This is a genomic window from candidate division TA06 bacterium, from assembly GCA_004376575.1.
Classification (GTDB): domain Bacteria; phylum Hydrothermota; class DG-26; order E44-bin18; family E44-bin18; genus E44-bin18.
This window is the reverse complement of the sequence record SOJN01000143.1, coordinates 1-57671: the sequence shown is the minus strand read 5'-3', so window position 1 is coordinate 57671 and position 57671 is coordinate 1. Positions and strand designations below refer to the sequence as shown.

Here is a 57671-nt window from a genome sequence, read left to right as displayed (position 1 = left end):
CAGGCGGGCGGGGCCTTTTTCGTTTTCTAATTTCGCAATTTCGAATGTGTGGGGAGGAGTTGAGAGGAATTTCGAAGGCTGAGTGTGGAGTGGTGCGGAATTTCTATTTTCGAAGGTGTTGCTGGGGGTAGATGGGAATTTCGAAGGAGTGGTGGGTGGAAGTGTGAAAGGTTATTTGTCAATCCAATATAGAAATCGGCCGCAGTTGGGACAGAGACAAATTTTCTTGTTTCTGTCTTTGTCAGTGGCTAGGGCAATGGGCATGACCTGGTAGCATCCATAGCATATTCCGTCCAGAACGGGAGCCACGGCCCTATCATACCTTTTCATCAGTCGCCTGTATCTTTCGACGATATCTTTGTCAAGCTCTTCAAGCAACTTCTTTCTTGCTGCCTCTATCTTCTTTGTCGGCTTGCCCATCTTGAAGCCGATCTTCTTCAATTGGCTTGAAGTCTTTGCGTCCTGGGACTCCTTCAGAAGAAGATCTACGTCATGAAGCATTATCAAAAGCTCGAGCTGCTGGTGCATGTCCTGACCTGCACGGAGGAGAGACTCCTACCCCGTATCAAGTTTGGAGAGAAACCTCAAGAATTGTTGTTTGTCTTCTATTTCGAGAATCTCTTTCTTCTTTGAAAGCTCTCTGGCCATTTGGGCAACCTTGCCCAGGGCTATGAGGTACTGGTTAGATGGTTCCTGGGGAGGAGCAACGATCAGAAAGAAAATATACACAGGCTTTCCGTCTAAGGACTTGAAATCTATCCCCTTCTTGGAACGGCCAAGGATCACATACAGCTTTTTCACCAGAAGGGAACGACAGTGAGGGATTGCTATACCTCTTGAAACACCTGTCGAGCCAAGTTCCTCTCTTTTCTTGAGCGTCTCGATGAGCATCTCTTTTGATTTTTCATCTATGGGAAGGAGATCCGATAGCTCCCTGAGCACTTCATTTTTGGTGCGGGATTGGAGATCCAACTCTATCAATTCACTCCGAAGATGATCGACAAGCCTCATTACTTAGTCCATTTCCCCGCTCACATTAGAGAATATAACTTTGGGCTAAGTGCGAGTCAAGAAAAAAGTTGACTGTTGAGTAGCATTAAAATTGTCGTTGTTTCCTTGCATTTGAAATGTCGGTATCCTCACCTCCGGAAAAGGGGGTGGGGAGATGGAAACGAGAACGGAAAAGAGGGTCTTTTTGATCAAGGATCTGTTGAAAGAGAGGATATCTAAGCAGGAAGCAGCTGATGAATTGAGGGCGACCGTCAGAACCGTAGAACGCTATGTGAGCAGGTTCCTGGAAAAATGAACAGGATCATCTGGAAACAAAGGTCGAAGGTCTAATTTCGACTTTCCTGCGCACAGGGTTGCGACAAATCAAACGCAAAGTTACAGTTGACTTTTGAATATCTCTTTTCTATAGTCCGTGTGCATGAAGAAAGGCGTGACTATAGGCGCATTCCTGGCGTTCGCAATTCTTGCTTCGCCGACTTCCTACGCCCAAGAGGGGATCCCCCTGAAACTGAGCATATCCAAAGCGCACGATACCTTCGGAAGAGATATTTCAGGCGATGATCAACTTGCAACGGTGAAACACCAGGCAGCCCAGCCCATTATCGTTTCTGTTAGAGGGCCTGATGGTCTGCCAGCTCGGTCCGTTCCCATCGTCTTTTCTGTTGTGGGGGAGCCGGAAGGGAACATCCACAAAGGGGTACGCGCAAGGGTAGCACAGGATACAGTTCTGACAGATGGGTACGGCTACGCAAAAACACATGTGAGGCTGGGGGCAGAACCGGGTTATTATCATCTGACGGCAAGAATTGCCGGCCAGGAATCTCATATCAACTTCACTATAAGAGGAATGCGGAAGGGCTGGCCGGCCTTCAGCGTGTTCGGCCTGGTCGGGGGTCTCTCGCTATTTCTGTTCGGGCTGAACTTTGTGGGGAGGGCTTTGAACAGGGCTGCCGGAGGCAGGCTTCGCCATATGATATTTTCCCTCAGCGAGCGGAAGGCTATGGGAATTTTGGTGGGTGCCCTTCTCACCATTCTGGTCCAATCCTCCTCTGCGACAGTGGCCATGCTCATGAGCTTTGCAAATGCCGGGCTTGTCAACCTCTCTCAGTCTCTTGGCCTCATCCTTGGGGCGGAAGTTGGGACCACACTGACCATACAGGTAATCGCCTTCAGAGTGACCAGTTTTGCGCCCCTTTTGGTGGCACTCGGGTTCCTGCTCATGTCGTTGAGGCAGCCCTATGTCTACTTAGGAAGGACTCTGTTTGGGGTGGGTATGGTCTTCCTTGGCCTGAGACTCATGGCTGACGCGGTAGCTCCGCTCCAGGCGAGTCCGCAGTTTAAGGTTGCGATCGCATTCTTGGGGACAAAGCCTCTTCTCACCGCTATCCTTGCCGCCCTCTTTGCTGCGGTTGCCCGTTCAAGCGCGGGCCCGATAGGTGTGGCTATCATGCTTGGCTATGAGGGTATAATAGACTTAAATGGCGCGGTTGCAGTGGTACTGGGGGCCAACCTGGGCAGCGCCGTAACCGCCCTGCTGGGAGCAGTGAGATCCACGACAGAAGGGAGGAGAGTGGCTCTGGCCCACACAGTATTCAAGCTTGTGGTTGTGATCATCTTCTTTGTCTTCATCAGATACTTCACAGGCCTTTTGTCGATTATCGGCGGTTCTACTGCCCGGCAGATTGCGAACGCTCACACCATCCTCAATCTCGCAGCAGTAGTTCTGTTTTTTCCCATAGTCTCCCCGTATGAGAGGGTCATAAAGGCCTTGGTCAAAGAAGGTCCCGAAACATTGAGGAGAAAACCCAGATACCTTGACGACACGGTTCTTGATACGCCTTCACTTGCAATAGGTCAGGCTCAGAGAGAGGCGATGCGCATGGCCGACATTGTTATGGCCATGTTTGCCAAGGTGAAAGATGTGCTGAGAAGGAATGACGACACCCTGAGAAAAGAGATTGTTGCCGAGGATGATAGGGTTGATGAGCTGGCCGGAAGTATTACTACCTATCTGACAAGGATATCCCAGGAGGAGCTGACCAAGGATCAGTCGCTAAGGGGAGTTGCCCTTCTCCACATAGTCGATGAACTGGAGAGTGTTGGCGATGTTGTCAGCAAGAGTCTCATGATCTATGCGAAGAAGAAGATAGAACTTGGATTCTATTTCTCCAAGGAAGGATTCTCAGAGATAAACGAGTTTCATGAGTTTGTTTCCAAGAGCCTAAGAATGGCTGTTACCTCTTTTTCATCCTGGGACGGAGACCTGGCGAGGAAAACTCTGGACAGGAGGGTCGAAGGTGAACGGAGGCAGTCAAGACTTCATGATGCCCACATAGATAGACTGCGTAAGGACAAGAAAGAGAGTCTGGATACGAGCTCAGTCCATCTTGACCTGATACGGGATCTGGAGCGGATTAACTTCCACGCGGCCAACACTGCGGAGGCTGTACTGGGAAGAATGTAGCATGAAGTATCCCAAGTATCTCAATCTGGTGGGAAAGGAGTTAACAGATAGAGTTGAAGAAGCATTTTCTCTTCTCGATGGATGCAGGCTTTGTCCCAGGAAGTGTGGTGTGAACAGGCTGAAGGGCGAGTTGGGCTACTGCGACTCCGGCAAGGATGCCATTGTGTCCAGTTACAACCCCCACTTCGGCGAGGAGCCTCCCATCTCTGGTCATTCTGGTTCGGGAACAATTTTTTTCACGAACTGCGATCTGAGTTGCGTCTACTGCCAGAACTATCCCATAAGTCAGTTGCATAACGGTAGAACGGTGAGCTCCGATGAGTTGGCAGACATGATGATTTCGCTGGAGGAGAAAGGATGTCATAACATAAACTTTGTGACGCCCACTCACATGGTCCCACAGATACTTGAGGGGCTTTCCGCCGCAGTTGAAAAGGGCTTGATGCTCCCTCTGGTGTACAACTCTGGTGGATACGATTCTGTGGAGGCTCTGAAGCTCCTTGATGGAGTCTTTGATATCTACATGCCAGACTCAAGATATGGGAGAAACGAAGAAGCCTCGAAGTACTCTGATGCGCCTGATTATGTGGAGGTGAACAGGGCCGCACTGAAGGAGATGCGCAGCCAGGTTGGTGACCTTGTGATCGAAGACGGCGTGGCAGTCGGTGGGCTTCTCATAAGGCATCTTGTTCTCCCCAATGGATTGAGCAATTCCTACGAAGTCCTGGCCTTTATAGCCGAACATCTTTCGAAAAACACCTACATAAGCTTGATGGATCAGTATTTTCCGTGCTACAATGCAGACTCCTATCCTGAGCTGGGCAGGAGAATAACCACAAAAGAGTATGAAGATGCACTTGACGCGATGTGGAAGTTGGGGTTACATAGGGGGTGGGTACAGGACCACCTGATATAGGAGGAGACGTATGAGGCTAGTTTGTGGGATTGCGCTGGTGTGCCTTCTTTTCACGCCTTGCTCTTCCAGTGGCCAGGGGCTCGATTCGACTGAGGTGAAGATTTTCCTTAACACGCTTGTGGAGACGGTGGGGCAGGCGATTTCAGGGGGCGTGCTCTGGTCCGCCAACACTCACGGCGGTCTTCCCCACTTCCAGATGGGGGCGGGCTTGAACGTGGTGGGGATAGAGGCTGTGAATCCGACAGACACGAGTGAGACCCTGGTGGCTGTGGTTCCGACCATGTTTTTGTTCGGGGGGATCGGTATTCTAAAGGGGTTCAGTCCCAACCCTTTGGTGGGAGGGATCGGATCTGTTGACCTGATTGGGAGATTCGGTCAGTTCCCCACTGTTGGGGAGTACAGAAAATATGCGGAGATGGCGCCAGCCATATTTGGTGGCGGTATCAGGATGGGTCTGTTACGGAATTCCCTGATTGCTCCCGCTGTCTCCCTTACTTTTGCCTATACCAGAACCAGCCAGATGATGTACGTTTTCAGCGATTCAACGGCAGAGGCCTGGGCAAAACTGAAACTCTCTACACTGAGCTTGCATGTAGATATTTCAAAGAATCTACTGCTGATCACACCTTATGCAGGCATTGGCTGGGACTGGCATGAATTCAATGCAAGCTGGGAGGTAGATTATGTGAATCCGCTAATGGAGGATGACTCGGGGGGCATGGATCTGAAGCCTTCGTCAAGAAGGCTATATGCCGGCGTGGAGCTTTGCCTGGTCATCATCCACCTGAACCTTGAAGGAGGTCTGACCGGAGGGAACGGGTTCGTTGCTGCCGGTGCACGCATTGGTTTCTGAATTCAATATGAAGAGCTGATTGGAAAGGATTGTGCTGATGGAGTGGAAGATAGAGACCTGGGTCAAGGAAGATTTCGCCGATGCTGCCGGCGAGTCTGCAAAGAAGGATCTGCATGATCTTGGATATGTGTCGGTACAAAAGGTGAGGGTGGGCCATACTTACAGTATCCAGGGTGAACTCACTGAGAATGAGGTTCAGAGAATCTCCTCTGAGCTTCTAGCTGACCCGGTAGCCGAAATGACTTCTTGCGGGGAGTCCGTCTATAAAAACGATGACCGGCTCAGGGTGATAGAAATAGGCTTCAATCCGGGGGTCATGGATACTGTTGCTTTAAGCACATCCAAGGCGATTCGGGATCTTGGAATAAAGGACGTGGCCTCGATCAGGACAGGAGTCAAATATGCAATCTGGGGCGTAATGAGTGATGACGATATCCTCATTGCTGCGTCCAGACTGTTCTACAATCCCCTAATCCAGCACATAGTAAGAGAGGAGAAGATTCTGCCTGTGGTTCCCTATAAGTTTGAGCTCACTTCTATCCCTTTGGTGGATGCAAGCGATGATAAGCTTCTGGAGATAAGCGAAGACGGTCAGCTTTCGCTCAACCTTGACGAGATGAAGGCTGTTCAGCAGCATTTCCTCGAACTGGGGAGGGAACCCACTGATGTTGAGCTGGAGACGATTGCACAGACATGGTCAGAACACTGTGTTCACAAGACTTTCAGAGGAATAATAGAGTACGAAGGCGAAAGGATAGAAGGACTTCTTGAATCGACCATAATGAAGGCGACAGAGCAGTTGGGAAAAGACTGGTGCCTCTCTGTCTTCAAAGACAACAGCGGAGTGATAGAATTCGATGAGGAGCACGACATCTGTTTCAAGGTCGAGACGCATAACCACCCTTCGGCGCTTGAACCCTATGGTGGCGCAGGCACAGGGATAGGAGGTGTGATAAGGGATCCGCTCGGTACTGGTCTTGGGGCCAAACCGATAATAAACACCGACGTCTTCTGCTTCGCTCCTCCGGACTATCCTGCACGGGAGGTTCCAAAAGGGGTCCTGCATCCCAAAAGGGTGATGAAGGGAGTCGTCGCGGGCGTGAGGGATTATGGTAATAGAATGGGTATTCCTACTTCCAATGGTGCAGTTCTTTTCGATCCCGCTTATCTTGGCAACCCAGTGGTTTACTGCGGGAACGTAGGGTTGCTTCCCAAAGGCAAAAGCAGTAAAAAGATAGAAGCAGGGAATGCGATAGTGCTGGTGGGGGGAAGGACTGGGAGAGATGGGATACACGGAGTCACTTTTGCGTCCCTGGAGCTGCATGAAGAGTCGGAGTCTCTCTCTTCACAGGCTGTGCAGATAGGAAATCCGATAGAGGAGAAGAGGCTGACAGATGCAATAATCAAGGCGAGAGATCTGGGCCTTTATGTTGGTATCACAGATTGTGGAGGAGGAGGCCTGTCCTCTGCTGTGGGAGAGACAGCCAGAGCTGTAGGCGCGGAAGTGAATCTAGAACGAGTTCCGCTCAAGTATGAGGGGCTTTCCTACTGGGAGATCTGGGTATCTGAGGCTCAAGAAAGAATGGTACTTGCGGTGCCAGAAGAGAAACTGGAAAGGTTGCTCGACGTGTTTGAAAGTGAGGAAGTGGAAGCCACGGTAATCGGGAAATATACTGGCGACAAGAAGCTAGTTCTGAACTACCGGAACAAGAAGGTCTGCGATCTGGATATGCGATTTCTGCACGATGGCTATCCAATTCCAACCAAGAAGGCAGAATGGGAAAGACCGTCCCTGCAAGAACCTGAGTTTGGCGAACCAGACGATTTGACCGGTGACCTTCTATCGATACTCTCGTCCTGGAACGTGTGCAGTAAGGAGTGGATAATCCGACAGTATGACCATGAGGTTCAGGGTGGGTCTGTAGTCAAGCCCTTGACTGGCATCGGAAACGATGGTCCTTCCGATGCCTCGGTCACCAGGCCTGTTCTTCACTCAGACCGGGGGGTAATCATATCCTGCGGGATAAATCCGAGATACGGACTGATCGATCCGTACTGGATGGCAGCCTCAGCCGTAGACGAGGCTTTGAGAAATCAGATTGCCGTTGGAGGAAGTCTCGATCGTGTCGCCCTCCTTGACAATTTTTCCTGGGGGAATCCGGATGTTCCCGAAAGGCTGGGCGCTCTTGTCAGAGCAGCTAAGGCATGCCATGACGCTTCCACCGCTTACGGGTGCCCCTTCATCTCCGGCAAGGACAGTCTGAATAACGAGTACAGAGTTGGGGACAAAACGATCTCGATTCCTCCCACACTGCTTATATCGGCTATGGGTATCATGAGTGATGTGCGCAAGGCAAAGACGATGGATGCAAAAGGGGTTGGCAGTCTCATTTATGTTGTGGGCAAGACTTTTGATGAGCTTGGTGGCTCACATTACTATCTTGTGCACGGAGAAATCGGCTGCAACGTCCCCAGAGTCAGTTTTGTTGATGCCAGGTGCACAATGGAATCTCTCAGTAGCGCCTCGAGAAAGGGTTTATTGAGATCAATCCATGACTGTTCGGAAGGCGGTATCGGTGTAGCGTGCGCTGAGATGGCTTTTGCGGGCGGACTCGGGATAGAGATTGACCTTTCACATGTACCACTTGGTGATCCCATAGAGAGGGATGACAAGATTCTCTTCTCAGAGTCAAATACAAGATTCATAGTCGAGGTAGGGGAAAGAAACCGGCTGCAGTTCGAAGCAGAGATGAGGAATGTCCCATTTGGGCTTCTGGGCACCGTTGACGACTCCGGTGATTTTGTGGTCAAAGGCATGACGGGTAAGGTTGTTGTGAGTGCTGACATTGCGGGCCTGAAGGAGGCGTGGCAGAAACCTTTGAGGTGGTGAGGAGTTGGTAAACTATCTTATTCAGCTTGTTGATGCGTTGGGCGTTGCGGACCATGAGAAGCGCAAAGAGATCGCTTCTGACATGGAGAAGGTTGCGACCACTTCCGATGGCGAAGAGATGGAAGTTCTACGGAACAAGCTTAAGGACGCGATTTCACCTTACGGAAGATTTGAGGCTGCCTCGGGTCTATCTGATGACCCGATGAAGGCTCTGGAGAAGGCCATATCTGCCATGTTGCTCAAGGAGGAGCGCTTCTTCAGATCATATGCCATAGTGGTTGTGGTTCACGCAAGGAACCTTATCTCTCAAAAGCAGATAAATGAGATAAACCAGACGATGAGAAGGCTGGCCGGCAGATACACCAACATTGTGGCAAAGCCGATAGAGAGCCCGGACATCAAGGGATACGATGTGAGGCTCCTTGCAATAGGCCTTCATGAGAAAGGTAGTGTTAAGTGAGAGAATGGTTGCTGTGATGAACGGTGTACAGCCAAACTTGTACCGGTGAGGTAGGAGAAGATGGGTAAGGCTAGAGTATTGATTCTGAGGACTGCTGGTACCAACTGCGACTATGAGACGAGGTATGCGTTCGATTCTGTTGGGGCCAGCACAAGTCTTGAGCATGTCAATCGGCTGATCAGTGGGAAGGTGAGTTTGAATGATTTTGAAATCCTGGTCATACCTGGCGGGTTCACATACGGCGACGACATAGCTGCTGGGAAGATACTGGCGAATGAATTGAAGTACAAACTGCGGGCAGAGATCGAGCAGTTTGCGAGGGACGGGAAGCTGGCCATCGGCATATGCAACGGCTTCCAGGTGTTGGTTAAGGCGGGTTTGCTTCCTGCATTCGACGGGAAGGTGGAGCAGTCGGTAACGCTTGTTTTCAACGATTCAAACAAGTTTGAAGATAGGTGGGTTTATCTGAAGACAAATGATGAATCGAGATGCATATACACGGAGGGGATAGAGCCAATTGTGTATATGCCGGTTGCTCATGCCGAGGGAAAGTTTGTTTCCAAAGATAGCGAGACTCTGAGCAAGCTAGAAAAAAGTGGCCAGGTTGTTTTCACTTATGTGGATGAGCATGGCGAACCCACAGGTTATCCGGGAAATCCCAATGGCTCTGTCAAAGGGATAGCAGGGATATGCGATCCAACCGGCAGGATTTTCGGTATGATGCCACACCCTGAGAGGCACATGCATCCTACTCAGCACCCGCGGTGGGCGCGTGAAGGCCTCAAGGAAGAAGGGGATGGCATGGCGATATTCAAAAATGCCGTGGACTTCGTGGCCCGAAACCTCATCTAACTCACGACTTCGAAAATCGAAAACAAAAGCCGCTTGGTGGGAAGGGCGAAGGACCGGGCTACTGAAGTAGTTGGCAATTCAGAGTTTGCCCTTCGACCGGGCTCAGGACCTTCGGCAGTTGGTGATTCTGCAAAAGTCCAAAAGTCCACGCCTGCCCCGTTTCTCGCCAAGCGAGATACACGGGGCCTTTCCCCCAAACCTGAAAAAAGCAGCTTTTGGCCGTCTTTTGGCGTATAGCGCATAGCGTACAGCGTAAAGCGCGCAAAAGGGGGTTGACAGAAGGGCGGATTGGGCTATAATTAAGAATGAGAGTAGGTTAGGAATATAGAAACGAAAGGGGCGATCCTATAGCGCTCGTCAAGGTGAGAATAGCTTATAGTCCTATTTTGTGACACAAGGTCTTTACTTCGTGCCCCCTTGGCGAGTATGGTACAAACGTTAAGAAAAAACCTAGCCGGGAGCCGGGGTGTTAGAGCTCCCGGCTTTTGCTGTCTGTGCCTTTCCCTGAAGACCAGTCTGGAGGGACTTATCCTTCTGTGCCTGGTCCTCGCCTTCTTTACTCCCACGGCATGCGCGCAGGAAGACAGCCTGGAAACCAAGTACCTGGATCACAGGGCCGCTGAGATTCTTCTGCAGAGGATGACCGGTGTCAGAGAGGTGACCAGAGTTGACTACGATCTGGGTGTTGTGGTCACCACACTTGAGAAGGATGGCCAGGTTCTGGGCATAGTGGAGATAGTGCCCCTGAGTGAGTATCTTGCCGAGGTCAGGAAAAGGGGCATAAGAAAAGCGTTGAAAGAGAGTGCCAGAAAATCAACTTCCAAACGCCAGCAGGAATCAGAGGGGGGCCTGATACCGCCGATTGACATTCCTATCGAGCTTCCGAAACCTATTGCTGGTATCATCGGTCAGGGTGGAAAGATCGACGTAAAAGGAAGCCAGGGGATTCAGTTCGGTGGGTCGAAGCACTTCGAGCTGGAGCAGCAGCAGACAGAGCTCACCCGCCAGTCTCCCTTCCCTGAACTGAAAATGAAACAGCATCTTATTGTGAATCTGGAAGGGACCGTGGGGCAGAAGGTTCACGTGTTCGTGGATCACGATTCTGAAAGGGAGACCGAAACCAAGAACAAGATAAAGCTCCGGTATGAAGGGGATGAAGATGAAATAGTGCAGTTGATAGAGGCCGGGGACACACAGCTGAGTCTACCCGGCACCAGGCTGATAGGAGGGCCACCCACGCACAAGGGGCTATTTGGCTTAAAGGGTGAGGCCAAGGTCGGCCCCCTCAACATAACGGCCATTGCCAGCAAAGAACAGGGGAAGGCAGAGGAGTTGACTATTTCCGGAGGTGCAGTTGCAGAAACCCTCAAGATAGATGACATACGCTTTCTCAGATGGCGGTTCTTTTGGATTCCGGCTCACACAACCATAAAAGAAGGGATGATAAAGGTCTTTGTGGATGACGGGAATGGCGCGAATGACGACGGGACTGTTTACGGTGAGGCATACATTGATCCGGATGTGCCGGACACGACCGAGTTTCACTCTGGCCGATTTGATATCAAGCAGGTGGATGAGGAGTTCTACACGTTCGACTACCAGAAGAACATCATAGAGCTGGCCCGTGGGTTGGGACAGAAGAACCAGGACGTATTCGCAGTTTCATACGTGACTGCACTGGATGAGACTGTTGGGACGTTTAAGGACACATACGCTTCTGATGATACAGTTATCGTTCAATTGATAAAGCCGAAGATTCCCGGTCCGGACTCCCGGACATGGAGCTACGAACTGAAGAATGTGTACAGTCTGGGTGCGACTTATGTGAGACCTCCTGTTGAGCTGAGAATAAGAAAATACAGTTACTCTGCAGAAGAAGACCCTTGGACTGAGGGGGGGAAGACATACCTTGAAATACTCGGCCTGGATGAGAATCCCAAGGACGGAGCAGTTGACGTGGGCTGGATAAGGTGGGAGGAAGGTCTTCTCATATTCCCTAATGAAAGACCCTTTCAAAGTGATATTTTGGCTGACCCCGACTCCATCTACGACAGAACGACCTTCACAGACTATTCGCCAAAATACTATATTGAAGCTGTGGCCAAAGGCACAAAGACCACATTCAGTCTGAACAGGATAAATATTCTTGAAGGGTCAGTACAGGTGAAGCTGAATGGTCGTGAACTTGTGCAGGGTCAGGACTACACGGTTGACTATGATCTTGGAATGGTCACCCTCTTGGCTCCGGAAGCAAGCAGGCCAGATGCAGAGGTGACCATAACTTACCAGTATGCGCCCTTCCTGTCTCTCGCTTCAAAATCTCTTTTGGGGACCAGGGCAACATATCAGTTCTCCGATAAGGCAGAAATCGGGACGAGCTGGATGTACAGGTCGGAGGCTACCAGAGAGCTGAGACCCAAACTGGGAGAAGAGTCAAGAAGGATTTTGGTAGGCGAGGTGGACGGCCACTTTAACGCCGAGCCGGACCTCTTCACCCGTCTGGCAAATGCTCTTCCACTCGTATCAACAGAGGCCAAGTCTTCATTCCGGCTTTCAGGGGAGGCGGCGATATCCATGCCTAACCCGAACACTCAGGGCGAAGTCTTCGTAGATGACATGGAAGGTACAAGAACAAGCTACAATCTTGGAGTCACCAGGCCCTCTTGGTTGTCCGGCTCCGTACCTGACGGGAGAGATACTACCAGTTTTGGGAGCCCCTACTGGTACAATCCCAGGGACGGCATACGTGCAAGATACCTGGATCCAAATCTGCCCGAGGACCGGAGGAACGATCAGGTGACCGTGCTCGTGTTTGGGAATAAGCTGAGCAGTATTGGAGAAAGCACCTGGGTCAGTTTGAACAGAAGTCTTTCCATCCAGGGGCTGGACTTCTCCCGGTCAAGGGCCTTAGAGGTGTGGGTGAAGGGGGATACGGGAAGAATACATATTGACGTGGGGACAAACATACCAGAGGACGCACCGAGGAGAGTCAAAGATCCAACGCTAATAAAGGGGTATAATGGGAAGCTGGATACTGAGGACATAAAGACTGTGAATGGTCAACTCGACTACGATGAAGACACCGGAGTTGATGGTGTTCAAGGTGATGACGACAGAACTGTCTCTGGGGACGATGGAAATGATGACTACAAATACGACCCGGGGACAAGCAACTATTCACGTGTAAACGGGACGGAGAACAATGACAGGCTGGATACAGAAGATTTGAACGGGAACCATGTCCTCGATAGCAGGAAAGACTACTTCGAGTTCACATTCGACCTGTCCAGTCGGAATTTTGTCGTGAACGACGGAGAGGATGGCTGGCGCCTTTTCCGACTAGCGCTTGACGATTCCATGAACGTGCAAAGGTTCGGAAATCCGGACTGGGAGAACATAACGGCGGCTAGAATCTGGATAGACGGGTTCAGCCACAAAGACTCAGTGATAATAGCCGGGCTGGATATAGTTGGCAACAAGTGGAAAAATGGAGGGGTTTCCGGGCTTCTGCCAGATCAGGGCGGAACCTTTGAGCCTGAGGAGAGAGTTGAGATCAACGTGAAAAACAATGAGAGAGATCCTGACTACACGGCACCTTTTGATCCAGGCACAGATCCTTATGGGAATCAGAGAAGGGAGCAGTCGCTTGTTATCAATTTCTTCGATATCAACACCATGCACAGGGGTACAGCATATCAGTTGATAAGTCAGACGCAGGACTACTCAGACTACAAGGATATCAGGCTCTATGTCCACGGAGATACGTCCAACCCGACATTCTTCATCAAGTTTGGAGGGGATGAGAAAAACTACTACGAATACAGGGAGGTAGTCGGTAAAGGGTGGCACGAGTTTGTCCTGCCCATCCAGGAGTTCACGGACAGGAAGCTGATCCACAAGGAAGATCAGTTCTACTTCGACGCAGGTGGAGTGGGCTATGGCTTCTACGGAAAGCCATCATTCAGAAACATAAGGAGAATGGAAGTTGGCGTCATCAATCAACAGGACGGTCGTGTGAGCGGCGAGATCTGGATAGATGAGATAAGACTATCTGACCCCAGAAAAGACACGGGGACTTCCAGCCAAATAAGACTTGACACGAAGTTCGCAGATCTGATGGATTTCAAGATTACTGTTAACAGACAAGACAGTGAGTTCCGCGGCCTCGCAAGCGAGAGGGGAAGCGGCACTACAACGACCAAATTCAGTGGCTCAGGCAACATGAACTTGGACAAGTTCCTTCCTGAGAAATGGGGTATGTCCATACCCGTGAATGCGAGCATTAACAGGGATGTATCCCTTCCGAAATATCAGCAGTCATCAGACATCATACTCTCTGGTGAAGAAGCAAGAAAACGCGCTTCTCATACGTACAGAAGGGGTGGCAGCATAAGCCTCAACAAGACCAGGCAGTCCCTTAACAAGCTCCTCAGGTGGACGATAGACAATGTGCGTGTTGGGGCCTCTGCCAGCCAGAACTTCTCAGATTCGGAGACACGCGTAGACTCCAATGCCACGTACAATACATCAATTTCGTATTCGTATTCACCCCGTGTTAACCCGCTCTCCATCTTTGGGCTATTCGGTTTATCTTATTTCCCGTCGCACTTCAGTCTTTCGAGCTCCTACAACAAAACTTGGGGGGTGGGATACGTAAAGTCTGACACTCAGAACGTCAGGACCAATGTGGACGAAGACAGGATAGCAAATGGGAGGGCGAGCGTCTCGTACGACCCTCTCAAGTTCGTGTCTACAGACTACTCTATTGACCAGACCCGTGACCTCAATCTTCCAGGGACTTTTTTCGGCTACGACCTTGGGTCAGAGATCAGAAGGACACAGGCTGCCGGCATAAATTACCATTTTCCACTCTGGACAGAATACTTGAGCCAATCTATGAGCTATGATACCAGATATGTCGAGGACCACGATCCGGACATTGGGGGACTGGAAAATGATTATAGAAACGTCAGCAATTCAAACTCAGCCAATCTTAGTCTCACACTCAATATAAGCAAGTTCATGAGTATCTTCTCCGGACTGGCAGGGGCCAAAGACGAGGACCTGAAAGCGCTAACACCGAAGTGGCTGCTGGCAAAGTTCCTTGAGCTCAGCAGCAGGATAAACTCGCCCAATGGCTCTTATACCAGAAGCCGCAACAGCCAGTACAGTTATCTGAAAGGACGTCCTTCATGGCAGTATCAGTTCGGGTTCAGAGACGATGTGGAAGATGTGCCAAAGGAATACTATGTGTATGACCAGACGTCGGTGAATAACACGTATCAGGTCAGGTCTGGATTGAGTGTGGGGGATCTCAGCTTGAGCATCTCCCGCAAAGGGTCGGAGGCCGAGAAGGGGTACTCCGGCAGCAGGACGAGAACAAAGTCAACCACGTGGCCCGATATGTCGGTGACCCTCAGATCGTTTGAGAGATTCGTTCCCATAAAGATGCTCATGCAGTCCTCTGATCTAAGATCAAGCTTTTCCATGACCAGGGGTGAGTCCGGACCGCTCAACACGCCCCCTACGAGCAGAACAAAGGCTATGAACTTCTCACCCCTTGTATCGTGGCATACAACCTGGAAGAGGAGAATAAATACGGAGGTGAGCACAGACTATTCGGTGAGCGAAAAAGAATCCGGTACTCCCATGACTACCAGCACGGACACGAGAAAGGGGATCTCCCTCAAGGTATCCACCTCGTTCAGTGCACCAACGGGGCTGGTCCTTCCTCTTCTTGGCAGGAGAGTTAAATTCAAGAGCAACCTGGATTTGTCGCTCAGCGCCTCTTACTCATCTACGCACTCCAAGCTCGTCACAGAAGGGTCCGATAAGCCGCCAAGAATCAACGCAGACACGGAGTCTTTCTCGATTTCACCAAGAGCAAGCTACAACTTCTCAAAGTCAGTGACCGGTGGGCTGACCATGGATTTTCGCCAGAACAGAGACAAACAGAGGGGAAGAACGGGAAGAGACATAAACGTTGAGTTCGATGTACTGTTCAAATTCTAGTAACCATATGAGACTGGTTGCGGTAATGCTGTTAGGTCTCATAGGTTGCAGCCCCGTACCGCAGTTTGACGGCAGGCAGGCCTACAGGTATTTGCTCACTCAGACAGCAATGGGACCCAGAAACCCCGGTTCAAAGGGGCACACGGCCTGCAGGGCATATCTTATTGAGGAGCTCTCACGCCTTGCGGATACACTCATTGTTCAAGATTTCGAAGCTGAGAACCTGCCAGGCACGCTCACGAACCTTATCGCGCGTTTTAACCCCCAGGTCGAAAACAGAATGATCTTGTGTGCTCACTGGGACACAAGGCCTTGGGCTGACCTCGACCCCGATCCTGCAAACAGAACGACACCCATACCAGGGGCGAACGATGGTGCATCCGGTGTTGCTGTTCTTCTGGAACTGGCCAGAGTCTTCTCGAGTAGGACTCCCCAAAAGGGGGTTGACATTGCCCTCTTTGATGGGGAGGACAGTGGCGAGCAGGGTAGACCCGAGACCTTCTGCCTTGGGTCAGCATACTATGCCAAACACATGTTGAGACCAAGGGCCGCGTACGGGGTACTCGTTGACATGGTTGGTGACGCAGACCTGGACATTTATGTCGAGGAGAATTCAATGGCGTATGCCCGGCACGTCGTGGAACTCATATGGAATTGCGCAAAGGGGAACACTTCGTTTCACGGACACCTGAAACACTCTGTATATGATGACCACATGAATCTTATTGGAGCAGGAGTTCCCTGCGCTGTAATCATAGATTTTGACTATCCATATTGGCACACCTTGGAGGACACCCATGACAAGTGCTCTTCACGCAGTCTGAAGGCTGTTGGTGATGTCCTTCTCAGAATCGTATATCGCTACACTCCTCAAAACTGAAAGCAAATCTCAAGCACCAAACTGCAAACAAACTCCAATGACCAGGCACGAAATTCCAAACAAAAGACGGTTCAAGTTTGTGATTTGAGATTTGGAGCTTGGAATTTGTTTCTGACAAGGGGGTTTCCGTGACGATATTTACGCCTCAGGAGAGACGCGTTCTTCTTTTTCTCCTCGCCGCCCTTTTGGCTGGTTCGGGGGTGAAAGTCTACAGGTCCAGGCACAGGGAGATTGAGCCACACCCCGCCTCAGGTACGCTGTTTCCCTTGACGACAGAGGTCGATAGCTCCAGGGTCCCAGAACTGGACACCGTCATCAGGCTGGTGGAGCAAAGGATAGACAGCCCGAATCCGCCGGATCTGGCAAAGAACAAGATAGACATAAACAGAGCTTCGCAAAAGGAGTTCTGTCTTTTGCCAGGGATAGGCATGAAACTTGCACGACGAATAGTCGAGTACAGGGAGGCACATGGATTCTTCGAGGATATTGAAGAGTTGAAGAATATTTCAGGCATCGGGGAGAAGAAGCTATCGCAGATAAGGAACATGGTGAAGGTTCTCGAGACCACTGGCAGGTAGTTTTCTTCTGATGGCGGGTTTAGTACTGACTGAGGTGGCCTAAGTTTTTTGAAGATGGGGTATTAAGAGACTGGGCAAAGGTCTTGACAAACTGTTGCTAATCTGCTAGTATACTGCAGGGGTGCAAAAAATATGGCCGCCAAACTAGGGGATATGCTTGTTTCTGCTGGTCTGCTCACCGCAGAGCAGCTCAAAACCGCTCTTGCCGAGCAGAAACGTGTGGGCGGACGCCTGGGAACCAACCTTGTCAAGCTCGGTTTTCTCTCCGAGGATGAAATAACTCAGTTCCTCCAGAAGCAGTACGGCGTTTCTTCCATCAACCTGTCCGACTACAACATTGATCAGGCTATTCTTGACCTCGTGCCCAGTGAGCTTGCTACAAAATATCGTTGTATTCCACTGGAGCGGAGGGGGAAAGTATTGACCGTGGCGATGGTCAACCCTGCGGATGTCCTTGCGATTGAGGACATAAAATTTACCACCGGATTTGAGGTCAAGCCTGTTGTTGCGGCCGAAAGCAGTATCGTGAAAGCGATAGAAGAACAATATCAGGCTGCAGGAATGCTGGATGAAGTGATGAAGGATATTGGGGACGAGTCGGCAGAGGTAGAGGTGGTGCAGAAGACGGACGAGGAAGAGGATGAGATGACTGACCTCGCCGCCGCCGCTGACTCCGCGCCAGTAGTGAAGCTGGTAAACAGTATACTTCTGGAGGCTGTAGATAGAAGGGTGAGTGACATACACATAGAGCCCTACGAGAAAGAGTTGAGAATCAGGTTCAGGATTGACGGTATCCTGCACGAAGTGATGCATCCGCCGTACAGAATGAGGAAAGCGATAGTCTCCAGACTGAAGATTATGTCAAAGCTGAAGATTTCGGAGAAGAGGCTGCCCCAGGACGGAAGGATTAAGATCAGAATCAAGGGAAGACCTGTGGACCTGCGTGTCTCCACTGTGCCTACCCTCTTCGGAGAGAAGATGGCGCTAAGGATTCTTGACAGGACAGCCGTATCCTTTGACCTGGTCAGTCTTGGTTTCGAAAGAGAACCTATGCTTCAGTTCATAAAAGGGATAAGTTCGCCGTACGGGATCGTGCTGGTTACAGGACCGACCGGATGCGGCAAGACGACCACTCTCTATGCCGCTATTAACAAGATCAATGCTCCAGATGTGAACATAACCACTGCCGAAGACCCGGTGGAATACAGTCTTCTTGGCATAAACCAGGTTCAGATGAAGGCGTCTGTCGGCCTCACCTTTGCAAGCGCACTCAGGTCCTACCTCCGTCAGGACCCGGACATCATCATGGTTGGGGAGATAAGAGACAAAGAGACTGCCGAGATTTCAATTCGCGCCTCCCTCACTGGTCACCTTGTTCTCAGTAGCGTTCATACCAACAACGCCGCTGGAACCGTCACCCGACTGGTTAACATGGGTGTAGAGCCGTTCCTTGTAGCTTCGACGATGAACTGCATTGAAAGCCAGCGGCTGCTCAGGAAGGTCTGCCAGTCATGCAAGGAACCGATGACGCCGAATCCAGCCCTCCTCAAGGATGTGGGTATTGATCCGTCAGAGTTTGAGGGGTTCACGCTGTACAAGGGGAAAGGTTGCAGGGAGTGCAACAATACCGGGTACAGAGGAAGGTTGGGCATATTCGAGGTGATGGCCGTCTCATCAGATATCAGAGAGCTGATTCTTGACAGAGCCCCCACTGATGCACTGGCGAAAGCGGCCAAGGATGGGGGGATGACGACACTAAGAGAGGCAGCGATTAAGAGGGCCAAAGAAGGAGTCACAGATATTTTTGAGGTCATCAAGGAAACGTCACAGAGGTAGGAGAGATTGGCACTTAAGTTAGGGGTAATGCTGGTAAACGAAGGCCTAATAGACGACAAACAGCTTGATGAGGCCCTCTCAGAACAGCGCGCAACGGGCGAGAAAATAGGGTCTACACTGACAAGACTCGGTTTCATAAGTGAGGAGACCCTGGTCGGATTTCTAAGCAAGCAGTTCAAAGCGCCTTCGGTCGATCTGTCCAAGGACTCGATAGATCCCGCTGCGATCAAATACGTTTCCGCGGAAATGGCTCGCCGGTACGAGGTCGTGCCCATAAAGAAAAGGGGGAGGATTCTGACTCTGGCAATGGTGAATCCTTCTGATGTTTATGCGATTGAGGACATCAAGTTTCATACAGGCCTCGAAGTAGCCCCGGTGGTGGCCGCTGAGAGCTCCATAAGGAGGATTCTGGATAAGTTCTACCAGATTGATACAGAACTTGAGGCCGTCATGGAAGAGGGTCGCGGCGAAGTGATGAGCACCATGGAGGGTGAGGATGTGGAGCTCGTGGAATTCGAGGAGGAGGAGGAGGACATAAGCCAGCTTAGAGCTTCCGGGAAATCCGCACCTGTAACGAAACTGGTGAACTTCTTGATTACTGATGCGGTGAGACAAGGGGCGAGTGACATTCACATAGAACCCTATGAAAGAATACTTAGGGTGAGGTTCAGAATAGACGGGGTTCTTCACGAAGTCCTATCTCCCCCATACAGGCTTAAAGGTGCAATAATATCGAGAATCAAGATTATGGCCACTCTGAACATAGCAGAAAGAAGGATACCTCAGGATGGAAGAATCAAGGTGAAGGTTGGCCAGAAGATGATAGACCTACGGGTAAGCATTGTTCCCACCTTGTATGGTGAGAAGGTTGTTATGAGGATACTTGACAAGAGTGCTCTTATGCTGGACATGACCGACCTTGGATTCGAAGAGGAAGCTTTGAAGGTATTTCTGAAAGCGATAGAACTACCCTACGGAATCATACTCGTAACCGGCCCCACGGGTAGTGGGAAGTCCACAACCCTCTATTCAGCCCTCTCCAGACTGAACACGCCAAATGTACACATACTCACCGTTGAGGACCCGGTGGAGTACAATCTCAGAGGAATCAACCAGGTCCAGGTGAACGACGAGATTGGGTTGACATTCGCATTTGCCCTCAGGGCATTCCTGAGACAGTCACCCAACATCATAATGGTTGGAGAGATCAGAGACTCTGAGACTGCCGAGATCGCCGTGAGAGCAGCTCTGACAGGCCATTTGGTGCTTTCCACCATCCACACCAACGATGCCCCGAGCACCATCAACAGGCTCATAGACATGGGTATCGAGCCCTTTCTTGTGGCGGCATCTGTGACTCTCATACAGGCTCAGAGGTTGGTCAGAAAAATCTGCTCGCACTGCAAGGAGCCAGTTGAGCCTGACTACAGATTGCTCGAGGAGGCAGGCATAGGTAGAGAAGAGATTGAGGGGGCCACAATCTATCATGGAAAAGGGTGTCAGGAGTGTGGAAGCTCAGGATACAAAGGGAGGCTAGCTATATTCGAGGTTATGCCCATAAGTCCAAAGGTCAGACAGCTTATTCTAGAGAGGTCTTCCAATTTGACAATGCAGAATGCGGCCAAACAGGAAGGTATGAAAACACTCCGTGAGGACGTGTTGTTGAAGCTGAAGCATGGGGTTACCACCATAGAAGAAGTGATAAGGCAAACAGCATCCATGGAGAAGTGACAAGGGAGGAAGATCAAAATGACAATAAGACAACTTCTGGAAGAGATGGTTCAAAAGGGGGCGAGCGATCTGCACCTTACTGCAGGCGCGCCTCCCATCTTCAGAATAGACGGGGAGCTTGCCCCGACCAATTACGAGGTGCTCACTCCTGAGAGAACTGAGGAGCTAGTATACAGTCTCCTCTCAGACCAGCAGAAGAAGAAGTTCGAGATGGAACATGAGCTCGACCTTTCTTTTGGCATACCCAATCTATCCAGATTCAGGGCGAACGCATTCGTTCAGCGTGGCTGCGTGGCGATGGCCATAAGAACTATTCCCTTTGAAATAAAAACATTCAAGGAATTGGGTTTACCTCCTGTTGTGGCGGAGCTCTCGAGCAGACCAAAAGGCTTGATTCTGATCACCGGCCCTACTGGCTGTGGCAAGTCGACAACGCTCGCCACCATGATAGATGCTATCAATGGCACCAGAAGGTGCCACATCGTAACCGTTGAGGACCCAATTGAGTACATCTTCAGGCACAAGAAGTGCATTATCAATCAGAGGCAGGTTGGCTCTGACACCAAGTCTTTCAGCAACGCTCTGAAGTACGTTCTGAGACAGGATCCGGATGTGGTGATGGTGGGAGAGATGAGAGACCTGGAAACTATGTCGGCTGCTTTGATGATATCTGAGACAGGCCATCTTACTTTTGCAACACTCCACACCAACTCCGCGGCAGAGTCGGTGGAGAGAATTGTCGACGTCTTCCCCACAAACCAGCAGCCGCAGGTCCGCTCTCAGCTCGCTTTCGTCCTTTTGGGCGTTCTGACTCAGTCTCTGATTCCCCGACTGAAGGGGGGTAGATGTCTATCCATGGAAATAATGGTTGCGACGCCAGCCATCAAGGCTTTGGTCAGGGACGACAAAGTTCATCAGATATATAGTCTCATTCAGGCCGGGCAGAAATACGGCATGGCCACAATGAACCAGTCTCTCTACAACCTGTATAGCGGCAAGCAGATATCCATGGACAATGCATTTTCATATTCAAGAAATGTAGAGGAACTTGAGAGAATGATAGAAGAAAAGAGCGAGATGGTCGCCTAGGCGGCTGTTCCAACTCGGGAGGTGAGAGGCGATGCCCATTTTTGTATGGAAGGGAAGGAGCGCTTCAGGCGCAGTTCAGACCGGCGAGCTGGTTGCAGAAAGCCAGCAGGAAGTCTTTGCAGCACTGCGGGCCAAGAAGATAATCCCTACCTCTGTCAGGCCAAAACCCAAGGAGATAGGTCTGCCCTTCTTGAAGGGAGGAAGGCTGGGGACGAGAGACCTGTCCATATTCACCCGTCAGTTTGCGACCATGATAAACGCGGGACTTCCTCTCATGCAGTGCCTTGAAATCCAGAGCCAGCAGACTGATAATCCTGGGTTCAAGAAGGTTCTTCGCCAGATAATGGAAGATGTTGAGGGTGGCGCTACTCTGGCCGAGGCGCTCCGAAGACAGAAAGGGAGCTTCAGCACCCTCTATGTGAACATGGTAGAAGCGGGCGAGACCGGCGGTGCTCTGGACGTGATTCTGGTGAGATTGGCCAACTACCTTGAAAAGGCAGCTGCACTTGCGAGAAAGATAAAGGGTGCCATGATATATCCGGCGATGATCGTCAGTGTTGCTGTCGTGGCTGTGGGGGTGATTCTAATCGCGGTTATCCCTGTGTTTGCGCAGCTGTTTTCGGAATTCGGAGCAGAGCTTCCTCTGGCAACACGCATAGTCATTGGGCTCAGTGATATTCTGCGAAGGTACTCCTGGATTTTTCTGATATTTGCAATCGCTCTAATTGTGGCTGTGAAAATGACGTACCAGAGAGATGCCGGGAAATTGGCGATAGACAAGGCTCTCCTCAGGATGCCCGTGATGGGGGACCTGATCAGGAAGACTGCAATTGCCAGGTTCTCACGAACTCTCTCCACTCTTCTTGCAAGTGGTGTTCCAATCCTGGATGCACTTGAAACGACTGCAAAGACGGCAGGAAACAAGGTGGTGGAGAATGCAGTAAGGGCCGCGCGGTCGAGCATCAGTGAAGGTGAAACGATTGCGGGTCCCTTGTCAAAAGAAGCGGTTTTCCCCCCCATGGTAGTTCAGATGATATCTATTGGAGAGGCGACTGGTGGGCTCGACGACATGCTCTCAAAGATTGCTGATTTTTATGATACCGAGGTAGATGCAGCGGTGGAAAACCTCACTTCTGCGCTTGAGCCCATAATCATGGTTTTTCTGGGCACGGTAATCGGCGGCATAGTCATCGCCATGTATTTGCCCATATTCAAGATCGCCACCATCGTGGGTGGGGGGCATTAATACACCTTTAATTGCAGCCGCAGGAATCGGCCGCTCTCCAGACTGGATTGGCAGATGAGTCCCCAGAGGCCTACCCAGACCCTAGATTGGCTCATCATATCACGTCCCATAGGTGTTAGCGCCATACTGGGGGTAGGGACTTTCATTCTCAGAGAAGAGCCCTCCAAGGTCATACCCCTGGCTCTTCTTGTCTTCATAACCTATATCCTGAGCCTTGTCTACTGGTTCGCTCTGCGGAAGCGGTTGCCCTTTCGCCCCTTCGTGTGGGCCCAGCTAGCCACAGATGTTGTTCTGGCCACTGCCATTGTCGGTTTCTCCGGAGGTGCAGAAAGCCAGTTTTCTCTCCTGTACTTCGTGCCAGTGATATGCGGGGCTCTGTTTCTGGTTGGCCGCGGAAGCTTCACAATGGCCTTGCTCTCTTCGATATCATATTTGTTGCTCCTGGCTTCCGAATACCGAAACTACTTCCAATGGCTTCAGCCCGGTCTGGACGTGGAATATGTGAGGGATTATATTTTCCTTCGTGGCTATATGCATGTGTTGTTCTTCTTTGGGGTGGCGGCCATGGGGACGTATCTTGCGGAAAGACTACGTAAGGGTGTCCAGGAATTGGAGGACGTGAAGCTTACCACAGATGACATACTTGAAAACATGGGAGCAGGTGTAATCACTGTTGATGCGGCAGGCCGTATCATTTACTTCAACTGGGCCGCGGGGGCGATTCTGGATTGTGAATCTGGTGGTGCTGGCGGACGGATGCTTGAGGAGATTATGCCGAAGGGGGCGCAGGGCCTGACCCAACTGATACTTGAGGGGCTTAAGGCCAGCCGGAACGAATACAGGCGAGAGATCGACATACATCTAGGCGGGGGACGAATCAAGCCGGTGGGTGTGAGCGGTAAGGTGATGGAGAACAAGATAGGACAGCGCAGGGGATACCTTGTGCTATTCAGCGACCTGACGGATGTGAGGGAGACTCAGGAGAGGTTGAAGCGTTCGGAGAGAATGGCAGCCATAGGACAACTTTCAGCAGATATGGCACATGAAATAAGGAACCCCCTGGCCTCAATAAGAGGCTCGGTAGAAATGCTTGCCAGTGAGACTGACTATGGTGGTGACAGGAAGAGGCTGATGCATCTGGTGATAAAAGAGACGGACAGGCTCGACACAATAATAGAGCACTTTTTGAGGTTTGCCCGCTCAAAGGACCCGAGTTTCCGGAAGGTGTCGCTTAACAGAGTGATTGAAGAGGTCCTGGATTTAGTCAAGGCTCACCCGGATTTCAGGGAGACAATTGAACTGAGAACAGTACTATCTGACGCAGATGCCACAGTGAGCGCGGATCCTGAGCAGGTAAAACAGGTCTTCCTGAATCTTTGTCTTAACTCGCTTAGTGCAATGAATGATGGTGGGCAGCTTACCATCGAGGTGCTCCAGACAGACGGGGCATTTGGCGTGGCAGTCACAGATACTGGAATCGGAATAAAGAAGAGCGCGATATCCAGGATTTTCCAACCGTTCTACTCCACGAGAAAGAAGGGGATTGGTCTGGGGCTTTCCATAGCTCACAAAATAGTGGAAAAGCACGAGGGGTGGATTGATGTGGAAAGCAACCCTGGTAAGGGGTCAAAATTCACAGTGTGGTTGCGCAAGTCTGACTCCAGTAAGGAAGGGGAGTGATTCTCATGGCCCGTGAACGTGTTATGATAGTCGATGACGAAGAATCAATACGTGAATGGCTCTCCATTGCCTTGAAGAAAGAAGGCTACGAGATAAAGTGCGCAGAAAATGGCGAACAGGCGCTGGAGCTGTACAAAAAGGACAGATTTGATGCAATAATAACCGACATACGAATGCCTAAGCTGGATGGCCTTGAACTCTTGAAAGAGATAAAGGGGCTCAACCCCTCTGCCAATATTATAATGACCACTGCCTTCGGGTCGATGGAGTCGGCGATAGAAGCTCTAAGGGGTGGCGCTGCCGACTACATAACGAAGCCATTCAAGATAGAAGAGGTGAAACTGAGGCTGGAAAAGATAATGGAGAGCGAAAGGCTGAAGCGGGAAAACATATACCTTAAAGCGGTGCTGAAGAAGAAGGAAGGCGAAAGAAAGATCATCGGAAAAAGCCCCGCTTTTATGAACGTGCTAGCTATGGTGGATAAGATATCAAAATCGGATTCCACGATAATGATCTATGGAGACAGCGGGACTGGAAAAGAGATCATCGCCAAAGAGATTCACAATAGAAGTAACCGGGTGGATAGGGCTTTCATAACAATAAACTGCGGCGCACTTCCTGAAACTCTACTGGAAAGCGAGCTGTTTGGACACAAGAAGGGCTCCTTTACAGGTGCTATCAAGGACAAGGCAGGCCTTTTTCAGGTGGCAGACAAAGGGACGTTCTTCCTGGATGAGGTTGGCGAAACTTCGCCGGGCACTCAGGTGAAGCTTCTGCGTGTATTGCAGGAAAGGGAGATTGTGCCGGTAGGCAGTACTTCTCCGATCAAGGTGGACGTAAGGGTGATTGCGGCGACGAATGAAGACCTTGAGCAGAAGATGGACGACGGGGTGTTCAGGAAGGACCTCTTTTATAGATTGAATGTTATCCCGCTGCGCATACCACCTATGAAGGAAAGACGAACTGATATTCCCCTTCTCACAGATTATTTTCTGAAGAAATACTGTACTAAGATGGGAGTTCCCCTGAAGAAGATATCGTCTGGGGCCTCACAGGTTATGATGCGTTACTCATGGCCAGGAAATGTGAGGGAACTCGAGAATGCAATAGAGAGAGCAATTGTACTCCAGGAGGGGGACACCGTAAGAATTGGGGACCTTCCTGAGAAGATGATACAGGAGACACCAAAGCAGGTGTTTGGTTCCCTGAAAGAGAAAGAGAAGGAGGCGATAGCTTCTGCACTGGAGGAGACCGCTTGGAATGCAGCTAAGGCTGCAAGGACTCTCGGCATACATCCATCGACCCTCTATAGAAAGCTAAAGAGATACGGAATGGATAAGAAGTAAAAGTCATAATCAGGGTGTTTCAGCTTCCCAGATTCTCTGGTATGAGGGATCTGGGATTTTCAAAAGTCGAGCTATGAGTCAAAGAATTAGCACATTTCTCTTAACGACAATTGCTCTACTTTTCGCTCTCAACCTGGTAAAAGGGGGAGAGCCGCAATACATCCTCGCGTTGAGCGAGTTTATTGTGATCGTTGGTGTTGTAGTATGGCTTTACTCGATGGTGGCAAAGGGTGGGTTCACGTTCAGGTCTTCCGTCGCGAACCTTCCTGCCATACTTCTTGCAGGCGTTTTGTTCATTTCTACGATTTTTTCCAGGAATCCTTATCCCAGCTTCAAGGGTCTGCATGAGGTCTTCTCATATCTCTTGCTCTTTTTGATTTGCATGAATCTCCCCAAAGAGACTCTGAAGAGAAAGGTTGCATATATACTGATTGGGGTTGGCGTCGTCCAGTCTGTCCATGCAATCGTTCAGGCGGCCTCTGGCACGAGTAGAGTCTCGGGGACACTTGTCTATCCGACCTATCTTGTTGATACACTCATAATCGGGCTTTCTCTTGCTGCTGGATTCGTTCTGTTTTCCAGGAGCTCCGGACTGAAACGGCTGGCGGTCTATGTGCCTATTTCTCTGTTGTTGTTCGTCGCCCTATTTCTGACGCGAGCAAGGGCAGGACTCATTGCCCTTGCAGCATCTCTGATCGTTCTGGGTATATTAAAAAGCAAGAGGTGGCTGGCCATACTTGTTGGTGTGGTAATCGTAGCCGCGGTTGTTCCAAACCCGATACGGGATAGGATACTGACAGCGGGTAAACAAGATATCTACGCGATGGAGAGGCCGAATATCTGGAAGCAGTCTCTGGAGATTGCCAAAATGAGGCCATCTGCGGGTGTAGGATTCCGGAACTATGTATACTATTCGAGAATGACAAACTTTCCTGTTCAGCATGCAGTTGGCAGGTACGCAAAGGTGGCGAAGATAGCACACAATCAATACCTTCAGTATCTGGCCACCACTGGCATCGCTGGTCTTGCCGCGTTTCTGGTGTTCTTCTCTTCTGTTCTGGTCAGCGGAGTCAGGTTTGCAAAAACGAAAGACCCTCTCATTGCTGGATCGCTGGCTGCTGTCATTGCGCTTCTGGCACATTCTCTGGTGGATAATGCGCTATACCTTCCAATTAATGGGTATGCATTCTTCGCCCTGGCAGGCATTCTGTGTTCTGCGTCTGTCAGCATGAGGAGCTTCAGACCGCCAAAAAGGGCCAAGATATATCTTTTTGCGCTCGCGATTATTTATGCCGTTATTGTGCTCCGCCCGGCAGTTTCCATATCTTTTTACAATAGTATGGCGAAAAAGGTGAAGAGGAATGACGTAGACAGGGCAATAGGATCTTGCAGAGTGGCCCTTGCGCTTTCTCCGAACGAAGCTATCTATCACAATGCCCTGGGCAAGCTGTATGCAAAGAGGTATGACGAGACGAAGAGTGCAGGAGATCTGTATCTTACACAGACGAGGTTTGAATCTGCGATCAAATCCAACCCAGTCGACAGGATCTTCTGGGAGGATTTTGCGGATTTCATATATGACCAGAAACAGAATATCGGTCAAAGGGAAGCCTATTCTGGCGTGGCAACGCTTCTAAGAGGGGCTGTCAATGTGGATCCCTACAATCCATTCCTCAGAAAGAAGCTGGCAGCAGTCTACATAGAAGGGGGGTCCTACGACAAGGCTGCCAGCGAGTTGAAGATGTTGGTCAGTGTGGAGCCAAATTATCTTGTTGCCCGATTCATGCTTGCCCAGGTTTATGGAACTCTTGGAATGACAGACAAGAAAGAGGAACAGTATCAGGTTCTTCGAGAAAAGAGACTGCAACATTTGGAGCTGAGGATTCAGAATGATTACGAGAAGACGCTTCTGGAGTTTGACTGGTCCCTTCTCCCCGCGCAAAGCTATATAAGCCCGAAAACGAAATAGGGCCGAGCCTTCGCAAGAAGGCGCGAGACATATTTCGTCGTGCTTAGTCTCTCTTGCTGAGACGGAGTCGAAGCTTAGAGAGTCTCGATCCCGAGCGTAGCCCCGCGTGTCCTTCGCGAAGTCGGAGGGAGTCTATCGAGGGGCGAAGTCTAGGGAAATTAGTCCTGAGGCAGCGCCGAAGGGAGCGATACTCGAAGGATCTCCTGAAAACAGCTGCGCCCTTCGATAAACTCAGCAATCTCCCAAACACGACATGGTGACCCCGCGAAGCGGGGGACCGTGGAACGCCCGGCCGTCGAACGGCCCGGGCAGGCAGATACGAACTTTTGAACTTTGGCAGTTTGCAGACAGTGGTCGCCTGCGGATTGAGTCTTGACTTGACATAGTGTCAATGATTTCTTATACTTATGCGAATTCATCAGGAGTATTCGCCCCGGCAACGGGGTTAGATTTTACGAGGGAAGATGGCTCCATCCGTCGCGGTAATCATAAGGACCAAGAATGAGGAGGAGTTCATCAGAGAGACCCTTGAGGTTGTCTGCGCACAGACCAAGAAGCCGGATGAGATCATAGTAGTAGATTCCGGATCCTGCGATAATACTCTTCAAATTGCATCCCACTTCGAAACGATAGTTGTTCAGATAGAACCAGAAGAGTTCACTTATGGCCGGGCGCTCAACATAGGTTTTGAACGGGCCAGCTCAGATTTGCTCGTCTCCTTGAGCGCGGACGCACAGCCAGCGGATGAGAATTGGCTGGCAAAACTGACTGGTGCACTTAAAGACGCAAGGACTGCAGGGGTTTATGGAAGGCAGATTGCAGGCCCCAGAACAAATCTCTCGGAAAAAAGGGATTTGCAGATTCGCTACGGTACAGAGAGGAAGGTGCAGTCAGAGGATTACTTTTTTTCGAATGTCAACTCAGCGATCAAAAAGGAAGTCTGGAACAGAATAAGGTTTAGCGAATCAATAGCCGGGGCCGAGGACTGGGATTGGGCGCGCAGGGTCCAGGAAGAGGGGCATGTGGTTGTGTACGAGCCCGACGCTGCCGTTTTTCACTCTGATGACGACGCATTTATGGCGGCATACAGACGAATGAAGCGAGTCACCTGCGGAGTAGCAAGCTTGGACCCATCTTTGAGGGTGAGTCTTGAGCAGGTGCTTGTCGAGACTGCAATACAGACAGTTCTGGACATGAGATTCATCGCACGGAGTGGAATGAACTTAAGGAGCATGTTCTATTCACCGTTTTATAGACTGGCCAGGTCCATGGGTAGATACCGAGGAGTCCACTACGGGAAAAGAGCCTCACATACAGACTGATGGAACCTTCCGAAGAGAAGGAAACTCACTCAACATAGACATACCCCTTACCGGTGAGACATGGCAGTCTCTTGCCAGGTTCAGCTTCTTTGAGAAACCAGGCTATGCTTTTGTCGGGGGGGCAGCATATTTCAAGCGGGAGCAGATCAGCCTTCAGGCCATAAGGGATATTTCTCTGATGCCCGCGTTTTGCCGCACCAGAATATATCCAAAGGAACTCGAGGGCAGGTGGATACACTCGTGCATGTATGTTAAGATGCCCCTTTTTCTCATCTCCTCACTGAGAGGTGCATCTGGCGTCGCCTTTCCGATTCATGTCACTATTGAGGGAACGAAGATCCCGCTGTCCTTCTCCCTTTTCTCTACAGGGCGTGAGACCGTCTTCGAACTGGGTATAGTCGCAAAAGAACAGGTCTTCGAAAGAAAGAAAAACGACTACGATGACTGGCTATCCCCACATGTTGAGCTTGAAGAGAAGGAGATAAAGCGTGACCTGCACGGCAAAAGAGTATCTCTTTCTTTTCATCTTTACCAGGGCGGGGACTGGAAAGATATTGTGAGGGAGTTCCTCAAAGGAAGGCATGCCGCTGTGGTTGGAGAAACTGACTTTAATGTACATCTCAACAAGTCAGTTAACTGGCTTAATAGCGTATTTGACCCGGAATGCAATCTGTTTCTGTTGGGGACAAGAAGAGATAGAAGAGCACCACTGGGAGGCTACTGGTGTTTGCCCACCTACAACACGCTTGCGTCAGACCTCTATTCTTTATCTACGAGGGTGAAAGACGAATCAGTTCTGGAAATGTCCAGGGGAGCCAAAGAACTGATGCTGGATGAAAATGCGAGTATCCTCCTGGAGGACGGCAGGGTCTGGCATAACACCGCAAGGCTTGATCCCGGATCCCGAAGGCTCATTTTCTACAGCCACCTGGGAACTGGCATTGCCGGATACCCCGGGGGGCAGGCGACCGCTCTGAGAGCTCTTCTGGAGAGAGCATGTTTGGGGGATGACGATTCAAATCTCATAAGAGCAATCAAGGAAGGTCTTTCCTGGCTTAAGTCTTCGATGTTTGAGGATGGCCACTGGGCGCGCACCTATCCGGTTTTTGAAGAGATTTCCAAATTCAAACTGGAGACAGGTGAGCAGAGCTATTCAGTGGGAGGAAACGGCGAGGGTGTTACTGCTCTATTACTTGCCTACCGTCTCTTCAAAGACAACTCCTATTTGGTCAGTGCGAGAAAGGCGCTGGAATGGACGAATCGATTTGCAGAGGGTGGTGTGCTCACCGCGGGTTATCTCAGAGACAACAAGCAAGATGAGGTGGATGGTGTTTCAGCGATATTTGCAGCTCAAGCCAACCTTCTGGCCTATGAGATCACCGGGGAAGAGCTCTACAAGCGAATAGCCCGAGAGTTCGCGACCTATCTCCTTACCTGGCAGAGGTGGTGGGACGTACCTGCATTCGATACACTCATCTTCTCTTTTTCTCCAAGGATTGCGACCTGTGAGACTGTGTGGCTTGCTGAAACCTATTACGAGATGTACAGACATACAGAGGATGAATTCTGGCTTCGGCAATCTGAGATAGCCTTCGGTGCCCTCAAGGCCGAAGATGCGTATGGAGGATACGGAGAAGGTTTCTATTACGATGAGGAGTTGAGGCTCCATCCGCTCATGTTCGATGCCGTCTACTCGGCTTCTGCCGTCTTGAGGTATGTGCTGCACAGAATGGAGAAGGACGAGGTTAGTATTAATGTTGAGAGCGAAAGATTGTATAGACTCTTTAGAAAACAGATGAAGAGAAGCAGAATCGGGAGAGGGTTGGCAAAAATTAGAAGGGTGATCAGATGATGGGTTTGAATCTCCGTCTTGACTTCAAGCTTGCTCAGCGAGAAGAGGCGGACACCAGGATGAAGGAGTATCTGGTCAAGACCGTCGAGGGTTTCTTTGACACATACCCGGAGCGAAAAGTCCGCTCTTTGATTCTGACCGGCGGAATGAGCAGAGGGGAGGGTTCGTGCGAGTTATCTTCCGGAGGGGCGCTAATCTACAGTGACTATGACCTCCTTGTGGTTCCGAAGGATAGGAAAGATGTGGCAGAGGCGAGGTCCCTCTTTCCTGTTATGTCTCGCAGCGTGACCGATTCACTCAGGGGAGAGGAGTTCTGTTCGCACGTCGACTTCGCACCCATCACCACAGATTACTTAAAGAACATGAGCCCTTCCATGTTCAACGTGGAACTGGCAGAACACGGAAAGGTTGTGTGGGGCGACGATGAGACGCTTTCGCAGATAGAGAAACCTGAGGCAAGTGAGATACCCCTTGATGATGCTCTCACTCTCCTGTTCAACAGAATAGCTGCACAGCTTGTGATGATCGACCCACTGAGGGAATCTGAAGGCGCTGAGTTTGAGTTTGCATTCTATCACAACGGGAAAATATTTCTGGACATAGTATCCTGTATTCTCGTTCTGGAACACAATTACAGGCCCACATACGCTGAGAGGTTAAGTGCGCTCTTGCAGTCTTCGGATGGGGTGGCTTCGCGCCTTCAAGGCTTGCTGGAGGAGGCCCGCTTCTGGACTCACTACAAACTCGACCCGAACAAAAACAGAGTCCGCGAGAAGTACTCTCCTGGGAATGTGGCAGCTGGCAGTTCAGTCGTTGCCGTGAAGGTCTGGAACCTGCTCGTCCCGAAAATGGAACAGACCCTTGGTCTGTGCTTGGAAGAAGCATTTGGAGTGAAGGATTACCCTCTCGATTCTGCCTTGATCACCTTCCTGCGCAGGAAGAATGTGTTGCGGAGGCTGAGAGAGTACAGGACCTTTCTTCATCGTGCTGCCCCGGCCATAAAGAAGGGCAGAATTCGCCCACTCCCATTCTTCATGAGGGGAACGCCTCTTGACATGACGTATGCTGCCGCGACGATGCTCTTCTTCTCGGTTGATAGGCTAGGCAGGGACTCGGTTGTGTTGAGAAACGGGCAGCGTACTGGACAGGCAGCCCTGTTTCTTCCAGTTGTGGTTCCTTTCAGTGGCAAAGCAGAAGACTGGTGGGAGGAGCTGAGAGAGGCAACTACAGAATTGTGGAGGGTCATAGTAAAGGGTGGTGCTTACTAGCGCAAAAGAGACTGTAGACTGGTGGTACAGGTGGCTCACCTCCAAACCTCGTCGTTCTCCTGTCCACGCTCAGGTCTTGATAACTGGAAAGTGCAATGCGAGGTGTGTTCAGTGCAATATCTGGTCAAGATATCAAGAAAACCCTGAGCTTGCTGACGATGAGCTTTCCACCGAAGAATTGCTCGAGCTGGCAGATCAGCTTGAAGATCTGTGTGTCAAGACTGTTTCTATATCAGGCGGCGAGCCCTTCATGAGAAAAGACTTGTTTCGATTTGTGCGCGCCCTCAAAGAGAAAAAGATATGGGTGAATGTTACGACCAACGGCTCCATGCTCAATGAGGTGAATAGAAAAGCAGTCATTGAGACCCATCTGGACAGCCTAACTGTTTCAATTGATGGGACAGAAGAGGTTCACTCAAGACTCAGAAAGGGGTTGTCCTTCCAGAAAACTTACTCTGACCTGAAGGAGTTGGCCTCACTCAGTAAAGCGATTGGTGACGGAAAGCCTTGCTTGAACGTGGCCTCAGTAGTCACAGGAGAGAATGTCGAATCTATTATCGAACTGAACAAGACTATTACTCAAGAAAGTCTGGGAATAAACCATTCCTTCGGGAGTCTTATTAGCTTTGCCGAGCAATTCGGTGTGACGAGAGAAGGCGGCAGGATCCACGGTCTTGAGGTGGACGATGCTCAAATGGATTGGCTGATGGCGCATCTGCCAGAAGAGAAAGACAGATTTGCGTACCGGATGATGAGGAAGTACAATGCAGGAGAGTCAAGTTACCCGTCACTTTTTCATCCTTGTCTCGCAGGGCTTTTCAACATCGTCATCTCAGAGATGGGAGATGTTCTACCTTGCTGCACCTGGAGCGAGGGGGGAGTAGTGGGAAACATTCGGGCCAGGCCGATCTCTCAAATATGGCTGAGTCCAGAATTCAGAGAGAAACGGAGGCAAATAAGAAAGGGACACTGTCCAGGATGTTGGATAAGCACCTACGTGGAGAACTCACTTCCTGTATGGCCGGAGTCGATCGTAAAAAGGCTCGGAAAGAAGGTTGGATTTGGGAACCGCAGTCTTTATTCTTCTTGATGGCTTCAGGCACGACTACCTGTCTGAAAAAGACACTCCATTTCTATGGGAGCTTTCCAAAAAGGGCAGTGCGATCGTCTCAAAGACGCGTGAGCCTTTCGGTTTCCAGTCCAGACCTGCATATCTGGCTGGACTCTATCCCGAAGAGAGTGGTGTCTGTACTCTTTTCAAATACTCGCCAGAGACGAGCCCGTTCAAGGGGACGGGTCCATTGTCACGCCTGGAGGGACTGCCCAGGCTTAGGCTGTGGATCAGAAAGAGGGTAGAGTTGAAGACCTCGAGGCTTGCCGGGCCAATATACAGGTACTTGCATACGACAGCTCAGGTTCCCTTGACGCTTCTTCCTTTTTTTGACTACTCGGAGAAGGAACTTCCCTGGGAGATGAGTCTGGTAACGCCCACCATTTTTGACCTGATAAAGAAGACAGGTGGGGAATCTATTTATGTGGGCTGGCCGGAGTACTCTTCCCAGTACACCGACGAAACGGTTGTCTCTCGCCTTTGTGAGTCTTTGAGTGTGAAGCACAGGTTCGCGTTTGTCCAACTCGGACTGTTGGACGGTGTGGGCCATACGCACGGGCCGGATTCGGTAGAGATCAAGAAGGCTCTGAAAGAAACGGATTCTCGAGTGAGAGAGCTATACTCAACTTTTGAAAAGATTTCTGGGTCTTTCGTTCTATTCATATTCGGTGACCATGGAATGGTGAAGGTGAAAGAGCACCTCCCTATATGGAGCAGGTTGCGAATGCTTCCGTGTAAACTGGGAAGAGATTATCTCGTTTTTCTTGACTCTACAACTGCAAGGTTCTGGTTCTTTGACGAGAATTCGAAGGAACCGATAGAAGGTCTGCTGAAGGAAGTTGGCGGCGGCAAGCTGCTTGATGATGCGGACAGAAAGACCCACCACATAAGATTCAACAACAGAGAATATGGCGATCTCATTTTTCTTGCTCACTCTGGTAATCTGATTCATCCGTGCTTCTTTGGTGTTGGTAGTGACGCGCCAAGGGGGATGCACGGATACGATCCTGACTGCACTGAGAATCAGGGTATTTTCATCCTTGCCCCGGATGCATCCAAAAGGATAAGGACTCCGGAAGTCGTGGACCTAGTTGACATCTATGCTACAACTGTAAGTTTTCTCGGGTATGAGGTTGATGAGATGGCGCACGGCAAGAACCTCCTGGCAGATAAATTCTAGGGTTATGATTGCAGAGACAGACATAAGGACGAAATCGATAAGGGGCTTAAACGTCTCCTTCATTTTCATGGGGCTCACTTCGCTCATCATTCTCCTCAGAAAGGTGGTTCTGGCAAGACTCCTGTTGCCTTCGGACTTCGGGCTTTTTGCATTCACCATATTGGTTGTCGTTTTTGTCAACAACCTTGCAAGCCTGCGGATGCAGGATGTGATAGTCCAGACAAGAACAGATCCCAAAAGAATGCTCAATACAGCGTTCAGTTGTCAGCTTGCTGTCTCCATACCAATGTTCATCATAGTCCTCGCCTTTGCGGGTTTCATTTCACGCGGTCTGCACAAACCAGAGATGGCGACCTACTTGAGAGTAGCGAGCCTGTTCGTTCTGACCGTACCCTTCGCGCTTCCAAGGGCCTTGTTTCTGAAGACCATTGACATCTTCAAGGTGAAGTTGCCGATAGCCCTCGGATTGGCAGGCAACACCGTGATATGCATAGTGATGGCAGTAAGAGGATTTGGGGTATGGAGCCTCATCACAGGTTATGTTCTCGACTCTGTGATAAATGTGATCATCATCTGGAGCTATTCACCGCATAAGCCCAGACTGGAGTTTGACAGAAAGATCTTCAAAGAGATTCTCCGCTTCAGCCTACCGCTGTACTTCCTCACGCTGCTGATTTGGATATTCTGGCAGGGAGACGACTTCATAGTTGGATTGGTTGGTGACCGGACTCTATTTCTGGCAGGTAACGCTGCCCTTGGATTCTACAGCCTGGCATTTTATTTTCCGCACCAGTTGATGAGGATCAGGTCAGAAATGGCAGGTGTATCATTCCCTGCGTTTTCCGCAATAAGGAACGACATAAGGAGGGTGAACTCAGCCTACAGCACGATCACCAGAAACTCTGCAATCTTTATGCTTTCATTCGGTGCTGTCCTGATACCGCTTGCGAGGCCGACCATCCTCTATCTTCTGGGAGAGAAATGGTTACCATCGGTGAACGCATTCAGGATTTTCATGATTGCGGCTATGGTGAGAGCCATCTTTGCAAACTGGGGAGAGGTGTATAAGAGCCTGGGAAAGACAAGAGCCCTTCTCTGGGCATACATTCCCAGCCCGGTCCTTCTTTTGCTTCTCGGGCCCTATGTGACGCTGAAGTTCGGCATACTCGGTATGTCACTGCTCATCATGGGAATCATTCTGGCGATGCAGCCACTCGTCATATATTTGACCAAAAGGGTGCTTGTCGAGGTGAGTTTCACAAAACTGTTATGGAAACCCCTGGTGGTTTTTGCGATTGTGCTCTCAGCGACATCGGGGGTCTGTCGTTTCGTCAGTAACATTCGCACATTTTTGGCCAGCGCAGTAGCCCTGTTTCTCTGTTACTACCTGCTAATGGCTATCTTTGACAGACAGTTCAGGTTAACTGCGCTCGACTATTTGAGGGTAAGTTTTACCAAAGGGGTAGACCCTTAGGAAGAAAGGGATGAGGATCCTTCAGGTTAACCAGTTCTGTGGCCACCTGGGAGGGACTGAAGTCTATGTCCGCTCAATATCGAATGAACTGATCGAAAGAGGGCACCATGTTGCGCTCCTCTGCGAGGAGTCCGGGAATTCCGGGGAGAACCGGCAATACGCCGTTCATCGAATTCCTGGTATTTCGCTGTGGTCATTTCAGAGAAAAGACGAAGTTATTGCTGAGGTGGCAAGAGTTGTGGAGGGCGAAAATCCGGATCTGATAAACATACACAACCTCCATAATAGTTGGGTGACAGAACAGCTTCTGAGGATGCGCCCGACGGTCAGGTATCTCCATGACCACAGGCTCTTCTGCCCCAGGGGCAAGTACTACCTCAGTGGTTCAATCTGCGGACGTCCTTTTGGAATAAGATGCCTTCTCAACAGTTATGTGCCACTTATGTGTTACGGGTATTTCACCAGGAAGCCGTGGCGTGTGTGGCGGGACTACCGCTCGTTTCATCGAACTCTAAGGGCCAACATTAGGCTGGATAAACTGATGGTTGCCAGCAGGTACATGAAGGAGTGTCTCGTGCAGAACGGATTCAACGAGAAGATGGTGGATGTCCTTCCATACTTCACAGACCCGCCAGTGGAGACAGGATCGGTCGGTGACAGTATCCTTTATGTGGGGAGGCTGCTCCCTGAAAAAGGTTTGCACATCCTGCTGGATTCGCTTTCCCTGCTGCCGGGCCATGTGAAACTGGTTGTCGTAGGGAATGGGTCGCAGCAATATGAGAGCCTACTTGATCGGCGGGTGTCCAGGCTTGGGTTGGCCTCCAGGGTCCATTTTGCAGGTCAGGTGAGACACGGGGAACTGAAGACGTTCTATGAGGCTTGCAGGTTGGTCGCCGTCCCGTCCCTCTGGCCCGAGCCTTTTGGCATTGTAGGCATAGAGGCGCTTTCTCATGGTCGCCCGGTAGTTGCATTCGACTCTGGAGGAATAAGTGACTGGCTGGTTGACGGTGAGGTCGGTTTCCTTGTGCCCAGAGGAGATGTGAAGGCTCTGGCCGCGCGCATACAGCAACTCCTGGAATCCCCGGAGACGGTGGAATCAATGGGCAAAAGAGGGAGATCTATAGTCGCCGAAAGGTTCGGCAGAGGAGTCCATGTAGAGAAGCTCTTGAAGCTTTACGAGAAGACATGCGAGTAGGCATAGACTATAAGTCCGCACTTCCGATAAGAGTCGGCATAGGACGGTACACGCGCAATCTGGTAAAAAGCCTTGCTGAACTGGACCGGGAGAACAAGTATCTCCTTTTCTGCTTCTTGTTCAAAGATTATGCGAAGAAGCTTGCAATGGCATCATTTCCCGCAGCATCCAATTTCAAGGTGATGAGTGCTCCGATACCCGTCAAGGTCACCAGGTTCTGGGCAAACCGTCTCAATATTCCAATCGAGTGGCTCATTGGCAGCTTTGACGTGGTCCATTTTCCAGAGCCTTACCCTTTCAGATCGAAAAGCGCCAGAACAATTGTCACCGTACACGACATTGGTTTTGCGCTATGGCCTGAAATGTTCACCAAAGAGATGCGAGCGCTTTTGGAAAAACAGATGAGATGTGTGGTTGAGAAAGTCGATTCCATAATAGCTGTTTCAAGAACTACCCGCAGTGATCTGCTTGAAGTATATGGTTTTGACAAAGAGAGGATACATATTATTGAGCATGGAGTGGAGGAAAGCTTCAGACCGATTACCGATTCTGGGTCTCTTGAAGCGCTGCGCCGGAGATACAAGTTACCGGAGAAGTTCGTCCTATGTGTGGGTACTCTTGAGCCGAGAAAGAACCACGTAAGATTGATCCAGGCATTCCAACTCATGTGTGAGAGGCATACCGATAAATACAGGTTGGTAGTGTGCGGAAAGAAAGGCTGGATGTACGATGAGATTTTCGCCCTGGCGGAGACCTCTAGATCAAAAGAAACAGTCATGTTCACGGGATACGTTCCCGATGAGGAGATGCCATACCTGTACAATCTGGCAAGCGTTGTTGCCTATCCTTCTCTTTACGAAGGCTTTGGCCTTCCGGTCGTCGAAGCAATGGCCTGCGGGAAGCCTGTTCTCACCTCGAACAGGGGCGCAATGGCGGACGTTGCGGGGGACAGTGCGCTTCTTGTCAATCCAGAGGATGTAAACGACATGGCAGAGGGATTGTACAGGCTAATTTCTGATGACGAGTTGAGAGAGAGACTGAAACTGGCCGGACGGAAAAGAGCATCCACCTTTACCTGGGAGAAAGCTGCGAGGGCTACCCTGGATGTGTATGACAGAGTTGTCAGAAACTGAGGATAGGTTTTTCAAAGAAGATCTGAGGCATGTATGATAATTGGGATTGATGCAAGGTCCCTGATTGGGAAGCGGGCGGGGGTTGGCAGATACCTGCACAACCTGTTAGAGAACCTCTCCGGAATTGACGAGGAGAACCAATACATCCTGTACCTTCATGAGGAGGCGGGTTGGGTTGCTGGCCGGCCCAATTTCAGCGAAAAGAAGATAAACCTCCCGTTCCTCGAGAACTACTTCACCTGGCTCCATCTGAGACTGCCCCCTGAATTGCTCACCCACAGGGTTGATGTCTTCCACTTTCCATTCTACACGATGCCCCTGGTGGTCAATCACAGGTCCGTTGTCACTATACACGATATTACGTTTGGCCTTCATCCGGAATGGTTTTCTCTCAAGGGGAAAATAGCGCAAATTCCATTTTGCAGATTTGCCGCCAGACACGCGGACAGGATAATTGCCTGTTCAAAGACGACGAAGAATGATATTCTGCGAATGTACAGGGTCTCAGAGGAGAAAATCGAAGTGATCTACGAAGCTGCCGATCCAATGTTCAGGGTGATGTCGAAGAGAGATGCTCTGGAGCGGGCAAGGTCCGAATGTGGGATCAAAGATAGATTCTTCCTTTATGTAGGGGTGATACATCTGAGGAGGAATGTCGAGAGGTTGTTGAAGGCCTTCAAGTTATTCTCGGCGAAAAGTCCCGACTACCAGCTTGTTCTTATCGGAAAAGTGGAGTGGCCATACCTTGATGTGAAGAAGCTAATAGAGGAGCTCGGCCTCGATGGTCGCGTCATCCATCTGGGCTATGTCGAGGACAGCATGCTTCCTCTAATCTACAATAGTGCAGAATGTTTTGTCTACCCTTCTTTGTACGAGGGCTTCGGGCTTCCTGTGCTTGAGGCAATGGCCTGCGGAACTCCCGTGATAACCTCAGACAACTCATCGCTATCAGAACTCTTCGCAGACGCTGTTTTTCTGATAGACCCTTACAGTGTTGAACAGATGGGCCAGGCTATGAGTCTGCTGGTTGAAGACACAGGATTGAGGGACGAGCTCATTTCGAAGGGGTTAGAAAAGGTGAAGGAGTTCTCCTGGAGAAAGACGGCCGAAAAGACGTTGCAAGTCTACAAGGAGGTCGCGGAAGGCTGAGCTTTCTGTCTCTTTTGAAGTTCTCGACAACGCTGGGAGAAGTCCGGACAAGAGAAGGAGCCATCAGGCATTGAGAGACACTGACGTTTCGGCAGTTGTGGTGAACTGGAATGGGGCTGACGACATCTGTTCCTGCCTCGACTCTATAAGGATGCAGAGCTATCATCATATAGGGACGGTGGTAGTTGACAATGGCTCCACAGATGGTTCAGTGCAGATGATCAAGGAAAGATACAAAGACCTCATCCTGATCGAGAATGATGGAAATCTCGGATATTGCAGAGCGCTCAACCAGGGTATAGATGCTCTGGAATGCGAGTTTGTCCTGTGTCTCAACACAGACATAAGGCTTGAAGCGGACTACGTTGAAAAGGCAGTAACAACAATGGGCGACTTCCCGCGGGGCGGCATGCTGTCAGGGAAGATTCTGCGGTTTGACGGGAAGACACTCGATTCGGCCGGCCAGTTTATTGGAAGAGACCGAAGGCCAAGAGAAAGGGGATATGGCGGAAGGGATAGGGGGCAGTACGATGCAAGGGAGTTTGTCTTTTCTGTGTGCGGTGCAGTAGCCTTCTACAGAAGGAAGATGCTTGACCAGGTGGCACTCGATGGGCAATACTTCGATGAAGACTATTTCGCCTTTTACGAAGATCTGGATCTGGGGTGGCGTGCGCAGCTTCTGGGCTGGAGCTGTATATATGAGCCTGGGGCCGTTGCCTATCACCAGAGGGGAGCGACTGCTCCCGCGGGGAGGAGAGTTTTCTCCGTGCTTAGCGCAAAGCAGTTCGCGAGAAGGTCTACCGCGACCAGGTACCATATAATCAAGAACAGATACATGACAATGATCAAGAATGACTCGCCGGAGAGCCTTCTGGCAGACATGCTCTTCATCATGCCCTTTGAAGCTCTGCTGTGGTGTTACACTGCTCTCAGCTCTCCCATGCTCATGTTGAGGCTTCCAGGGATGGCAAGGGAGATTTTTGCCTCGCTTCACAAGAGGAGGTTGGTCCAATCCAAAAGAACTGTTGGCTACGACATGATTAGAAAGGGGATCATCTGATGAAACCCCAGGTGCTTCACCTACTCTCGTTTCTCGTCTCCGCAGGTCTAGCACTCATGTTTACTCCCATCATGCGGGTTCTCGCGAGGAAGAGCGGAGTGGTGGACGTGCCTGACGGGCTGAAAAGGCACAAAAAACCTACTCCCTACCTTGGAGGGGTAGCAATCTATTTGGCGTTTATGCTTGGCCTGGTCTGTGTGATGGTCATCCGAAGGTCGGTAGAGAGCAAACTCCTGGGATTGATTGTGGGAGGCACGATAGTATGTGGACTGGGCGTTCTCGATGATTACAGGAGGCTTTCTGTGTGGACGAAGCTGTTTGGCCAGCTTGTTGCAGCGGTCGTGCTGGTCATATCGGGCCTGAGGCTAGAGATAGTCTACCTCTCGTTTCCCTTGAACGTAGCCTTAAGCATCCTGTGGATAGTGGGAATAACAAATGCACTCAACCTGATAGACATAATGGATGGCCTGGCAGCCAGTGTTGCCTTCGTTGCCTCTGCCACCTTCTTCTTCATAGCTGTTCCCACTGGCGACCTCCTGACCGCTGTTGTCTCTGCTGCCCTGGCAGGGGCCTGCATCGGATTTGTGGGATACAACTGGCATCCAGCGTCAATCTTTATGGGGGATGCAGGCTCACTCTTCCTGGGTTTTATGCTTGCCGGCGTTTCAATATCGACAAGTTACACAGCCACGAACAACATTGCTTTGCTCAGTCCGCTTCTGATACTGGCAATTCCCATATATGACACTTTCTACGTATCCATATTGAGAATGGCAAAAAGGAAAAGCCCGTTCAGGGGTTCGCGCGACCATTTTGCGCTCCGTCTCAAAGCCATTGGTCTTAGAGACCAGCATGTGGTTGTGATTGTGTGCCTCATTTCACTCGTTCTTTGCGAGGCCTCATACATTGCGACGACTGTAAGTCTTTTTGGAGCAATCTTCACGTACATAGTGACTGCTTTCATCTTCGTAATGACTGGAAGGCTTTTGAGCAAGGTCGAACCATAAGTGGTGAGCAAGGTCGAACTATGAATGGTGAAGAATTCGGAGTTGTAATCCTGGGCGGAGGCATGACAGGACTTTCGGCAGCTTACAGGCTGGAACAGGAAGGCGTGGACTATTGTCTGTTTGAATCAGAGGAAAGAGTGGGTGGTTTGTGCAGGTCTGAGAAGGCGGATGGTTTCACGTTTGATTATGCCGGTCATCTCTTGCATTTTCTTAACGCAGAAACTGAGAAGTTTGTGAAGGAAGTGGTGGAAGAAGTCCTGGTGGCACATAACAGAAGGGCATGGGTTTACTCAAATGGTGCCTACACCAGATATCCTTTTCAGCGAAATCTTCATGGTCTTCCGGATAGCATCATCAAGGAGTGCGTCCTGGCTTATGTAGAGGCAGACATAGACAGGGGGAAGGAACATAAAGGGGATTTCCAATCCTGGGCTATCTCCACATTCGGAGATGGGATTGCCAGGCACTTCATGATCCCTTACAACAGGAAGATGTGGGTGACAGAGCCTGATAGGCTCACCTGCGACTGGATGGGGAGGTTTGTGCCTGACACGAATCCAGTGGATATCATAAGCGGTGCCTTCTCTCCCAGCACTGAGGAAGTGGGATACAATGTGCAGTTCTTCTATCCGCAAAAGGGCGGAATTGAGGTGGTCGTAAACTCAATCGCCTCAAAGCTTACCAGACTGACATGTAAGAAGAAGGTGGTGAAAATTGATCTAGAGACAAAGTATGTCGATTTCGAGGATGGAAGTTCGTGTTCATACAAGGGTTTGATCAGCACCATACCTCTTCCCGAACTGACTTCTTGCCTCAGTGCAGCTCCGCGCTCTATGAAGGGATCTTGCGCCAGGCTTATTCACACGTCCGTACTGGATGTGAATATAGGTTTCAGTGTTGCAGATTTGACAGACAAACATTGGGTGTACGTTCCAGAACCAGAGATTCCGTTTTACCGGATAGGATTTCCCCACAACTTTTCACCGTTGCTCGTTCCGCAGGGAAAGACATCGGCATACGCCGAGATCTCTTATAGGGGGAGCCACCGATGGAATGAAGAGACTCTCGTTTCTCTAGTTCTCTCCGGGATGAACAAGATGGGGTTTGCCGTATCAGAGTCGGATGTTGAGGTTGTTAAGATTATGGACATAAAGTATGCATATGTGATATATGATTCTAATCGGGAGAAAAGCCTCGAGGCTATCAACGAATACCTGGAGGCTAACGGAATAAGGACTGCCGGGAGGTTTGGTGCCTGGTCATATCTCTCAATGGAAGACTCCATAAGGGATGGGATCAAGGCGGCAGAAAGCTTCATCCATTGAGGAGTGGTCATGTACAAAGGCAAAAGCGTTGGAGTGGTGGTTCCAGCCTACAATGAGGAAACGCAGATAGGCAAGGTCCTGTCTGGAATGCCGGAGATTGTCGATTACATCGTGGTTGTTGATGATGCAAGCACGGACGGGACAGCCTTGATTGTGGAAGACTTCAAGAAAAAGGGTGGAGAGAGAATAGTCTTGCTCAGACATTCGCAAAATCGCGGAGTGGGTGGAGCGATAGTGACGGGGTACGAGTGGACGAGGGCTCACGGGATAGACGTGAGTGTAGTTATGGCAGGACATGCGCAGATGAATCCCGGGGACCTTCCTCACCTGTTGGAGCCGATTGTTAATGGGGAAGCCGACTACGTGAAGGGAAACAGGTTGTTCACAGGAGAAGCATGGAAAGAAATTCCAAAAATAAGATATCTTGGCAACTCTGTCTTATCCCTTCTCACAAAAATTGCTTCCGGCTACTGGCATGTGGCCGACTTTCAGTGCGGGTATACTTCAATATCTCTCGTCGCGCTGAAGAGAATGAACTTTGATGGAGTATACAAGCGATACGGATTCCCAAATGACCTGCTGGTGGTGTTGAACGTTTACAATTGCCGAGTCAAGGATGTACCTGTCAAACCTGTGTACAACGTCGGGGAATCATCCGGTATAAGGCTGTGGAAAGTCGTGCCCAGGCTTTCTCTTTTGCTCACCAGGAGATTCTTCTGGAGGATGAAGGAGAAGTATGTCATAAGGGATTTCCACCCCCTTGTCTTCTTCTATCTCACCGGGATGGTACTCTATCCTGCTGGAGTTCTTTTTGGACTTTATCTTCTGGTGTATAGAATTCTGAAAGGTCCGGTCGCACCGACCAGTGCTCTTTTTTCCACTTTGCTCATAATTTCAGGATTACAGTTCTTGTTTTTTGCCATGTGGTTTGACATGGACTACAACAAGAGGTTGAAATGAAAGACAAACCTGCGATTGAGGGTGGGAGGCCCGTAAAGGATGAGTTTCTGGTCTATGGGAGTCCTTGCTTTGGAGATGAAGAGATTGACGAGGTTGCTGATACCTTGCGATCCGGCTGGGTAGGCTTGGGCCCGAAGACCAAGAAGTTTGAGAGTGAGTTTGCAGAATATACAGGAAGTCGGCACGCCATAGGTCTCAACTCGTGCACGGCCGGCCTGTTTCTCTCCCTCAAGGCTGCTGGGGTGGGAGAAGGTGACGAGGTTATCACTTCACCCATGACGTTCTGTTCAACTGCAAATGTCATTGAGCACTGCGGTGCCAGACCTGTGTTTGTGGATATAGATAGAGAAACGCTCAACATGGATTCCTTCAAGCTGGAGGAAGCGATCGGGGAAAAGACAAAAGCAGTGATTCCTGTGCACATGGCTGGGCGGCCCTGCGAGATGGACTCGATACTTCAAATTGCAGAAGAGAATGGCCTTTTTGTCATAAACGATGCAGCCCACGCAATAGAGACAAGGTATAAGAGTAAGAGCGTTGGAAGCCTGGGTGATTCTTCAGCATTCTCTTTCTATGCTACGAAGACTCTGGCAATTGGCGAGGGTGGTATGCTCACCACAAACAATGATGATTGGGCAGAAAGGATACGTATCTTAAGACTCCATGGGATCAGCAAAGACGCATGGAAGAGATATACCGCCGGAGGCTATTCAAGGTATGAGACTGTCGAACCAGGTTACAAATTCAACATGTGGGATGTGCAGGCAGCCATAGGCATCCACCAGCTGAGGAGACTCGAGGAGAATCTGGCTAAGAGGGCGCGGCTGTTCAAGAAGTACGATGATGCCTTCAAAAATCTGGAACAGTTAACAGTCCTGGACGCAGGAGACAAAGAGGGGATGCGGCACGCAAGGTGCATCTACATTGTGCTTCTGCAGCTTGAATCTCTGAAGATAGACAGGGACAGGTTTGCGGAGGCTCTGGAAGCAGAAAACATTGGAACGGGAGTCCATTTCACGTCTCTGCACACGCACTCATATTATAGAGAAAAATACAACTTCGCCCCGGAGCAATTTTCTGAAGCCCAATTCGTTTCTGAAAGGACCGTTTCACTTCCCCTCTCAGCGAAAATCACGGATGAGGAGTCTGACCGTGTCGTTGAGGCGGTTGAGAAGATTGTTCGCTACTACGCCAGGGAAGATTGATGAAGGTCTGCATGCTCACAACATCCTTCCCCAGATGGCCGGGTGACCTGTCGGGCAATTTCATAGAATCACTTTGTACATGTCTGGCCAAACGAGGCGTCGGAATTGAAGTGGTGGCCCCTGGGCACAGGGAAGCTCAAGGATATGAAACCAGACCCGGCATATCCATAAGCAGATTCAAATATGCTATTCCGGCGAGGCTTCAGGTCGTTGCCTATGACGGAGGGATCCCCTACAAACTGAGAACCAGCAATCTGGCCAGACTTGAGTTAGTTCAGTTCATGGTCTCCATGTTGAGAGCTGCATTGGCAGTCGCATCCAGGTGCGACATCGTCCACGCCCACTGGATACCGACCGGTGTTGTTGCTTCACTCGTGTCAAGGAGGTTAGATATTCCCATGGTCCTCACCGTACATGGAAGCGATGGAAAATTGCTGGAGGGCGGAGCCGTGAAGAGGATTGGATCGAGGTTTTCCCTAACCTCTGCCGATCGGATAATAACAGTGAGTGATGCTCTCAAGGCTCATGTCCTGGAGTTCGAACCAAAGGTGGATACCGCCGTCAGAACTATCCACAACGGTGTTGAGCTGAGCGATTTTCCATTTGTGCGGAAAGCCTCAAACACACGGAGGCTTCTGTGGGTGGGAAGGATGACCGAAGAGAAAGGAGTAGACTACCTTATTCATGCGATGAAGAAGGTGGTATCAGCCTATCCGGACGCCAGCCTGCGCTTGGTGGGAGATGGACCTTTGAGAAGCGACCTGGAGACTCTCACCAATGAGCTGGACCTCCGAGAGCGTGTGGAATTTGCTGGAGAAAGCCCACACTCGGAACTTTCTGAGATGTATGCATGGTGTGACCTGGTGGTGATGCCGTCTCTTTCTGAAGGCCTTCCGACGGTGTTGCCCGAGGCGATGGCCACGGGAAGACCTGTTGTTGCGTCCAGAGTGGGAGGGATTCCTGAATTGCTCAAGCATGGGGAGACGGGATATCTTGTCTCTCCCGAACGCGTGGATGAACTGGCCGGTAGCATCATTGAATTGCTGGGGAAGCCGGACCTGATGGAGAAGATGGGTGCGGCCTCCCACGAACTTGTTGAGTCCACTCACTCCTGGGGTGCAATTGCATCGGATACGCACTCAGTTTATTTGAGTCTCGGTAAAGAACGATGAAGAAGCTGACCATTCTATTTGGTGGATTTGTGAACATCTCGGCAAACAAAGGCGACGGCGTACACGCGCTTGAGCTGACCAGAAACCTGAGAGGACTGGGGTGCAAGGTCATAGTAGTGGTACACTCCAGCAAAAGAACGGTTGAGCCAGATTTCTACAATACCGGCGCCTACGCAGGCGCCAGGACAATGCTGTTGCGCCTGGCTCTCTTCTGCTTCTCTGCCTTGAGGGCGAGGGTACGTGTCACGTTTATGAGTTCGCAGTGCGACGTCCTGTACATGAGAGATTATCTTTTTTGCATGCTCGGACTGGGGCCCAAGATGCTCTTTTCCAAGAAGATGGTGTGGGAGGTGAACGGAATCGCAAGCCAGGAAAGAGCACAGAAGCCGCACCCGTTCAACGTGTTTCTTCTGCCTGTCATTCGGATGTTGGAGGCTTTGGCAATGGCGGGGGCAGACAGGATCGTCGCGGTCTCTAAAGGTGTGATGGATGTTCTGCTCAAGCGGGGCTGCCCTCGTTCAAAGATTGTCTTGATTGAGAATGGTGTAAATACAGATATGTTCAGCAGCAACATAGAAGAGTCTGACATTGAGAGCGAGAAGAAGAGGTTAGGTGTCTTTCATCTTAATGTGCCAGTGCTCTGCTATGTAGGAGCCGTACGGCCCTGGCAGGGGCTGGACATTCTGATTGATGCTGCGCCCCTCATAAGTGACGAGCTGGGAGAGATCAAAGTACTGATTGTGGGAGGGGGTGAAGGGCTTTCAGACTTGAAAGAGGCTGCAAAGAAGAGAGGTCTGTTTGCTGTGTTTGGTTTCCCCGGTACAGTGCCGTACACCGGCGTACCGCTATTGATAGCAGTATCGGATGTGTGCCTGGCACCGTTTGTCAGTGATCGCCTCACGCATACCAGGGCTCGAGTTCATAGAAGAAAAGAAACTGGGTATCCTGGTAACACCCGAGGATCCCGTAGAATTGGCAAAAGCGGCGGTTCATCTTTTGAAAGCTCCTGAGAAGACGAAAGAGATGGCCCTCAGGGGTCAGGCGTATGTGAGAGAAAATTGCAGTTGGTCCGCCGTCGCCCGGCGGGTAATGAACCTCTGTGAGGAAGTACGAAGTACGAATTTCGAGGTACGAAAGAAAACCCTGGTGACCCCGTGTATCTCGCTTTGCGAGAAACGGGGCAGGCACGTATAAACTTTTGCCGACTTGACGGTCTGAGGTGGAGAGAGTAAACTAGCCATAGGCGGATGGAGCAGCGAATGACTACAGGGGGTAGGCCGTGTTGAGAGCCGAAGACGTCATGAGAAGAATGCAGGTCAGCATAGCCAGAATAAGACAGTACGGCGTCAAGAGGATAGGTCTGTTCGGCTCCTTTGACAGGAAGGACGAGGCGCCCGAAAGTGACATAGACATTCTCGTCGAATTCGAGCCGGGGAAAAAGACATTTGATAACTACATGGATTTGAAATTCTTTTTGGAGGACCTATTCGAGCGTGAGGTCGATCTGGTCATAGCCGAGGCTGTAAAGGCAGAACTGAGAGAACATATCCTTGGGAGCGTGAGATATGCCTCGGGACTATAGGGCCTACCTTAGAGATATCCTCGAAGCAATCCGAAAGATAGAAAAGTATAGGAAAGGCCTTTCCTACGACGATTTTGTGAAAGACGAGCTGGTGCAAGATGCTATCGTGAGGAACCTTGAACTTTTGGGGGAAGCTTCGGAAAACATTCCTGAGGATGTCAGAAAGAAGAGCCCGGATGTGGAGTGGCGGAAGCTTGCAGGTCTGAGAGATATATTGATACATGCCTACTTTGGGATTGATACAGTTGTGGTTTGGGATGTTGTCGAGAAAAAGATTCCAGAGTTGAAAGAGAAGATATCCGACCTTCTCTCACAAATGCCCGGGCGCTAGCGCGAATCAGACTAAACGACCTATTCCTATGACTCGAACAACAGGCTTCTGAGCGCCGGTGGCGTCAGCTTTGGATATGATTCAAATGGGAATCAAATCTCGAAGGTAGAGGGTTCGGATACCGCCTTCTTTGTGTACGACAAAAGGAACAGGTGGACGATCGTAGACTTTCCCGGCGATACTCTGGCGAACAGCTTTGCCTACAACGCTCTTGACCAGAGGATGAAAAAGGTGGATAGTGACGGCGTCGTGAATTTCATCTATGATGGTGCGGGCGTCTTAATGGAAACAAACCAGTCAGGGCAGATTCTTGGAGCGTATACAAATGGCCTGACAGGTACCATTTCAAAGAGGAATGCATCACAAGCACGAGCAAAGGGAAAGAGGGGGGGAATGTCAACTGTCATAGTGTCAAGTCATGGATCCGGAGCCTGTGCTGAGGGAATCCGAAGGGAGTATTCGGAGGGCACCGAGCCTAGATCCGCTAGATCCCTTCTACGGGGAAGAATGATTCAGGAGAAACTGTATAGGATCGAATAGGAGTACATATGGAGTCAGACAGTCCGATGTTAACATCTTTGCCGATTGAATTGTATTATGCGCTTATAATATTCTTGTATGGTTCTCTCGCAGTGTTCCTTAGTGCAGGGAGTATAAGCGCCGAGAGTATCATACGATGGTTTCAGGGGCCTCACGCATGTTATCCCATCATTTTTCGGATCGCCGCCAGGCACACCGTGGTCGTGGCCTGCTCTTTGGGGCTCGCGCTTGTTAATATTCTAGCTTATTTCTTCATAAACAGGCGATGCAAGAGACGCGTAAACGGCAATGGTCGTATAGTCCATATGCGATTGATCGTAATTCAGTTACTTGTTATCTGCCCCGTGATTTGGTGGTTAGTTTTTTCTTGGTGTAGCGCCTTTCTATAGGAAGATAGGCCTCGGGAAGATCGTGCAGACTATGCCAGAGCAATTAGCTGTGCTGTTATCACCGTTTTAAATGTGAGGCAGATTTGAAGTCAGGAAGAAGAAGGGTGTTTCTGAGTTCAGCAATGCTCTACGTGCTAGTCATTGTTGTAATTAGTTTCGGATTATGGCTCTCGTCGAGTGCTTCTTTTGTCCAAAGGAGGATAGTGCTTCGGTTGACATTCTCGGAGCGTCAGCTATGGACCTTCGGGCCACCGCCAGTCGTATTCTCGCCCCTGAAGATACAGTTTAGTTTCCTTGGTCTCCTCACAGCGACAAATGTCTTTCTTTTTGTCCTTGTGAGCAGACAATACAGAGGCAACTCCGACGAGGATTTCAGCCTTGCCCATCTTTCAGTAGTTGCCATTGAACTGCTAATGATGTGTTTCTTCGTTTTGGGCTATGTTCTATGTCTGTTGATGTCGTTTGCGGGTTTGAGAATCTAACCATCTAGACGTTTGCTCCGTGCTTGACATTTTGACAGTACGTCTGAGTATACTGGCACTTGGCGGAAAGTGGCATGACCATCGGAGCCATCGTCGATTCACTGGGTGACACAACACTCGTGGTTCATGGGGATGGTGGTGTAAGGTTAGTAGACTAGGGCAAGGAGAAAGCGAATGAACTTAACAAGAGTACTAACAATATCATTCGTTGCTGCACTGCTCGTGTGCATTAGTATTGTTGGGTTTATCAATGTGAGGAGACCTAGGTTAATCAGTCTAAAATCCAATATGTTTGAGGTGCAGTCAGCAGTCGAGGGCTTCAGGATGTGGACCGGGGGGTATTGCCCCGCTGACATTAACACCACGGTCAAGGAAGCTCTCGATGACTTGGGGGACACTTCCGACAACGAATACTCAATTGCTGGGGCGAAGGGAATCAATTCTGTTAGAGGAACTGAGATAGGGTCCACGGGACCTGCGCTGCTGGTCTCTTTCAGAAACCCGTTCTCTCGGCGAACAGAGGCGCTCACTATGTCGTTGACTGATCCTCCTACTTGGTCTTCTCGGGTCTCGGGGACCGTTTTCTATGCCCCTAAGGGAATCAAAGGCAAGACGGCTACCGGATACAGGATTTACGGTGCCGGGAAAGATGGGTTGCTTGGTCTGGTTCTATCTAGTGAAGAGTAGCTTGCAGTTACGATCGGTCAAGCCCCATCATTGGTCGTGAAATCCTTTGTGCATCGGGTTGCATATGGAGGAAGATCTGAAGGAGACGATGAGTTCTTGGAGCCCTTAACAAAGATTGGAAAACGAAGGGTAGGGATGCCTTACAAATTGGCACTCTTGCATCGGAGGGTGTGATGAAAAGAGTTTTGTCGGGAATAGCTATTTTGCTATTTAGCGTCGGCGGTGTTACTTCACAATGTCTCGGTCAAGAGCAGGCGATTGAGGACGGTGTGCAATGATTCCTGAGTACTTAAGGGAAGACCGATGAAGTGTACAAAAAGGCTTTTACGCTTGGCTGTAATTGCGGTGTTTGGTCTAGTAGTCATTGTGGGGGGGCTTGTGGTGTTCAGTCCTCACCTGATCCTGCGGCGGCCGGGGCTCGCCGCAAAAGACAATATGTATACCTTGAGGTTGGCAGCCAAAGATTTTTCTCGAGAAACGGGAGGAGTCTATCCGGCTAGCATCAACACGTCAGTCAAGGAGGTTCTGGGGGATTTGGGAAGGCCCTCCGACGACGAGTCCTCCATAGCGGGTGCTCGGGGGCTCGACCCCGTTAGCAGGGGCAAGGTAGGTTCAGTGGGACCTGCGTTGCTTCCGGACGCATTCAGAAATCCATACAATGACTCGAGTCCAGTCGTGGCTACCTTGGCTGTGCCTCCTCCCGTATGGACGCCGGAAAGTGCGGGGATGGTATTTTATGTTCCTTTGGGTGTAAAGGGCAAGCTGGCCACGGGGTACAAAATTTACGGCTTAGGTCGAGAAGGGTTGGTCGATTTGGTTCTATCTTCTAGCGAATAAGCGACGATAGAGATTTGCGATGATTTTCCTTCCAAGTACGTCAGCCGGATCGTGCCTGTCTCCAAGCGGAATAGAACTGTCATAGTGTCAGGGAGCGAGCCAAGATCCGAACTATCAGACTGGAGGGCTGACTGTACGCTGGGCTTGACTCGCCGTATCAACGAGGGATATGCCGTAATAGTTGCTTGGAAGTTGTGGTTGGCATCAATGAGTGGAATGACGATTGGAGAATTCGTGGAATGGTTGGGCGACACAACCCTTGTACCTAAGGGGAACACCGCCGTGAAGCTGGCGGACTGAGGAGATGTCAATGAATCGAAGAAAAGAGTTTATATTCAAGGTTGTCTTTCCAGCAGCCGTGTTCCTTGCCATCGCGGCGGGCGTCTACGAGATGCGGACTCGCCCTAGGGGTCCGAGAGTAATAGGTAACATGTATGTGCTGCAGCTAGTAGCCGAAGACTTCTCGGACAGATCCAGAGGATCCTATCCAGCTCACATTAACACGACTGTTAAGGAAGTGCTGGAAGATTTGGGGAAATCTTCTGATGATCAATCCTCAATAGCAGGCGCTAAAGGCATGGATCGCGTCAGAATGACTGACATTGGTTCTACAGGCCCTGCGATCCTTCCCAGAGGATACAGAAATCCATACGCTGAGTCCGGTGTGGCAGTGGACATGTCAGATCTGGACCCGCCAACATGGTCGCCGGATAGTAAAGGCATAGTATTCTATGTCCCTTTAGAAGTAAGGGGCAAGGTCGCGGGTCAATATAAGGTCTATGGTGCTGGGCGCAATGGGCTGCTGGATTCAGTCCTGACTTCTGAAAGATAGCCGCAGAGGACGCATTGGGGGTAAGAGGTTTTGGGAATGCATAGCGTGGTGCTAAGTACGAAGCAGGCGTGAGCTTCTGGTCTCCTCTGCTGTGGGAGATTCAATTTGCAGGCCTCGACGCCATATCGGCATTGGGGACAGGCATGGACTTTTGGACTTTTGACATCGCTTCGCTTATGCACTTGAGAACTTCGGCGCCGATTCGTTCTGTTGTGAATTTTTCAGTGAACAGCTTGTAGCCTGCTTTGGCGATATTCTGTCTGAGTGCATCATCATTCATCAGGGTGCGGATAGCATCTGCCAGAGCTTTTGGTGACCCCATTTGACACAGGAGTACATTTTGGCCTGAAGTAAAAACCTCTCTTGCGGCAGGGGAATCTCCCGTGATCAGCGGCTTGGCCATTGCTATCGCTTCAAATGCCTTATTGGGTATAACCGATTTTGCCTTTTCAGTCGTGCCAAATATCCCGAGGCAGATATCCGCCTCCGCGATTAGATCGGGCAGAGTTCCATACGGTAGGCCGTCCTGAAATCTTATGTTGTCGGCCTTGAGCTGATCTGCAAGGGTACGTGCCTGGGCGAATCCAGTGGAGGCTCGCGGCCCGATAATCTTGAATTCGATCTGCTCATCCCTCAGCAGGGCCCCAGCTCGAATGATGAACTCCACACCCTGAAGCGGAATCATCGAACCATAGAAGAGTACGGTGAATTGCGAAGTCTTACCTTCACTCTTCCTTGGATAGAAAACGTCCTCATCTGTGCCCACAAAGATCCTTCTGAACTCGGTCACGGTTAGATCCAGTCTTTGTCTGAACAGGCTGATGTGCTCTTCTGTGTCGAGAAGAACAAGACTCGCAAACCGTGAAGACATATGATCTGTGATCCGACAGCAGAGAGCTAACAGTGAACCCTCTCTTATCATTCCCTTGTCATGTACATAGCTTTCGTGCAGCGAGATGAACTGGTCAAGAATGAGAGGAACCTTTCTTCTGCCGGACAGGAGTTTTCCTAAAGGAATGACCAGGTAATTAGCCCAGTCTCCCGGATAGCCGACGAGCATAGCCTCATAGATGCCAATTGAATCGTGGATGTGTTTGAGACGAAGCGCGGCCTTCGGCAGTCTGAACACAAGGGAAAGCAGACTCAAAGGCCCGAACCTTCTCTTTGGCATCAGGGTCGGCGCATGTCACTCGGCGAGATCCACCCCTACCTTTCTCAAGCCCTTGAGTATGACCCTGTTCCTGGGATAGTCAGGGTCATAGCAACCGAAGTAGCATATCCTCATCCACTCATCCTCTCAACTTTTCGTTTTCGTGTGAATACACTTCCAAGACCGGCGGCGATGCCCTTGATGCTGACCTTGAGCCACCTCCGCATGAGCAAGTAGGCAGCGAATGTACTTATGCTGAAAGAGATGACGCTTGCCCATGCCGCACCCACAATGCCGTACCGGGGAATCAGTGTCAGGTTTCCCAGTACGTTCAGAACAGCACATGCAGAGGTTAGCATTGCGAGGACTTTTGGCTTGCCCATCCCATAAAAGACGTTGCCGGCCATGTTGCCGAAAGGCTTGACCAGCCACCATATCGCCAGAATCCTCAGCACTATCGCGGCTTCAGGGAATCTGTTCGAGTAAAGGAGTGCTATTATCTGATCGGCAAAGACGACCAGAATGATCGACAGTGGAACTGTGAAGCTGAGAGCCACACCTGTCGTCTTCTCATATATTTTCTTCAGAGTCTGTTTGTCTCCCACAGAATGAGCTCGTGAAGAAGCCGGGAATGCAAGTAGTGATATTGCACCCAAGAACAGATTGACTCCATAGCTCAGGACCCAGGCAGCGTTGTATTTGGCGGCAGCAATGGCGGTGAGAAAATAGCCTATCATGATAGTGTCGATCCTCGAGTAGACGACTGTGCTCAACTCCGAGGCGCTTGAGTACTTCCCGAAGTTAACTAGTTGCAGCATCATCTTACCACTCACCTTGACCGCGAGCCTCTGCCTCGTTAGCCACGTTACGGCACCGAAAACGGCAGCCGCAAGAGTCGATGAGGAAACGAGAATGATTACGGTAAGCGCTGAGTCGAGTCTGCCGGCCATTCTCAAAGAACCGTAAAGAAGAGCCAGGACTATGAGTGCTGTCAGGTCAACGAGGAATAATCTCTTCACTGCCTGTTTGGCTTGCATCGCCTGTCTGATTATGTTGTTCAGAGAGGTCGCGAGCGCCAGGAGCGGAAGTGACCTCAGCGTGATGATAAGGCCCTCGTTCTTGAGCAGATGTGCAAGAAGCCCAGAGAGACAGACTATCAGGACTGACAGGACGATCACAAAGATGAGCTTGAGTGTCAGGGCTGAAAAGAAAACTCGCCCAAAGTCTGCGCTTTCCTCAGAGCCATACTTGATCAATGCACTACCAACCCCGGCCTCGCTCGCCAGATTGAGGAAGGCTGCGATGCTGAGAGAAATCATCAGTAGGCCATACTGCTCCTTGGGGATAAGTCTTGCACTCAGGAAAACATAGGTGAGGGTGAACAGGGAGAAGACGACCCTGTCCAGGACAGCGTATTTTCCTCTGTAGAGAAAGGATGTAGAAGACATATCTCATCTAAGCATAAAGTACAAAGTGCGAAGTACAAAGTACAAAAAACGCGTGGAAATTGTCAGCTTGACTGGGGAGATGTCCCCAATTAGAATGGAGGCGGTTCGGGAAAGAGCAGGTAACTTCTATGATACTTGGAGAAGTTCTTCTTTCGCTCATTATCTTCCTTGTCCTTTCTGCATTCGGGCTCAGATTGCTGAAATGGGCCGGGTTAGCAAAGGTCGCCAATCTCTCTTCATTTCTATTTGGGTGGGCAATTGGCCTGGGATTCACCGCCATCTTGACACTATTTCTCGGGCTGGCCAGACTCCTTTATCCCACAATTGCCTGGATTGTGTTCCTAGCCCTTCTGGGCGTCTCCTATAAAGAGGTTGTAGAGCTTCTAAAGAGCTTCTTCAACTGGATAAGGACTGTAAGGGCAAGAGAGTTTTCTTCTTTCCTGATGGTGATGGTCGCTGTTTTGGCCGGCCTGTTTAACCTGGTAAGTGCTCTATCTCCGCCTGTTTTCTATGACACCCTTACGGCGCACCTTGCTCACTCGAACTGGTCAATAATGAATCACGCCATCCAGTTCAGGCCATACAATGTTTACACTAACTACCCGCTGAATGTGGAGGCGGTTTATACCTTCTCCATGCTGCTGCTCGATGGAGACCAGATAGCTAAGCTGATAAACTTGCTTTTTGGCATAACCTCAGCACTCGTTGTCTTTTCAATTGGCAGGAGATTCGTAAACAGGAGGGCCGCTGCAATCGGCTCGACAGTGTTCTATCTTGTTCCTTCCGTGGGCATACTATCCGGAATGGCGACGCACGATCTAGGTCTTCTCCTTTTTGAAATAACGTCAATATTTGCGCTCTTCATGTGGTTCAACGAAAAAGAGAGCAAGTGGCTCTTCCTTTCTGCGGTCCTCTGCGGTTTTGCCATGGGCACCAAATATACAGGACTGTACTTTTTCGTTGCCTGCCTTCTTCTTGTGCTCCTTCGACTCGCTTTTGACAAAAGAGGTCTGGCTCTCATCTTGAAATCCGTAATCTTCTTCGGGATTTTTGCCCTTCTTGTATCATCTCCCTGGTTCATCAAGAGTCTCATCTATACCGGCAACCCTGTCTATCCCGCACTCAGTAACATATTTGGGGTGGGTGAATATCAAAAGGTGAGTATCGGTTTTACTTCTGGAAAGACTGCTCTTCATCCTGTCCATTTCCTTAGACTCCCCTGGGACATGACCTTCAGGCACAAAAACTTCGGCTCAGCCTCACAGATAGGTCCACTCTTCCTCATATTCCTGATTCCATTCCTTTTTGTGAGGAAGGTGAACAGGGATGTGAGATACTTGCTCGGCTTTGCCGCAATACTCTTCTTTTTCTGGGCCGCGACCATAATAAATACAAGATACTATCTGGCAGGAATCGCACTGCTGTCTCTGTGGATAGGGTATTGCTGCGACAGATATCTGAGGAAAAGATCCCTTGCATGGGTGATCTGGCCAGTGTTGGGGGCAAGTCTTCTTTACAACATAGTCTTTACCCTGAATCTGACAACAGACCTTTTTGATCCCGGTGCGGTCGTCTTCGGCAGAGAGACTAAGGAAGAATACCTTACCGAGCGGCTTGAGCACTATCCAGTCATGCAGTTTGCCAACGCGAGTCTTCCAGGAGACGCAAAGGTCCTTTTTGTCGGTGAGGCGAGAACATACTACATGAAGAGGAACTACGAGGCTAACTCCGCATACGATAAGACGATCATAGTGGAGATGATGAAACGGTCAGAGACTGTGGATGACCTGCTGACGCAGTTGAAGCAAGAAGGGATTACAGACATTTTGTACAATAGCACGGAGGCCTACAGGCTGAATGATATGTTCGACTATTTCAATTGGGACAATTCAGAGCAGAAGAAGCTTTTTGACCTGTTTACAGCCAAACACCTGAAGGTGCTTTTCAAACATGAGGATTCCTACCTCCTGCATATCCAATACTAAACCCTACGACTCACGCCGTGCAGTGGGCGTTCAACCCTTGAACAATTGAACCGGGCTGTGTAGAGGGCTTGGGTCGTTGAACTCTTGAACAGGGGTTGTGCGGCGTGGTTGGGCTAGTTGAACCCTTGAACAAGGTGTGTGGAGTGGTGGTGTGGTCGTTGAACAGGGCAGTGGAGTGGGTGCGGTGGTTGGAACATTTGAACCGGGTTGTGTAGAGGGCTTGGGTGGTTGAACCGGGCTGGGCGGCGTGGGTGTGTGGTGGTTGAACGGGGCTGGGGGTCTGGGCTGTGGTGGCTTGAACATTTGAACGGGGGGTGGTTGGCGGAGTGGTGGTGCGGTGATTGAACCGGGTTGGGAGGTGGGGAAGGGAAGTGTATCTAGCACAGCGAGTCTTGTTGACAATCACGGGGGAGTTTTGTATCATCCTCGGTGGTTGCTGGCGTAACTCAGAGGTAGAGTAGCTGATTTGTAATCAGCCTGTCGGGGGTTCGATTCCCTCCGCCAGCTCAGGAACTGAATGGAGGGTGTTTTTGGATTTTCGCTCCTTGATTTCCGCGTTTTGTACACGAGTTCTGAGCGAGATCCTTCGACTGCGTCGCTCGCTGCGCTCTCGACTTCGCTCAGGACGAAATATGCCTCGCCCCATCTATGATGGGTCGGACCTATTTCGTTTTCGATTTTCGTCTCTTCGTGTTTAGGGGGGCAGGTACCCGAGTGGCCAAAGGGGGCAGACTGTAAATCTGCTGGCAAAGCCTACGGAGGTTCGAATCCTTCCCTGCCCACACTAAGTGCTGTACTCTGTGCGCTGTACGCTGTAAGCTTGTGACATGGTCTTCGTGTTAGGCAACTGATAGCTAGTCACCATAAACGTCTTCTCGTTTTTCGTTCTCTATCCTTCGTTCTTTCGTTTTCGATCTTCGATTTTCGATTGTCGTCAGTAACGGTGCGGGAGTAGCTCAGACTGGTAGAGCGTCTGCCTTCCAAGCAGACGGTCGCGGGTTCGAATCCCGTCTCCCGCTTTCCCCTCCCCCCGCACAGCCCCGTTCAACCAGCCCAACCACGCCGCCCGACCCTATTCAACCACCACACACCCAGACCCCCGGCCCTGTTCAACCACCGCACCACCACTCCGCCAACCACCCCCCCGTTCAAATGTTCAAGCCACCACAGCCCAGACCCCCA

At 50.3% G+C, this 57671-nt stretch carries 46 protein-coding genes and 3 tRNA genes; 45 read left to right on the top strand and 4 right to left on the bottom strand.

The features are described 5' to 3' along the window. Positions 1 to 171: 171 nt before the first annotated feature. Together E3J62_12030 and E3J62_12025 are read right to left on the bottom strand one after the other, a co-directional pair. Entirely contained in the window at positions 172 to 528 is a 357-nt protein-coding gene (locus E3J62_12030; GenBank protein ID TET43936.1) for a hypothetical protein, read from the bottom strand. A 27-nt stretch (positions 529 to 555) separates the two neighbouring features. Continuing rightward, a complete protein-coding gene (locus E3J62_12025) occupies positions 556 to 1011 on the bottom strand; it encodes a PTS sugar transporter subunit IIA (GenBank protein ID TET43935.1) in 456 nt (151 codons plus the stop codon). A 154-nt stretch (positions 1012 to 1165) separates the two neighbouring features. Here E3J62_12025 and E3J62_12020 point away from each other — a divergent pair, with 154 nt between their 5' ends. The 41 genes from E3J62_12020 (at position 1166) to E3J62_11820 (ending at position 51906) form a co-directional block, all read left to right on the top strand. After that, on the top strand, positions 1166 to 1306 hold the full coding sequence (locus E3J62_12020) for a hypothetical protein (protein TET43934.1): 141 nt from the start codon (positions 1166 to 1168) through the stop codon (positions 1304 to 1306). A gap of 123 nt (positions 1307 to 1429) precedes the next feature. Next, on the top strand, positions 1430 to 3475 hold the full coding sequence (locus E3J62_12015) for a Na/Pi cotransporter family protein (protein TET43933.1): 2046 nt from the start codon (positions 1430 to 1432) through the stop codon (positions 3473 to 3475). 1 nt (position 3476) lies between these two features. Next, a complete protein-coding gene (locus E3J62_12010) occupies positions 3477 to 4391 on the top strand; it encodes a radical SAM protein (GenBank protein ID TET43932.1) in 915 nt (304 codons plus the stop codon). Between the two features lie 10 nt (positions 4392 to 4401). Further along, positions 4402 to 5244 (top strand): hypothetical protein, encoded by an 843-nt coding sequence (locus tag E3J62_12005; GenBank protein TET43931.1) that lies wholly within the window; start codon positions 4402 to 4404, stop codon positions 5242 to 5244. A 37-nt stretch (positions 5245 to 5281) separates the two neighbouring features. Next, positions 5282 to 8134, top strand: coding sequence for a phosphoribosylformylglycinamidine synthase subunit PurL (gene purL / locus E3J62_12000; protein TET43930.1), 2853 nt, complete (start codon positions 5282 to 5284; stop codon positions 8132 to 8134). 4 nt (positions 8135 to 8138) lie between these two features. Continuing rightward, the gene (locus tag E3J62_11995) at positions 8139 to 8594 is read left to right on the top strand and encodes a hypothetical protein (protein ID TET43929.1); all 456 of its coding nucleotides are present in this window, start codon (positions 8139 to 8141) and stop codon (positions 8592 to 8594) included. Between the two features lie 60 nt (positions 8595 to 8654). After that, the gene (purQ, locus tag E3J62_11990; GenBank protein TET43928.1) at positions 8655 to 9446 is read left to right on the top strand and encodes a phosphoribosylformylglycinamidine synthase I; all 792 of its coding nucleotides are present in this window, start codon (positions 8655 to 8657) and stop codon (positions 9444 to 9446) included. 426 nt (positions 9447 to 9872) lie between these two features. Next, positions 9873 to 15458: a hypothetical protein gene (locus E3J62_11985; protein TET43927.1), complete on the top strand. Its 5586-nt coding sequence runs from the start codon at positions 9873 to 9875 to the stop codon at positions 15456 to 15458. Beyond that, the gene (locus tag E3J62_11980; protein TET43926.1) at positions 15430 to 16338 is read left to right on the top strand and encodes a M28 family peptidase; all 909 of its coding nucleotides are present in this window, start codon (positions 15430 to 15432) and stop codon (positions 16336 to 16338) included. The genes E3J62_11985 and E3J62_11980 overlap by 29 nt, the downstream gene beginning before the upstream one ends. An 89-nt stretch (positions 16339 to 16427) precedes the next feature. Beyond that, the gene (locus E3J62_11975) at positions 16428 to 16916 is read left to right on the top strand and encodes a helix-hairpin-helix domain-containing protein (GenBank protein ID TET43925.1); all 489 of its coding nucleotides are present in this window, start codon (positions 16428 to 16430) and stop codon (positions 16914 to 16916) included. A gap of 132 nt (positions 16917 to 17048) precedes the next feature. Then, positions 17049 to 18752, top strand: a complete 1704-nt coding sequence (gene pilB, locus E3J62_11970) for a type IV-A pilus assembly ATPase PilB (GenBank protein TET43924.1) — start codon at positions 17049 to 17051, stop codon at positions 18750 to 18752. A gap of 27 nt (positions 18753 to 18779) precedes the next feature. Then, entirely contained in the window at positions 18780 to 20483 is a 1704-nt protein-coding gene (pilB, locus tag E3J62_11965) for a type IV-A pilus assembly ATPase PilB (GenBank protein ID TET43938.1), read from the top strand. Between the two features lie 18 nt (positions 20484 to 20501). Further along, positions 20502 to 21572 (top strand): type IV pilus twitching motility protein PilT, encoded by a 1071-nt coding sequence (locus tag E3J62_11960; GenBank protein TET43923.1) that lies wholly within the window; start codon positions 20502 to 20504, stop codon positions 21570 to 21572. A gap of 31 nt (positions 21573 to 21603) precedes the next feature. Further along, positions 21604 to 22818, top strand: coding sequence for a type II secretion system F family protein (locus E3J62_11955; GenBank protein ID TET43922.1), 1215 nt, complete (start codon positions 21604 to 21606; stop codon positions 22816 to 22818). Between the two features lie 54 nt (positions 22819 to 22872). Then, positions 22873 to 24498, top strand: a complete 1626-nt coding sequence (locus E3J62_11950; GenBank protein TET43921.1) for a PAS domain S-box protein — start codon at positions 22873 to 22875, stop codon at positions 24496 to 24498. Positions 24499 to 24503: 5 nt separating this feature from the next. Next, the gene (locus E3J62_11945; GenBank protein TET43920.1) at positions 24504 to 25844 is read left to right on the top strand and encodes a sigma-54-dependent Fis family transcriptional regulator; all 1341 of its coding nucleotides are present in this window, start codon (positions 24504 to 24506) and stop codon (positions 25842 to 25844) included. A gap of 73 nt (positions 25845 to 25917) precedes the next feature. After that, the gene (locus tag E3J62_11940) at positions 25918 to 27813 is read left to right on the top strand and encodes a hypothetical protein (GenBank protein TET43919.1); all 1896 of its coding nucleotides are present in this window, start codon (positions 25918 to 25920) and stop codon (positions 27811 to 27813) included. Positions 27814 to 28277: 464 nt separating this feature from the next. Then, positions 28278 to 29135 (top strand): glycosyltransferase, encoded by an 858-nt coding sequence (locus E3J62_11935; GenBank protein ID TET43918.1) that lies wholly within the window; start codon positions 28278 to 28280, stop codon positions 29133 to 29135. Between the two features lie 244 nt (positions 29136 to 29379). Further along, the gene (locus E3J62_11930; GenBank protein TET43917.1) at positions 29380 to 30987 is read left to right on the top strand and encodes a hypothetical protein; all 1608 of its coding nucleotides are present in this window, start codon (positions 29380 to 29382) and stop codon (positions 30985 to 30987) included. Beyond that, positions 30984 to 32255: a hypothetical protein gene (locus E3J62_11925; GenBank protein ID TET43916.1), complete on the top strand. Its 1272-nt coding sequence runs from the start codon at positions 30984 to 30986 to the stop codon at positions 32253 to 32255. Before E3J62_11930 ends, E3J62_11925 begins: the two co-directional genes overlap by 4 nt. Beyond that, positions 32242 to 33345, top strand: coding sequence for a radical SAM protein (locus E3J62_11920; GenBank protein ID TET43915.1), 1104 nt, complete (start codon positions 32242 to 32244; stop codon positions 33343 to 33345). Before E3J62_11925 ends, E3J62_11920 begins: the two co-directional genes overlap by 14 nt. Beyond that, complete coding sequence (locus E3J62_11915; GenBank protein TET43914.1) at positions 33311 to 34546, top strand: alkaline phosphatase family protein; 1236 nt, start codon at positions 33311 to 33313, stop codon at positions 34544 to 34546. The genes E3J62_11920 and E3J62_11915 overlap by 35 nt, the downstream gene beginning before the upstream one ends. Continuing rightward, entirely contained in the window at positions 34494 to 36020 is a 1527-nt protein-coding gene (locus E3J62_11910) for a hypothetical protein (protein ID TET43913.1), read from the top strand. Before E3J62_11915 ends, E3J62_11910 begins: the two co-directional genes overlap by 53 nt. A gap of 10 nt (positions 36021 to 36030) precedes the next feature. Next, the gene (locus tag E3J62_11905; protein TET43912.1) at positions 36031 to 37215 is read left to right on the top strand and encodes a glycosyltransferase family 1 protein; all 1185 of its coding nucleotides are present in this window, start codon (positions 36031 to 36033) and stop codon (positions 37213 to 37215) included. Continuing rightward, positions 37206 to 38348, top strand: a complete 1143-nt coding sequence (locus E3J62_11900; GenBank protein ID TET43911.1) for a glycosyltransferase family 1 protein — start codon at positions 37206 to 37208, stop codon at positions 38346 to 38348. The genes E3J62_11905 and E3J62_11900 overlap by 10 nt, the downstream gene beginning before the upstream one ends. 33 nt (positions 38349 to 38381) lie before the next feature. Next, positions 38382 to 39497: a glycosyltransferase family 1 protein gene (locus E3J62_11895; protein ID TET43910.1), complete on the top strand. Its 1116-nt coding sequence runs from the start codon at positions 38382 to 38384 to the stop codon at positions 39495 to 39497. 70 nt (positions 39498 to 39567) lie between these two features. Further along, positions 39568 to 40557 (top strand): glycosyltransferase family 2 protein, encoded by a 990-nt coding sequence (locus E3J62_11890; protein ID TET43909.1) that lies wholly within the window; start codon positions 39568 to 39570, stop codon positions 40555 to 40557. Next, entirely contained in the window at positions 40557 to 41564 is a 1008-nt protein-coding gene (locus tag E3J62_11885; protein TET43908.1) for an undecaprenyl/decaprenyl-phosphate alpha-N-acetylglucosaminyl 1-phosphate transferase, read from the top strand. Before E3J62_11890 ends, E3J62_11885 begins: the two co-directional genes overlap by 1 nt. A gap of 20 nt (positions 41565 to 41584) precedes the next feature. Continuing rightward, positions 41585 to 42889, top strand: coding sequence for an FAD-binding protein (locus E3J62_11880; protein ID TET43907.1), 1305 nt, complete (start codon positions 41585 to 41587; stop codon positions 42887 to 42889). Positions 42890 to 42898: 9 nt separating this feature from the next. Beyond that, positions 42899 to 43849 carry a glycosyltransferase family 2 protein gene (locus E3J62_11875; protein ID TET43906.1) on the top strand — a complete coding sequence of 317 codons (951 nt, stop codon included), beginning with the start codon at positions 42899 to 42901 and terminating at the stop codon, positions 43847 to 43849. Then, entirely contained in the window at positions 43846 to 45054 is a 1209-nt protein-coding gene (locus E3J62_11870; protein ID TET43905.1) for a DegT/DnrJ/EryC1/StrS family aminotransferase, read from the top strand. Before E3J62_11875 ends, E3J62_11870 begins: the two co-directional genes overlap by 4 nt. Further along, the gene (locus tag E3J62_11865; protein TET43904.1) at positions 45054 to 46226 is read left to right on the top strand and encodes a glycosyltransferase family 1 protein; all 1173 of its coding nucleotides are present in this window, start codon (positions 45054 to 45056) and stop codon (positions 46224 to 46226) included. The genes E3J62_11870 and E3J62_11865 overlap by 1 nt, the downstream gene beginning before the upstream one ends. Next, on the top strand, positions 46223 to 47236 hold the full coding sequence (locus tag E3J62_11860; protein ID TET43903.1) for a glycosyltransferase: 1014 nt from the start codon (positions 46223 to 46225) through the stop codon (positions 47234 to 47236). Before E3J62_11865 ends, E3J62_11860 begins: the two co-directional genes overlap by 4 nt. Continuing rightward, a complete protein-coding gene (locus tag E3J62_11855; protein TET43902.1) occupies positions 47091 to 47420 on the top strand; it encodes a hypothetical protein in 330 nt (109 codons plus the stop codon). Before E3J62_11860 ends, E3J62_11855 begins: the two co-directional genes overlap by 146 nt. A gap of 106 nt (positions 47421 to 47526) precedes the next feature. Continuing rightward, entirely contained in the window at positions 47527 to 47808 is a 282-nt protein-coding gene (locus E3J62_11850; protein TET43937.1) for a nucleotidyltransferase, read from the top strand. Continuing rightward, positions 47792 to 48139, top strand: a complete 348-nt coding sequence (locus E3J62_11845) for a DUF86 domain-containing protein (protein TET43901.1) — start codon at positions 47792 to 47794, stop codon at positions 48137 to 48139. The genes E3J62_11850 and E3J62_11845 overlap by 17 nt, the downstream gene beginning before the upstream one ends. 132 nt (positions 48140 to 48271) lie before the next feature. Next, positions 48272 to 48679, top strand: coding sequence for a hypothetical protein (locus E3J62_11840; protein ID TET43900.1), 408 nt, complete (start codon positions 48272 to 48274; stop codon positions 48677 to 48679). Between the two features lie 472 nt (positions 48680 to 49151). Continuing rightward, on the top strand, positions 49152 to 49550 hold the full coding sequence (locus E3J62_11835; protein TET43899.1) for a hypothetical protein: 399 nt from the start codon (positions 49152 to 49154) through the stop codon (positions 49548 to 49550). 174 nt (positions 49551 to 49724) lie between these two features. Beyond that, the gene (locus E3J62_11830; GenBank protein TET43898.1) at positions 49725 to 50237 is read left to right on the top strand and encodes a hypothetical protein; all 513 of its coding nucleotides are present in this window, start codon (positions 49725 to 49727) and stop codon (positions 50235 to 50237) included. Between the two features lie 303 nt (positions 50238 to 50540). Next, positions 50541 to 51074, top strand: a complete 534-nt coding sequence (locus tag E3J62_11825; GenBank protein ID TET43897.1) for a hypothetical protein — start codon at positions 50541 to 50543, stop codon at positions 51072 to 51074. A 310-nt stretch (positions 51075 to 51384) separates the two neighbouring features. Continuing rightward, positions 51385 to 51906, top strand: a complete 522-nt coding sequence (locus tag E3J62_11820) for a hypothetical protein (GenBank protein TET43896.1) — start codon at positions 51385 to 51387, stop codon at positions 51904 to 51906. Between the two features lie 100 nt (positions 51907 to 52006). On the opposite strand, the gene E3J62_11815 is transcribed toward E3J62_11820, so the two are convergent. Together E3J62_11815 and E3J62_11810 are read right to left on the bottom strand one after the other, a co-directional pair. Continuing rightward, positions 52007 to 53077: a glycosyltransferase gene (locus E3J62_11815; GenBank protein TET43895.1), complete on the bottom strand. Its 1071-nt coding sequence runs from the start codon at positions 53075 to 53077 to the stop codon at positions 52007 to 52009. A 110-nt stretch (positions 53078 to 53187) separates the two neighbouring features. Then, complete coding sequence (locus E3J62_11810; protein TET43894.1) at positions 53188 to 54504, bottom strand: flippase; 1317 nt, start codon at positions 54502 to 54504, stop codon at positions 53188 to 53190. A gap of 128 nt (positions 54505 to 54632) precedes the next feature. Here E3J62_11810 and E3J62_11805 point away from each other — a divergent pair, with 128 nt between their 5' ends. The 4 genes from E3J62_11805 (at position 54633) to E3J62_11790 (ending at position 57508) form a co-directional block, all read left to right on the top strand. Beyond that, positions 54633 to 56489, top strand: a complete 1857-nt coding sequence (locus E3J62_11805) for a phospholipid carrier-dependent glycosyltransferase (GenBank protein TET43893.1) — start codon at positions 54633 to 54635, stop codon at positions 56487 to 56489. 435 nt (positions 56490 to 56924) lie between these two features. Beyond that, positions 56925 to 56996, top strand: a tRNA-Thr gene (locus tag E3J62_11800). 193 nt (positions 56997 to 57189) lie between these two features. Then, positions 57190 to 57271, top strand: a tRNA-Tyr gene (locus E3J62_11795). Positions 57272 to 57434: 163 nt separating this feature from the next. After that, positions 57435 to 57508, top strand: a tRNA-Gly gene (locus E3J62_11790). The last annotated feature ends 163 nt before the right edge of the window (positions 57509 to 57671 follow it).

Coding starts and splice junctions, on each gene's coding strand:
- E3J62_12030 (TET43936.1), bottom strand. CDS start 528: ATGCACCAGCAGCTCGAGCTTTTGATAATGCTTCATGACGTAGATCTT.
- E3J62_12025 (TET43935.1), bottom strand. CDS start 1,011: ATGAGGCTTGTCGATCATCTTCGGAGTGAATTGATAGAGTTGGATCTC.
- E3J62_12020 (TET43934.1), top strand. CDS start 1,166: ATGGAAACGAGAACGGAAAAGAGGGTCTTTTTGATCAAGGATCTGTTG.
- E3J62_12015 (TET43933.1), top strand. CDS start 1,430: ATGAAGAAAGGCGTGACTATAGGCGCATTCCTGGCGTTCGCAATTCTT.
- E3J62_12010 (TET43932.1), top strand. CDS start 3,477: ATGAAGTATCCCAAGTATCTCAATCTGGTGGGAAAGGAGTTAACAGAT.
- E3J62_12005 (TET43931.1), top strand. CDS start 4,402: ATGAGGCTAGTTTGTGGGATTGCGCTGGTGTGCCTTCTTTTCACGCCT.
- purL (TET43930.1), top strand. CDS start 5,282: ATGGAGTGGAAGATAGAGACCTGGGTCAAGGAAGATTTCGCCGATGCT.
- purQ (TET43928.1), top strand. CDS start 8,655: ATGGGTAAGGCTAGAGTATTGATTCTGAGGACTGCTGGTACCAACTGC.
- E3J62_11985 (TET43927.1), top strand. CDS start 9,873: ATGGTACAAACGTTAAGAAAAAACCTAGCCGGGAGCCGGGGTGTTAGA.
- pilB (TET43924.1), top strand. CDS start 17,049: ATGGCCGCCAAACTAGGGGATATGCTTGTTTCTGCTGGTCTGCTCACC.
- pilB (TET43938.1), top strand. CDS start 18,780: ATGCTGGTAAACGAAGGCCTAATAGACGACAAACAGCTTGATGAGGCC.
- E3J62_11960 (TET43923.1), top strand. CDS start 20,502: ATGACAATAAGACAACTTCTGGAAGAGATGGTTCAAAAGGGGGCGAGC.
- E3J62_11955 (TET43922.1), top strand. CDS start 21,604: ATGCCCATTTTTGTATGGAAGGGAAGGAGCGCTTCAGGCGCAGTTCAG.
- E3J62_11950 (TET43921.1), top strand. CDS start 22,873: ATGAGTCCCCAGAGGCCTACCCAGACCCTAGATTGGCTCATCATATCA.
- E3J62_11945 (TET43920.1), top strand. CDS start 24,504: ATGGCCCGTGAACGTGTTATGATAGTCGATGACGAAGAATCAATACGT.
- E3J62_11940 (TET43919.1), top strand. CDS start 25,918: ATGAGTCAAAGAATTAGCACATTTCTCTTAACGACAATTGCTCTACTT.
- E3J62_11935 (TET43918.1), top strand. CDS start 28,278: ATGGCTCCATCCGTCGCGGTAATCATAAGGACCAAGAATGAGGAGGAG.
- E3J62_11930 (TET43917.1), top strand. CDS start 29,380: ATGTATGTTAAGATGCCCCTTTTTCTCATCTCCTCACTGAGAGGTGCA.
- E3J62_11925 (TET43916.1), top strand. CDS start 30,984: ATGATGGGTTTGAATCTCCGTCTTGACTTCAAGCTTGCTCAGCGAGAA.
- E3J62_11910 (TET43913.1), top strand. CDS start 34,494: ATGAGGTTGATGAGATGGCGCACGGCAAGAACCTCCTGGCAGATAAAT.
- E3J62_11905 (TET43912.1), top strand. CDS start 36,031: ATGAGGATCCTTCAGGTTAACCAGTTCTGTGGCCACCTGGGAGGGACT.
- E3J62_11900 (TET43911.1), top strand. CDS start 37,206: ATGCGAGTAGGCATAGACTATAAGTCCGCACTTCCGATAAGAGTCGGC.
- E3J62_11895 (TET43910.1), top strand. CDS start 38,382: ATGATAATTGGGATTGATGCAAGGTCCCTGATTGGGAAGCGGGCGGGG.
- E3J62_11885 (TET43908.1), top strand. CDS start 40,557: ATGAAACCCCAGGTGCTTCACCTACTCTCGTTTCTCGTCTCCGCAGGT.
- E3J62_11880 (TET43907.1), top strand. CDS start 41,585: ATGAATGGTGAAGAATTCGGAGTTGTAATCCTGGGCGGAGGCATGACA.
- E3J62_11875 (TET43906.1), top strand. CDS start 42,899: ATGTACAAAGGCAAAAGCGTTGGAGTGGTGGTTCCAGCCTACAATGAG.
- E3J62_11870 (TET43905.1), top strand. CDS start 43,846: ATGAAAGACAAACCTGCGATTGAGGGTGGGAGGCCCGTAAAGGATGAG.
- E3J62_11865 (TET43904.1), top strand. CDS start 45,054: ATGAAGGTCTGCATGCTCACAACATCCTTCCCCAGATGGCCGGGTGAC.
- E3J62_11860 (TET43903.1), top strand. CDS start 46,223: ATGAAGAAGCTGACCATTCTATTTGGTGGATTTGTGAACATCTCGGCA.
- E3J62_11855 (TET43902.1), top strand. CDS start 47,091: ATGTGTGCCTGGCACCGTTTGTCAGTGATCGCCTCACGCATACCAGGG.
- E3J62_11850 (TET43937.1), top strand. CDS start 47,527: ATGAGAAGAATGCAGGTCAGCATAGCCAGAATAAGACAGTACGGCGTC.
- E3J62_11845 (TET43901.1), top strand. CDS start 47,792: ATGCCTCGGGACTATAGGGCCTACCTTAGAGATATCCTCGAAGCAATC.
- E3J62_11830 (TET43898.1), top strand. CDS start 49,725: ATGAACTTAACAAGAGTACTAACAATATCATTCGTTGCTGCACTGCTC.
- E3J62_11825 (TET43897.1), top strand. CDS start 50,541: ATGAAGTGTACAAAAAGGCTTTTACGCTTGGCTGTAATTGCGGTGTTT.
- E3J62_11820 (TET43896.1), top strand. CDS start 51,385: ATGAATCGAAGAAAAGAGTTTATATTCAAGGTTGTCTTTCCAGCAGCC.
- E3J62_11815 (TET43895.1), bottom strand. CDS start 53,077: ATGCCAAAGAGAAGGTTCGGGCCTTTGAGTCTGCTTTCCCTTGTGTTC.
- E3J62_11810 (TET43894.1), bottom strand. CDS start 54,504: ATGTCTTCTACATCCTTTCTCTACAGAGGAAAATACGCTGTCCTGGAC.
- E3J62_11805 (TET43893.1), top strand. CDS start 54,633: ATGATACTTGGAGAAGTTCTTCTTTCGCTCATTATCTTCCTTGTCCTT.